The 57,101-nt window shown below is 61.6% G+C and carries 49 protein-coding genes, 3 tRNA genes and 3 pseudogenes (1 of these 55 running past the window's edge); 27 read left to right on the top strand and 28 right to left on the bottom strand.

The features are described 5' to 3' along the window. On the bottom strand, positions 1-1,697 hold the 5' portion of the coding sequence (gene metE / locus QQS38_RS12680; protein ID WP_479645733.1) for a 5-methyltetrahydropteroyltriglutamate--homocysteine S-methyltransferase. It extends 580 nt beyond the left edge of the window; 1,697 of the gene's 2,277 nt are visible here — the first part of the coding sequence; it begins with the start codon at positions 1,695-1,697; its stop codon lies off the left edge, out of view. 127 nt (positions 1,698-1,824) lie between these two features. On the opposite strand from metE, the gene QQS38_RS12675 reads away from it, so the two are divergent. The 3 genes from QQS38_RS12675 (at position 1,825) to QQS38_RS12665 (ending at position 3,901) form a co-directional block, all read left to right on the top strand. After that, positions 1,825-2,748 carry a LysR family transcriptional regulator gene (locus QQS38_RS12675; RefSeq protein ID WP_479645732.1) on the top strand — a complete coding sequence of 308 codons (924 nt, stop codon included), beginning with the start codon at positions 1,825-1,827 and terminating at the stop codon, positions 2,746-2,748. A gap of 372 nt (positions 2,749-3,120) precedes the next feature. Further along, complete coding sequence (locus QQS38_RS12670) at positions 3,121-3,270, top strand: hypothetical protein (RefSeq protein WP_479645731.1); 150 nt, start codon at positions 3,121-3,123, stop codon at positions 3,268-3,270. Between the two features lie 34 nt (positions 3,271-3,304). Next, complete coding sequence (locus tag QQS38_RS12665) at positions 3,305-3,901, top strand: chorismate mutase (RefSeq protein WP_479645730.1); 597 nt, start codon at positions 3,305-3,307, stop codon at positions 3,899-3,901. Between the two features lie 5 nt (positions 3,902-3,906). Here QQS38_RS12665 and QQS38_RS12660 read toward each other — a convergent pair whose 3' ends face one another. Together QQS38_RS12660 and QQS38_RS12655 are read right to left on the bottom strand one after the other, a co-directional pair. Continuing rightward, positions 3,907-5,094 carry an exonuclease domain-containing protein gene (locus tag QQS38_RS12660; RefSeq protein ID WP_479645729.1) on the bottom strand — a complete coding sequence of 396 codons (1,188 nt, stop codon included), beginning with the start codon at positions 5,092-5,094 and terminating at the stop codon, positions 3,907-3,909. 131 nt (positions 5,095-5,225) lie between these two features. Next, on the bottom strand, positions 5,226-5,429 hold the full coding sequence (locus QQS38_RS12655) for a cold-shock protein (protein WP_479645728.1): 204 nt from the start codon (positions 5,427-5,429) through the stop codon (positions 5,226-5,228). Positions 5,430-5,866: 437 nt separating this feature from the next. Here QQS38_RS12655 and QQS38_RS12650 point away from each other — a divergent pair, with 437 nt between their 5' ends. Next, a complete protein-coding gene (locus QQS38_RS12650; protein ID WP_479645965.1) occupies positions 5,867-6,076 on the top strand; it encodes a hypothetical protein in 210 nt (69 codons plus the stop codon). Between the two features lie 527 nt (positions 6,077-6,603). Beyond that, positions 6,604-7,749, top strand: a complete 1,146-nt coding sequence (locus tag QQS38_RS12645) for a porin (RefSeq protein ID WP_479645727.1) — start codon at positions 6,604-6,606, stop codon at positions 7,747-7,749. 138 nt (positions 7,750-7,887) lie between these two features. Here QQS38_RS12645 and greB read toward each other — a convergent pair whose 3' ends face one another. After that, positions 7,888-8,454: a transcription elongation factor GreB gene (gene greB, locus QQS38_RS12640; protein WP_479645726.1), complete on the bottom strand. Its 567-nt coding sequence runs from the start codon at positions 8,452-8,454 to the stop codon at positions 7,888-7,890. Positions 8,455-8,580: 126 nt separating this feature from the next. On the opposite strand from greB, the gene QQS38_RS12635 reads away from it, so the two are divergent. After that, positions 8,581-8,657, top strand: a tRNA-Arg gene (locus QQS38_RS12635). Positions 8,658-8,726: 69 nt separating this feature from the next. Next, a tRNA-Arg gene (locus QQS38_RS12630) sits at positions 8,727-8,803 on the top strand. Between the two features lie 166 nt (positions 8,804-8,969). Here the strand turns inward: QQS38_RS12630 and QQS38_RS12625 are convergent. The 4 genes from QQS38_RS12625 to QQS38_RS12610 all read right to left on the bottom strand — a co-directional run bounded on the left by QQS38_RS12625 (position 8,970) and on the right by QQS38_RS12610 (position 13,349). Then, a complete protein-coding gene (locus tag QQS38_RS12625; RefSeq protein WP_479645725.1) occupies positions 8,970-11,363 on the bottom strand; it encodes a RelA/SpoT family protein in 2,394 nt (797 codons plus the stop codon). A 94-nt stretch (positions 11,364-11,457) separates the two neighbouring features. Next, positions 11,458-11,661, bottom strand: coding sequence for a DNA-directed RNA polymerase subunit omega (gene rpoZ, locus QQS38_RS12620; protein ID WP_479645724.1), 204 nt, complete (start codon positions 11,659-11,661; stop codon positions 11,458-11,460). 60 nt (positions 11,662-11,721) lie between these two features. Continuing rightward, complete coding sequence (gmk, locus tag QQS38_RS12615; protein ID WP_479645723.1) at positions 11,722-12,417, bottom strand: guanylate kinase; 696 nt, start codon at positions 12,415-12,417, stop codon at positions 11,722-11,724. A gap of 8 nt (positions 12,418-12,425) precedes the next feature. Then, entirely contained in the window at positions 12,426-13,349 is a 924-nt protein-coding gene (locus tag QQS38_RS12610; protein WP_479645722.1) for a YicC/YloC family endoribonuclease, read from the bottom strand. 214 nt (positions 13,350-13,563) lie between these two features. Between QQS38_RS12610 and rph the strand changes: the two genes are divergently transcribed. The 4 genes from rph (at position 13,564) to QQS38_RS12590 (ending at position 16,335) form a co-directional block, all read left to right on the top strand. Further along, complete coding sequence (rph, locus tag QQS38_RS12605; RefSeq protein WP_479645721.1) at positions 13,564-14,304, top strand: ribonuclease PH; 741 nt, start codon at positions 13,564-13,566, stop codon at positions 14,302-14,304. Continuing rightward, complete coding sequence (rdgB, locus tag QQS38_RS12600) at positions 14,297-14,974, top strand: RdgB/HAM1 family non-canonical purine NTP pyrophosphatase (RefSeq protein ID WP_479645720.1); 678 nt, start codon at positions 14,297-14,299, stop codon at positions 14,972-14,974. The genes rph and rdgB overlap by 8 nt, the downstream gene beginning before the upstream one ends. Then, on the top strand, positions 14,971-16,182 hold the full coding sequence (gene hemW, locus QQS38_RS12595) for a radical SAM family heme chaperone HemW (RefSeq protein WP_479645719.1): 1,212 nt from the start codon (positions 14,971-14,973) through the stop codon (positions 16,180-16,182). Before rdgB ends, hemW begins: the two co-directional genes overlap by 4 nt. Before the next feature lie 63 nt (positions 16,183-16,245). After that, positions 16,246-16,335 (top strand) — tRNA-Ser (locus QQS38_RS12590). Between the two features lie 244 nt (positions 16,336-16,579). Here QQS38_RS12590 and QQS38_RS12585 read toward each other — a convergent pair. Next, positions 16,580-17,122, bottom strand: a complete 543-nt coding sequence (locus tag QQS38_RS12585; RefSeq protein ID WP_479645718.1) for a DUF4142 domain-containing protein — start codon at positions 17,120-17,122, stop codon at positions 16,580-16,582. A 478-nt stretch (positions 17,123-17,600) separates the two neighbouring features. On the opposite strand from QQS38_RS12585, the gene QQS38_RS12580 reads away from it, so the two are divergent. The 5 genes from QQS38_RS12580 (at position 17,601) to QQS38_RS12560 (ending at position 21,841) form a co-directional block, all read left to right on the top strand. Continuing rightward, positions 17,601-17,987 carry a hypothetical protein gene (locus QQS38_RS12580; protein ID WP_479645717.1) on the top strand — a complete coding sequence of 129 codons (387 nt, stop codon included), beginning with the start codon at positions 17,601-17,603 and terminating at the stop codon, positions 17,985-17,987. Positions 17,988-18,106: 119 nt separating this feature from the next. Then, positions 18,107-18,865, top strand: a complete 759-nt coding sequence (locus QQS38_RS12575) for a hypothetical protein (protein ID WP_479645716.1) — start codon at positions 18,107-18,109, stop codon at positions 18,863-18,865. An 11-nt stretch (positions 18,866-18,876) separates the two neighbouring features. Then, positions 18,877-19,464: a C39 family peptidase gene (locus QQS38_RS12570; RefSeq protein ID WP_479645715.1), complete on the top strand. Its 588-nt coding sequence runs from the start codon at positions 18,877-18,879 to the stop codon at positions 19,462-19,464. A 290-nt stretch (positions 19,465-19,754) separates the two neighbouring features. Next, the gene (locus QQS38_RS12565; protein ID WP_479645964.1) at positions 19,755-20,192 is read left to right on the top strand and encodes a TonB family protein; all 438 of its coding nucleotides are present in this window, start codon (positions 19,755-19,757) and stop codon (positions 20,190-20,192) included. Positions 20,193-20,524: 332 nt separating this feature from the next. Further along, a complete protein-coding gene (locus QQS38_RS12560; RefSeq protein ID WP_479645714.1) occupies positions 20,525-21,841 on the top strand; it encodes an MFS transporter in 1,317 nt (438 codons plus the stop codon). A gap of 25 nt (positions 21,842-21,866) precedes the next feature. Here the strand turns inward: QQS38_RS12560 and opgC are convergent, their stop codons facing one another. Then, positions 21,867-23,012 carry an OpgC domain-containing protein gene (opgC, locus tag QQS38_RS12555; RefSeq protein ID WP_479645713.1) on the bottom strand — a complete coding sequence of 382 codons (1,146 nt, stop codon included), beginning with the start codon at positions 23,010-23,012 and terminating at the stop codon, positions 21,867-21,869. Positions 23,013-23,274: 262 nt separating this feature from the next. On the opposite strand from opgC, the gene QQS38_RS12550 reads away from it, so the two are divergent. After that, positions 23,275-23,454, top strand: coding sequence for a hypothetical protein (locus tag QQS38_RS12550; RefSeq protein WP_479645712.1), 180 nt, complete (start codon positions 23,275-23,277; stop codon positions 23,452-23,454). Between the two features lie 48 nt (positions 23,455-23,502). On the opposite strand, the gene QQS38_RS12545 is transcribed toward QQS38_RS12550, so the two are convergent. Continuing rightward, the gene (locus QQS38_RS12545; protein WP_479645711.1) at positions 23,503-23,643 is read right to left on the bottom strand and encodes a hypothetical protein; all 141 of its coding nucleotides are present in this window, start codon (positions 23,641-23,643) and stop codon (positions 23,503-23,505) included. A 330-nt stretch (positions 23,644-23,973) separates the two neighbouring features. Here QQS38_RS12545 and QQS38_RS12540 point away from each other — a divergent pair, with 330 nt between their 5' ends. Next, positions 23,974-25,389 (top strand): chloride channel protein, encoded by a 1,416-nt coding sequence (locus tag QQS38_RS12540; protein WP_479645710.1) that lies wholly within the window; start codon positions 23,974-23,976, stop codon positions 25,387-25,389. A 96-nt stretch (positions 25,390-25,485) separates the two neighbouring features. Here the strand turns inward: QQS38_RS12540 and QQS38_RS12535 are convergent, their stop codons facing one another. The 8 genes from QQS38_RS12535 to QQS38_RS12500 all read right to left on the bottom strand — a co-directional run bounded on the left by QQS38_RS12535 (position 25,486) and on the right by QQS38_RS12500 (position 32,458). Then, positions 25,486-25,809 (bottom strand): YXWGXW repeat-containing protein, encoded by a 324-nt coding sequence (locus QQS38_RS12535; RefSeq protein WP_479645709.1) that lies wholly within the window; start codon positions 25,807-25,809, stop codon positions 25,486-25,488. Positions 25,810-26,029: 220 nt separating this feature from the next. After that, positions 26,030-26,284: a cell division topological specificity factor MinE gene (gene minE / locus QQS38_RS12530; RefSeq protein WP_102608594.1), complete on the bottom strand. Its 255-nt coding sequence runs from the start codon at positions 26,282-26,284 to the stop codon at positions 26,030-26,032. A gap of 14 nt (positions 26,285-26,298) precedes the next feature. Further along, positions 26,299-27,114: a septum site-determining protein MinD gene (gene minD / locus QQS38_RS12525; protein ID WP_479645708.1), complete on the bottom strand. Its 816-nt coding sequence runs from the start codon at positions 27,112-27,114 to the stop codon at positions 26,299-26,301. 81 nt (positions 27,115-27,195) lie between these two features. Next, positions 27,196-27,951, bottom strand: coding sequence for a septum site-determining protein MinC (gene minC / locus QQS38_RS12520; RefSeq protein WP_479645707.1), 756 nt, complete (start codon positions 27,949-27,951; stop codon positions 27,196-27,198). Positions 27,952-28,078: 127 nt separating this feature from the next. Then, positions 28,079-28,594 carry a GNAT family N-acetyltransferase gene (locus tag QQS38_RS12515; RefSeq protein ID WP_479645706.1) on the bottom strand — a complete coding sequence of 172 codons (516 nt, stop codon included), beginning with the start codon at positions 28,592-28,594 and terminating at the stop codon, positions 28,079-28,081. A 212-nt stretch (positions 28,595-28,806) separates the two neighbouring features. Next, a complete protein-coding gene (locus QQS38_RS12510) occupies positions 28,807-29,778 on the bottom strand; it encodes a magnesium and cobalt transport protein CorA (protein ID WP_479645705.1) in 972 nt (323 codons plus the stop codon). A gap of 253 nt (positions 29,779-30,031) precedes the next feature. Beyond that, positions 30,032-30,724: a hypothetical protein gene (locus QQS38_RS12505; protein ID WP_479645704.1), complete on the bottom strand. Its 693-nt coding sequence runs from the start codon at positions 30,722-30,724 to the stop codon at positions 30,032-30,034. A 222-nt stretch (positions 30,725-30,946) separates the two neighbouring features. Further along, positions 30,947-32,458 carry a CoA-acylating methylmalonate-semialdehyde dehydrogenase gene (locus tag QQS38_RS12500; RefSeq protein ID WP_479645703.1) on the bottom strand — a complete coding sequence of 504 codons (1,512 nt, stop codon included), beginning with the start codon at positions 32,456-32,458 and terminating at the stop codon, positions 30,947-30,949. Between the two features lie 108 nt (positions 32,459-32,566). Between QQS38_RS12500 and QQS38_RS12495 the strand changes: the two genes are divergently transcribed. After that, positions 32,567-33,508, top strand: a complete 942-nt coding sequence (locus QQS38_RS12495) for a LysR substrate-binding domain-containing protein (protein ID WP_479645702.1) — start codon at positions 32,567-32,569, stop codon at positions 33,506-33,508. 22 nt (positions 33,509-33,530) lie between these two features. Here QQS38_RS12495 and QQS38_RS12490 read toward each other — a convergent pair whose 3' ends face one another. Then, on the bottom strand, positions 33,531-34,280 hold the full coding sequence (locus QQS38_RS12490) for a creatininase family protein (RefSeq protein ID WP_479645701.1): 750 nt from the start codon (positions 34,278-34,280) through the stop codon (positions 33,531-33,533). 629 nt (positions 34,281-34,909) lie between these two features. Between QQS38_RS12490 and QQS38_RS12485 the strand changes: the two genes are divergently transcribed. Next, positions 34,910-40,552, top strand: a complete 5,643-nt coding sequence (locus tag QQS38_RS12485; RefSeq protein WP_479645700.1) for a hypothetical protein — start codon at positions 34,910-34,912, stop codon at positions 40,550-40,552. Positions 40,553-41,042: 490 nt separating this feature from the next. Here QQS38_RS12485 and QQS38_RS12480 read toward each other — a convergent pair whose 3' ends face one another. From QQS38_RS12480 to QQS38_RS12470, 3 genes are read right to left on the bottom strand one after another with little or no spacing between them, the layout of a single operon-like run. Further along, a complete protein-coding gene (locus QQS38_RS12480) occupies positions 41,043-42,008 on the bottom strand; it encodes a hypothetical protein (protein WP_479645699.1) in 966 nt (321 codons plus the stop codon). Beyond that, on the bottom strand, positions 42,005-42,457 hold the full coding sequence (locus QQS38_RS12475; protein ID WP_479645698.1) for a hypothetical protein: 453 nt from the start codon (positions 42,455-42,457) through the stop codon (positions 42,005-42,007). Before QQS38_RS12475 ends, QQS38_RS12480 begins: the two co-directional genes overlap by 4 nt. A gap of 20 nt (positions 42,458-42,477) precedes the next feature. Beyond that, a complete protein-coding gene (locus QQS38_RS12470) occupies positions 42,478-42,672 on the bottom strand; it encodes a hypothetical protein (protein ID WP_479645697.1) in 195 nt (64 codons plus the stop codon). 80 nt (positions 42,673-42,752) lie between these two features. Here QQS38_RS12470 and QQS38_RS12465 point away from each other — a divergent pair, with 80 nt between their 5' ends. After that, entirely contained in the window at positions 42,753-44,294 is a 1,542-nt protein-coding gene (locus QQS38_RS12465) for an IS3 family transposase (RefSeq protein ID WP_479645696.1), read from the top strand. Between the two features lie 105 nt (positions 44,295-44,399). On the opposite strand, the gene QQS38_RS12460 is transcribed toward QQS38_RS12465, so the two are convergent. Genes QQS38_RS12460 through QQS38_RS12445 form a run of 4 tightly spaced genes read right to left on the bottom strand, consistent with a single transcriptional unit; the run spans position 44,400 to position 50,029 of the window. After that, the gene (locus tag QQS38_RS12460) at positions 44,400-45,065 is read right to left on the bottom strand and encodes a GAD-like domain-containing protein (protein ID WP_479645695.1); all 666 of its coding nucleotides are present in this window, start codon (positions 45,063-45,065) and stop codon (positions 44,400-44,402) included. Next, positions 45,062-46,498 (bottom strand): polymorphic toxin type 15 domain-containing protein, encoded by a 1,437-nt coding sequence (locus QQS38_RS12455; protein ID WP_479645694.1) that lies wholly within the window; start codon positions 46,496-46,498, stop codon positions 45,062-45,064. The genes QQS38_RS12460 and QQS38_RS12455 overlap by 4 nt, the downstream gene beginning before the upstream one ends. Beyond that, complete coding sequence (locus tag QQS38_RS12450; RefSeq protein ID WP_479645693.1) at positions 46,491-47,915, bottom strand: DUF2169 family type VI secretion system accessory protein; 1,425 nt, start codon at positions 47,913-47,915, stop codon at positions 46,491-46,493. Before QQS38_RS12450 ends, QQS38_RS12455 begins: the two co-directional genes overlap by 8 nt. A gap of 11 nt (positions 47,916-47,926) precedes the next feature. Further along, entirely contained in the window at positions 47,927-50,029 is a 2,103-nt protein-coding gene (locus QQS38_RS12445; RefSeq protein ID WP_479645692.1) for a type VI secretion system Vgr family protein, read from the bottom strand. A gap of 269 nt (positions 50,030-50,298) precedes the next feature. On the opposite strand from QQS38_RS12445, the gene QQS38_RS12440 reads away from it, so the two are divergent. The 3 genes from QQS38_RS12440 to tssF all read left to right on the top strand — a co-directional run bounded on the left by QQS38_RS12440 (position 50,299) and on the right by tssF (position 54,181). Beyond that, positions 50,299-51,465, top strand: coding sequence for a hypothetical protein (locus QQS38_RS12440; protein WP_479645691.1), 1,167 nt, complete (start codon positions 50,299-50,301; stop codon positions 51,463-51,465). 137 nt (positions 51,466-51,602) lie between these two features. Continuing rightward, positions 51,603-52,241, top strand: a complete 639-nt coding sequence (locus QQS38_RS12435; protein WP_479645690.1) for a hypothetical protein — start codon at positions 51,603-51,605, stop codon at positions 52,239-52,241. 101 nt (positions 52,242-52,342) lie between these two features. Beyond that, complete coding sequence (tssF, locus tag QQS38_RS12430; protein WP_479645689.1) at positions 52,343-54,181, top strand: type VI secretion system baseplate subunit TssF; 1,839 nt, start codon at positions 52,343-52,345, stop codon at positions 54,179-54,181. A 172-nt stretch (positions 54,182-54,353) separates the two neighbouring features. On the opposite strand, the gene QQS38_RS12425 is transcribed toward tssF, so the two are convergent. Then, positions 54,354-55,031 (bottom strand): hypothetical protein, encoded by a 678-nt coding sequence (locus tag QQS38_RS12425; protein WP_479645688.1) that lies wholly within the window; start codon positions 55,029-55,031, stop codon positions 54,354-54,356. Between the two features lie 261 nt (positions 55,032-55,292). Here QQS38_RS12425 and QQS38_RS12420 point away from each other — a divergent pair. The 3 pseudogenes from QQS38_RS12420 to QQS38_RS12410 all read left to right on the top strand — a co-directional run. Next, a pseudogene (locus QQS38_RS12420) lies at positions 55,293-55,682 on the top strand (ATP-binding protein); the annotation flags it as partial. 566 nt (positions 55,683-56,248) lie between these two features. Beyond that, positions 56,249-56,497, top strand: a pseudogene (locus QQS38_RS12415) (hypothetical protein); the annotation flags it as partial. Between the two features lie 230 nt (positions 56,498-56,727). Continuing rightward, positions 56,728-57,101 (top strand): annotated as a pseudogene (locus tag QQS38_RS12410) (hypothetical protein); the annotation flags it as partial.

Genomic DNA, 57,101 nt, shown 5'->3' with positions numbered 1-57,101 from the left:
TCGCGCACGAAGGACCACTGCAACATCGTCACAGGCCCCGTCAGCATGCCCTTCACGGGGCGGCTGGTCAGCGATTGCGCATACTTTGCGGTTTCGACCGTCATCGGCTCCGGCCGGTAGACATCGCCGTAGATGATGGGCGGCTTCACGCAACGCGAACCGTAGCTTTGCACCCAGCCGTTTTCGGTGAAGGCATAACCCCACAATTGCTCGCCGAAATACTCGACCATGTCGTTGCGCTCGGCTTCCCCATGAACGAGCACGTCGATGTCCAGCGCTTCTTGGCGGCGAATGGCCAGCTCGATCTCCGCACGCATGCGCTCGAGATAATCGAGGGCCTTCAGCTCTCCGCGCTTGTACGCAGCCCGCGCTTGACGGATGGCGGGCGTTTGCGGGAACGAGCCGATCGTCGTCGTCGGCAGCGGCGGCAGGTTCAGCGCCTCGCGCTGAAGCCGGTTGCGCTCGGCGAACGGACGCCCGCGGTTGGCCATTGCCTCGGTGACGGCGGCGACGCGCTTTTGCACGAGCGCATTGACGACGGCGCCTGAACGGCGGCGCGATGCGAGCGCTGCGTCGGCCTGCGCCAACGCCGGTTGCGCGGCCGGTTCGTTCTCGAGCGCAAGCCCGATCGCGCGAATCTCGTCGAGCTTCTCCGTGGCGAAAGCGAGCCACGACTTCAGTTCGGCATCGAGTTTGCGCTCGCTCTCGAGCGACACCGGAACATGCAACAGCGAGCACGACGGCGCCACCCAGAGCCGCTCTCCCAGTTCCGCGCGCAACGGCAGCAACGATTCGACGACGGCGCGAAGGTCGGTGCGCCAGATATTGCGACCGTCGATCACGCCCGCGGACAGCACCATGTGCGCCGGCAACACGGCGCGCCACGCATCGAGTTGCGCCGGCGCGCGGACGAGATCCAGATGCACGCCGTGGACGGGCAGCTTAGCGATACGCGGGGCATGAGCCGCCGTCGTTTCGAAATACGTCGCAAGCAGGACCTTGGCCCCGCAATCGCCAAGCGCCGCGTACGCGGCGCTCAGCGCCTCGAGCCACTCGTCCTCCAAGTCGAGGCACAGGGCCGGTTCGTCCAATTGCACCCATTCGACGCCGCGCGCCGCGAGCGCTTGGATAATGCGCACGTACCGGTTCACGAGCTTGGGCAGCAGATCCAAGCGATCGAAGCCGGGCGTATGGGTCTTGGCCAAGCGCAGATAGGTGATGGGTCCGATCAACACCGGCTTGATCCGCAGCCCCAACGCGAGCGCTTCGTCCACCTCGTCGAAGAACCAATCGACGCCGCCATTGAAAGTCGAATCGGCGGCAAGTTCCGGCACCAGATAGTGGTAGTTCGTATCGAACCACTTCGTCATTTCCATGGCCGGCTGCGCCGCGTTGCCGCGGGCGAGTTCATAGTATTGAGCGAGCGTGAGCGTGGCCGGGTTGAAGCCGAAACGCTGCGGCAACGCACCGAGCAGCGCGCTCGTGCCGAGCATTTGATCGTAGTAAGCGAAATCGCCGACCGTGACGAAGTCGAGTCCGGCCGTGGACTGCAATTGCCAATGGCGCGCACGCAACGTAGCGGCCACCTCGCGCAGGTATGCCTCGTCGGCTTCGCCGCGCCAAAACGCTTCTTGAGCGAATTTCAGTTCACGCTGCGCGCCGATGCGCGGGAAGCCAAGTATATGAGTGCAGGTCATGACCACCTCGAAGATTGGGATGGGCGTCAGTCTGCAAGTCGCGCTATCATTCATCAAGCGACAACTTTTCATCAATGTATGAATACCATTCATATCTGGATCGACAGCTCACCGGCGGCGGGAAGGCATGCTTGAGATTCGACACCTTCGCTCACTGATCGCGATCGCGGAGTCGGGCAGGCTCGTTGCGGCTGCCGAGCGCGTTCACTTGAGCCAGTCGGCGCTATCGCACCAGATTCGCGATATCGAAGCGCACTATGAAGTGTCTCTGTTCGAACGCACGAAACAGGGGTTGCGCTTCACGTCGGCCGGCGAAAGGTTGCTCGCGCTCGCACGCGAAACGACCGCGGCGCTCGCCGCCGCGGAGCGCGATTTGTTGCGGCTAAAGGGCGAGACGGCGGGCGAACTGCGGATCGTGCTCGAGTGCCACACCTGCTTCGACTGGCTCATGCCCGTGATGGACGAATTCCGCCGCCGTTGGCCCGAGGTGGAGGTCGATTTGGTGGCCGGGTTTCACGCAGATCCGCTGCGCCTGCTCGGCGACGGCAAGGCCGATGTCGTGATCGGCTCCAAGCCCGCGGGCAAGCCGAGCCTGCATGTCGCGCCGCTGTTTCGCTTCGAGATTCTCGTCGTCATGGCCAATGAACACAGGCTGCGCAACAAGCGGCGTGTGGGCGCGCGCGACCTCGATGGCGAAACGCTGATCACCTACCCGGTGCCGGAATCGCGCATCGATCTGATCCGCGAGGTGTTGGAGCCGGCCGGCGTCAAGCTCGAGCGCCGCACGGCCGAATTGACGATCGCCATCATGCAGCTGGTGGCCAGCCGGCGGGGCATCGCAGCGCTGCCGAACTGGGGCGTCAAGACCTACGTGGATCACGACTACGTCCTCGCCAAGCGCGTGGAGCCCAAAGGGCTTTGGAGCGAGCTATACGCCATCGCGAGCCCCGGTTTCGCCGGGCGCCCCTACTTCGACGATTTCGTCGCCATCGTGCGCGATAGCTGTGCGGCGCAACTCGAGGGAATCGAGCTTCTGCCCTCCGTGCAGTGAAGCGCACCCGCGCACGGCAACCGTCGCGCGGCTAGGTGAAACCCCTTGCGGCGGCACACGCGCCCATGGCTGACGCCGCACGCTCCAACACGCTGGCTGCCCAACGACAGCTAACCGGCGTGGCGTGCAAGAGATTCGTACGAGACACGTACGCCCGAATACGGACAGTCGGAGAAAATCGCCACAAGCTTGCGTGAGATGCCAGCGAGCGGCGCCTCATAGATTATTTTTGATTTTCGTCAATCAACGTTCTGCCTGACTCAAAAGCGCCGCCGACTGTGCCGTTAATGCAACAAAGCGTTAAAAATCAATTCGACGCTGGCAAACAGAGGAAGCCGCGTCGGATAATCGATTCGTGCCAGGAGAGACGCCATGCAAGCCAAGCCCACTCACATTCCGCCCCCCGACAAAGTATCCAGCCCGGATCCGGAACCGGTGGGCGTTGAATTTCTGGCCACCGAATTGCCCGAGCACGTGCGCGCTTTCTTCGACGAACAACGTAAGTTGTGCGAACAGAAGTAGAAGTGACGGTCGCGGGCGGCAAGGTCCGCATCGAATGACGGCGCCGTTGCGTGTCGCGGGCCGGCTCATGCTGGCGCTGTGCGTCGCGTTCGCGCTCGTGCCTTCCCAGGTTCGAGCCGACGGCGACGAAACCGCCATGACCAATCTGATCGCATTGGTATCGCAGCGCTTGGCGCTGGCCGTGCCTGTGGCTCAATGGAAGTGGGCCAATCATCGCCCGATTACCGACGCGCCGCGCGAAGCGGCGTTGCTGGCCGACGTGGAAAAGCGAGCGCAGGCCGCCAACGTCGACCCAGCCTTTGCCCGCATCTTCTTCCGCGATCAAATCGAGGCCAGCAAGCAAGTCCAAACGGCGCTGTTCGGCCGCTGGACCAAGTCGGCGGCGCCTTCCGGCGCGGCGCCCGATTTGGCCGCCGATACCCGCCCTCAACTCGATCGCCTTACCCGCGCGCTCATCCCGGCATTGGGCCGGGTCGAGCCATGGCGCAACACCGCCGATTGCCCGGCTCGACTCGCGCACGCCGTCAAGAACTGGAAATTGCTGACGCGCTACGGCGCGATCGACACCGAAGCGCTCAATACCGCCCTCGCCCATGTCTGCACGGCGGGCGGCGCATCGGATATCGGCTAACCGACCTAGCCCGTCACCGACTCGGCGCGGTCGGCGCCCGCCCCGAAACCGGATGGCTCGCCCTCGCTCGAAGCAACCGCCAGCGGTGTGACCCGCAACCCTCGCGCAAGATGCGTTTGCATGATCCGCAGCGTCGACGGCTCGCACACGGCTTCGTCATGCGTAGCCGCCAGTTCGCGCGCGGCTTCGAGCGAAGGGGCGGCGCCCAGATAGCACCAGCGATCGACGACGTGGAACGCGCGCTCGCTTGCGGCCTCGCCCCGTTCTTCGAACGCCACCGCCGACTCGAAGGGCCACGGTGCGTCGCGCTGCTCGGTGCGCGCCATGCGGGGTTGACGATTGTGAACCGGGCGCAGCGCGCCGAGCCACTTCGCCTCCATCAGCAACGCCCCCACTTCGCCGCCGGTCGCCTGCCACTGCAGCCGCGCGACCTGCTCGGCGATTCGCGTTTCGCGCGCCGATCGCCGCTCGCCGGTCAAATGCGCGCGCACCCGCTGGCGCAGCCGCACGCTGCGCCCCACGTAGAGCGGAACATCCGCCGCGTCGAAAAACGCATAGACCCCGTGCCCCACCGGCGCCGCGTCGATCGTATCTTCGGTGATGTCGCCGGCAATGCGATAGCGCCGCACGGTGCGCTCGACCTGCGCGCGCAGGGTGGCGACCGGCCACAACGCATGCAGGCGCTGCCAGAATTGCCACAGCAGATCGGCGTCGGCCAATGCGCGGTGGCGCGCGAGCGGCGCGAGCGCGTGGCGTTCGATCAACGCGTCCAGCCCGTGCCGCTTCTCGTGCGGCCACAGCGCGCGCGAGAGCTTGACGGTGCACAGCACGTCGGGGTTGAACGTGAATCCGGCGCGCTGAAACTCGGCACGCAAGAAGCCGCGGTCGAAATTGGCGTTATGCGCAACGAACAAACTGCCGTCGAGTCGCGCGAGTAATTCGGCCGCCAACGAATCGAACGCGGGCGCATCGCGCACCATGTCGTCCGAGATGCCGGTCAACGACTGAATGAACGGAGGAATGGATTGGCGCGGGTTGACGAGCGTGCTCCAGCGCGATACGCCGGATGGCCCTACTTGCACGACGCCGATTTCCGTAATGCGGTGTTCAGCGACCGCTCCGCCTGTCGTTTCCAGATCGACAAAAGCGATCGGCGTATCGATCGCGAGCGTGGGCAGCGATAAATCTGACATGAATAAGGGCGCTCAGGTAGATGCTTCGATTGACGAAGTATGCACCACCCGAGCGCCCTTGAAAGGATGCCTGCGGCAACCGGTTCGCGCGATGGCGCTGGCCGGTAAGCGGCACGCCGGTGCCGAACGCTTTACAGCGGACGAATATTCGCCGCTTGCTTGCCCTTCGGGCCCGTCTTCACATCGAATTGAACGCGTTGATTTTCTTTTAGAGACTTGAAGCCTTCGGCCTGAATCTCGGAGAAATGCGCAAACACGTCCTCGTTGCTCTGGTCAGTCGTGATGAAGCCAAAGCCTTTAGCATCGTTGAACCATTTGACGACACCAGTTTCCATAGTACTAATTCCCTCGAAATTTAATAGACGGGCAGCGCCCTCCGCCCGAAACCCAGCCTCGGAAGAACGTCGCCTCGGTCTCTCCGCCCGGGGCGCCGTCCACTGGGTGATTCCGGCGCTGCTTTTATAAATGTTCCGCCGAGCGCTCGTCAAGAAATTTTTCATTGAATGCTGTAAACGCGTAGTCGCTATGCATGCGACACGAGAATATCGGGACATGAACGTCATAATTACCTGCATCGAACAAAGAAAATCCCGAAACCAGGAAAAACATTCACTATTTGCAACAAAACATTTCTACCGTCAGTATTTTTCCGGGTTGTTTGTTGGACAGGGCGGTCCGAAGATGGGGTAGATGATTTACCCGGGAGACCACCGTGAGACTCAACCCCTTGAAGCGCTTCGTCTCGTGGCTCATCGGTCCGCCCCAGTTGGGGATGCCGTCGATTAGTAGGACGAAAAGCGCCGCCACGATTCTGGAATGCGATCCGCTCTGGCACGGCGACCACTGGCAGAACCTCTTGGCGTGCCCGATGGACGCGCGGCACTACGTGATGGAAGATTGGGCGCTGCCGATCGAAGACGACGAAGTGGGCTATGGCCGCACGGAAGATAAACAAAGCGGCGTACGGCGGCGGGGCCGCTGACGCGAGCGGCGCATAAAAAAACGCGGCTGGCTGGCCGCGTTGACAAAGGTTTGGAGACGTCTTTTCCTTGAGGAAAAAGCCTGCTTGGGCAAAGCAGGAACCCACAGTATAGCCAGCGGTTCCCCTCAGATTATTGCCGCTACACGCAATCTAATTTTTCAAAACAGACAATAATCGGAATCGAGGCTCTCGAATTCACCGCCTTCGCGTCCAAACGGGCGTATCGCAAATACAACGCCATCGGTATGGCAAATCGACTCAAGCCCTTTTTTATTCTAAAAATTCGTTACAAATCAACCAGTTAACCACCACATCACGCCGTTTCTAATTACTCAATACTTTATTTCCGATTTCGAAACGCGCGTCTCGACGAAGCCCTCTTTACACTCAAGCCAGTTCGGAAACGCGGACCTGTTGCTGTGAATCCTGCTGCACCAGCCTGCCGCTGTGCAACCGCTGCATTCCATGCACGTCGGTGGGCGCCTCTCGCGACAGCCACAAGAATGTTCTGATTCTGGAGAGAAACAATGAAGAAAACGCTTCTAGTCGGCGCCCTGACCGGCGCGTTCGCAACGATGGCGCATGCCCAGAGCAGCGTGACGCTCTACGGTCTCATCGACGCCGGCATCACATACACGAACAACCAAGGCGGCCATAGCAATTGGCAGCAATCCACGGGTTCGGTGAACGGTAGCCGGTGGGGCCTGCGCGGGTCCGAGGATCTCGGCGGCGGGCTCAAAGCCATCTTCACGTTGGAAAACGGCTTCGGCATCAACAACGGCACGCTCAAGCAAAGCGGCCGGGAATTCGGTCGTCAAGCCTGGGTCGGCCTGAAGAGCGAGCAATTCGGCTCGGTCACGCTCGGCCGTCAGTATGACGACGTCGTCCAGTACCTCGGGCCGCTGGCGCTGACGGGCACCCAATACGGCGGCACGTACTTCGCGCACCCGTTCGACAACGACAATCTCGACAACTCGTTCCGCGTCAACAACTCGGTGCACTTCCAAAGCGCCAACTACGGCGGCTTCAAGCTCGGTGCGTTGTACGGCTTCTCGAACACGGCCGGCCAGTTCTCGAACAACCGCGCCTATAGCGTCGGCGCGTCGTACACCTGGAGCGGCCTGAACGTCGCGGCGGCGTACATGCAACTGAACAACAACACCAACGCCTTGGCCCAAACCGCCACCTCGCCGGGCGCGGTCACCGGCGACGCCACCTTCGTCGCGGGTCGTCAACGCACGTGGGGCGCGGGCCTGAACTATACGTTCGGTCCCGCCACGGCCGGCTTCGTGTTCACGCAAACGCGCCTGGACAACGCCCTGGGCGTGAACGCCGCCAATGCCGGCACGAGCGGCACGCTCGCGCTGCCCGGCGGCGGAGTCCGCTTCAACAACTACGAGTTGAATGCGCGCTACGCGCTCACGCCGGCAATCAGCCTGGCAGGCGCTTATACCTACACGGATAGCACCATCGGCGGCGTGCATCCGAAGTGGAATCAGTTCAACCTGCTCGCCGACTACGCATTGTCCAAGCGCACCGACGTGTACCTGGGCGGCGAATTCCAGCACGTCGTGAACAAGGGCACCGGCATCGGCGCCGTCATCAACGGCTTGAACATGTCGTCGACCGACAAGCAAGTCGCCGTGACCGCCGGCTTGCGCCACCGCTTCTAAGCAACCGCAGCGACGGGGTCTCCGGTCGAGGCAATCCCGTCGCCGAAATCCCCGGTCACGGGCTCAAGCGCCGCTTTCGCGGCGCTTTTTTTTGGTTGGACGCTCGGCTGGAAACGTGAGGGACGCGCGTGCGCGATCTTAAGCGCCGGTGCCCGCGGGATAGCGCACGTCGAGCACGTCGATCTGCTCGGGCCCCGAAGGCGTATGCAGTGTGACCGTATCGCCAATGCGGGACTTGAGCAACGCTCGCGCGATAGGGGAGATCCAGCTGACGTGACCGCGATCCAAGTCGACCTCGTCGACGCCCACGATCGTGACCGTATGCGTCTCGCCGTCTGCGGTCGCATAGTCGATCGTCGCGCCGAAGAAGACCTGATCGACGTTCTCTTGCTTGCTGGCATCGACCACCTCGGCCAGGTCGAGCCGTTTGGTCAGAAAGCGAATGCGCCGATCGATCTCGCGAAGACGCCGCTTGCCGTAAATGTAATCGCCGTTCTCCGAACGATCGCCGTTCGACGCCGCCCACGACACCAATTTGACGACTTCGGGCCGCTCTTCGTCGATCAGGTGAAGCAACTCGTCGCGCAGACGCTTATGGCCCGAGGGCGTGATGTAGTTCTTGGCGCCGGCCGGGATTTCGGGTTGACCGATGTCGAGATCGTCGTCGTCGCCGTCGCTCGACTCTTTGACAAATGCCTTGTTCATGGTGCGAATCACTACGTCCAATGGACTTCAAGCGTACACGATCGCGCTCGCCCGAAGAAACCCTAAAGAAACCTACCCCAATGTCTTCCATTTTCCCGGGACTTTGCTATAATTCCGCTTCTGCGTGCGGCTGTAGCTCAGTTGGATAGAGTACTTGGCTACGAACCAAGGGGTCGTGGGTTCGAATCCTGCCAGCCGCGCCACTTTTTTCGAAAGCCTTCTTCGCGGAAGGCTCTTTTGTTTGACCGAAGTACGATTCTGCGTTTTCGCGTGCGGCTGTAGCTCAGTTGGATAGAGTACTTGGCTACGAACCAAGGGGTCGTGGGTTCGAATCCTGCCAGCCGCGCCACCTATGAAGGGCCTTCCGCTTGGAAGGCCCTTTGTCTTTGTGCACTGCGGTTTCAGCGCTCTGCATCCCGCTTCGCCCTTCCCGACTTCGGCATCCCCTGGAAAAGCATTCGCGAGACCGTCGCAAGGCAACGAGCTCGCGCCGCGAGACCGTGACGTGACGCCCGTCAGTAATCGCCCCGCTCACGCTCGATTCGCATCCCGCCATCGTGACGATGATGACCGTCTTCGCTCGGCCGCTCGCGCACGATGCGCATCACGTCGGGATTCGTTCTGACGCGGCGCATGACGTTGGCGAGGTGAATGCGATCGCTGACCTGGATCACGAAGCGCAGCACGGTGGATTCCTGCGACAAATCCTCGTCCATGGCGATATGGACGATGTTCGCGTCGGCCGAGGTAATATCGGCCGCCACACGGGCAAAGACGCCTTTGACGTTGCGTACGAGCACCTTCACAGCCACGTCGAACAAGCGCCCAGGCTGCGGCGCCCAAGCCACGTCGATCCAGCGGCCAGGATCGCGGCGATGGATACGCTGCGCAACCCGGCAATCGGTCGTGTGGATAGCCATACCGAGCCCGATGCCGATATAGCCCATGATGTCGTCGCCGGGGATGGGCCGGCAGCAAGCCGACAACTGCACCGACATGCCCTCCGTGCCCGTGATGACCACGGGAGGCGCATGCGGCGCCGCACCGGCGTGACTTCCCTCTGCCCGTCCGTGCTCGTCGTCGGTATCGCGCCCGCTGATGAGCACTTCGATACGCTTGGCCATGACGGCGGCGACGCGCCGGCCGAGGCCGATATCGGCAAAAATCTCCTGGCGGTTCTTATTGCCCGTCCATTGCACGAGCTTGTCCCAGACATCCGGCTCGACCTCGGCCAGCGCCAAGCCATAGCCCTTCAGGCTCTGATCGACGAGACGCTCGCCCAGTTGGACCGACTCGTTCAGCCGCATCGTCTTCAGATAGTGACGAATGGCCGACCGTGCTTTGCCGGTGCGCACGAAGCCGAGCCACGCGGGGTTCGGCTTCGAGTACGGCGCCGTGATCACCTCGACGATGTCGCCGCTCTTCAGTTCGGTGCGCAGCGGCAACAGCTCATTGTTGATCTTGACGGCGACACATTGATTGCCGAGATCGCTATGGATCGAATAGGCGAAATCGAGCGCCGTGGAGCCGCGCGGCAACGCCATGATCTTGGACTTCGGCGTGAAAACATAGACGGCATCGGGGAACAGGTCGATCTTGACGTGCTCGAGGAACTCGCTCGAATCACCCGCCTCGCTCTGAATGTCGAGCAACGACTTGAGCCACTGGTGCGCGCGCTTTTGCACGTCGTTCAGGTCGGCGCCGCCGTTCTTGTAGAGCCAATGAGCCGCCACGCCGGCTTCGGCGATCTCGTGCATCTTGCGCGTGCGCACCTGGAACTCGATCGGCGCGCCGAACGGCCCCACGAGCGTCGTATGCAGCGACTGGTAGCCGTTGACCTTCGGGATCGCGATGTAGTCTTTGAACTTGCCGGGCACGGGCTTATACAGCGCATGCAGCACGCCGATACACGTATAGCATTCCAGCGCGCTGCCGACCACCACGCGAAAGCCGTACACGTCGAGCACCTGCGAGAACGAAAGCTGCTTGTCCCGCATCTTCTTGTAGATGCTGAAGATCGTCTTCTCGCGGCCGGTCACCTCCGCCTCGATGTGCGCGTCGGCAATCGCGCGCTGCACCGATTCGAGGATCTTGCCGACCACCTCCCGCCGATTGCCGCGCGCGGCCTTGACCGCCTTTTCGAGCGTCGCGTAGCGGTGGGGGTTGAAGTTCGCGAAGCTCAGGTCCTGCAGCTCGCGGTACGTGTTGTTCAGGCCCAGACGGTGCGCGATGGGCGCGTAGATGTCCAGCGTCTCGCGCGCGACGCGACGGCGCTTTTCCGACGGCACGGCGCCGAGGGTGCGCATGTTGTGCAACCGGTCGGCGAGCTTGACGAGAATGACGCGCACGTCGCGCGCCATGGCGAGCAGCATCTTGCGGAAATTCTCCGCCTGCGCTTCCTCGCGATTGCGAAACTCCATCTTGTCGAGTTTCGACAAGCCGTCGACCAACTCGGCCACTTTCGGACCGAACCGCTCGGCCAACTCCGTCTTGGTGACGCCCTGGTCTTCCATGACGTCGTGCAGGAGCGCGGCCATGATCGACTGCGCGTCGAGCTTCCAGCCCGCGCATGTTTCGGCGACGGCGACCGGGTGCGTGATGTAGGGCTCGCCACTGTGGCGATACTGCCCCAGATGCGCTTCGTCGCCGAAGTGAAACGCCGCCTTGACCTCTTTGATTTCCTCGGGGCTCAGGTAGCCGGCAAGCATCGACGTGAGTTTCGCGATGGAAACGACGTCGTGTCGACGGGGTTGTTCCGGGGTGGCGGTCGGCCCGAATAGATGGCGAAACGACTGTTCGAGAACGGCGTCGATGTACTTGCGCGCCGGACCCGGCGCTTCGACGTCCTGCTCGTGCTCGAGGTGCACGGCATCGGTGGCGGTGGAGGCGGACGATGGGGTAGCGCTCATTTTCGCCTCCGTATGGATCGCTATGCGGGCTATGCGCGAACTGGCATGGCAGCGACAGCGCTAGGCGCATGATGCGCCTAGCGCGCCGTACGTGTTAGACGGGGACCTTCTTCAGCATCTCGAGACCGATCATGCCGGCCGCGATTTCGCGCAGGGCTACAACGGTAGGCTTGTCGCGGCTCTCGATCTTCGGCGTGTGACCTTGCGCGAGTTGTCGCGCACGATACGTCGCGGCGAGCGCCAGGTCGAAACGATTCGGGATTTGCTTCAGGCAGTCTTCGACGGTAATGCGGGCCATGTTTCGAAATTCCTTCTCAATATGTTGCTCATTCTACCTTATGTGCGCAACCACTCGCCTTCACTCGGCGTGCGGCAAGTGAATGCCGAGTTCGACGAAAAGATCGGTATGGCGCGCGTATTGCGAAGCAAAGCGCAAACGCGTCGCGTCGACGACGCACTGCAGTTCGGACAGCGCGCGGTCGAAGTGCTCGTTGATGATGACGTACTCCGATTCCGGCGCGTGCGAGATCTCGCTGCCGGCAGCGAGCAGCCGCCTCGTGATGACGTTCGGCTCGTCTTGGCCGCGCTTTTTCAGGCGCTCTTCGAGCGCCGACAACGACGGCGGCAGAATGAAAACCTCCACCGCATTGCGGAATTGCTTCTTCACCTGCTGTGCGCCCTGCCAGTCGATTTCGAGCAGCACGTCGTGGCCGTTCTTCATCTGCTCTTCGATCCACAGACGCGAGGTGGCGTAGTAGTTGCCGTGCACTTCCGCGCTTTCGAGAAATTCGCCACGATCGTGGCGCGCAAGGAAATCGTCGACCGTCGTGAAATGATAATGCTGCCCGTCCTGCTCGCCCGGGCGCGGCTTGCGCGTCGTGTACGAAATCGACAGGCGAATCGCCGGATCGCGCGCGAGCAGCGCATTCACGAGCGTCGATTTACCGGCGCCCGAGGGCGCGACCACCATGAACAGATTGCCGGGATAAGCGCCGGCGTACGGATTGCGCTGCGCTTGGCGCGCCGGGTTCGATTCGTGCGTAAGCTCGGTCATGATCGCTTTCACTCCAGATTCTGCACTTGCTCGCGCATTTGCTCGATGAGCAGCTTGAGCGTCATCGATGCGTCGGCCAGTTCCTTGGCCGCCGCTTTCGAGCCCAGCGTATTCGCTTCGCGATTGAGTTCCTGCATCATGAAGTCGAGGCGCTTGCCGACCTTGCCGCCCTTTTCGATCACGTGCCGCGTTTCGTGCAGATGCGCGGACAGACGCGACAGCTCTTCGGCGATGTCGATGCGAATGCCGTACATCGTCACCTCTTGCCGAATGCGTTCGGCGATCTCCTCGCGCGAAACGATGGTCGCCGCGGCGTCGGGGGCTGCGAGACCCAGTGCTTCTTGCAAACGCTCGACGATTTTTTGCTGATGCTTGGCGATCAACTCCGGCACGAGGGGCGTGATGCGCGAGACGATCGCTTCCATCTCCGTTACGTTGCCAAGCAGCATGGCTGCGAGTTGCGCGCCCTCGCGCGCGCGCACTTCCACGAGCTCGGCGATCGCCTGCTTGCCGCAGGCGAGCACGGCATCGCGCAGCGTTTCGGGCGCGACGCTCGTTTCGGCGAGCACGCCGGGCCAGCGCAGGATTTCCCCCGTGCGCATGCGTTCGCTGTCGGGAAACGCATCGAGCACAGCGCGCTCGAGCGCGGCCAATTGCGCCAACGCGTTCCGGTCGAGCGAGCCCACCGAGGCCGTCTGCTCGCTGCGCTGGAAGTTCACGCGAATGTCGACCTTGCCGCGCGAGAGCTTCGTCATCAACATTTCGCGCAGCGTCGGCTCGCACGTGCGCGCTTCTTCCGGCATACGAAAGTTCAGGTCCAAGAAACGCGAATTCACGGTACGCAGTTCGACCGATACGCTCATGGCTCCGGTGCCGCCAGCGGCCGCGAGTTCGCGCGTCGCGCTCGCGTAGCCTGTCATGCTGTAAATCATCGTCCGTCTCGCGATGGGGGCCGTCGCCGGCCGGTTGTTCGAGCCGCTTCGCGCGTCGACCCGGCGCGAAAGCGTTGAACGCGCATTATCCCATTTTTGCCGAATGCCCCCGCTACGAGCGCGCCGGGGCGGCATGGGACATGCAATGCGTCCGGAGCGGTAAAATTGCGGTTTCTCCTCTTTGCTTGCGGCTGCGCCGCCTCCCACCCCGACCATGACCGATACCGCCCAACGCCCGAGCGGCCGCGCCGCCGATGCACTGCGCGACGTGCGCATCACGCGCCACTACACGAAGCATGCCGAAGGCTCGGTGCTCGTCGAGTTTGGCGATACGAAAGTGATCTGCACCGCGAGCACCGTCGAGCGCGTCCCCGAATTTCTGCGCGAGCGCAATCAGGGCTGGCTCACGGCCGAATACGGCATGCTGCCGCGCGCCACGCACACGCGCAGCGATCGCGAGGCGGCCCGCGGCAAACAAACGGGACGCACGCAGGAAATCCAGCGGCTCATCGGGCGTGCGCTGCGCGCCGTGTTCGATCTGGAACGGCTCGGGCCGCGCACGTTGCACATCGACTGCGACGTGATTCAAGCCGATGGCGGCACGCGCACGGCCAGCATCACCGGCGCGTTCGTCGCGGCGCACGATGCGGTCTCGAAGCTGATCGCGGCCGGCCGCATCGCGAAGTCGCCGATCACCGACTACGTGGCGGCCATCTCGGTCGGCGTCTACGAAGGCGTGCCCGTGCTCGATCTCGACTATGACGAGGATTCGCGCTGCGATACCGACATGAACGTCGTGATGACGGGCGCAGGCGGCTTCGTCGAAGTGCAAGGCACGGCCGAAGGCGCGCCGTTCTCTCGCCACGAAATGAACGCGCTGCTCGATCTCGCGCAACAAGGCATCAGCTCGCTCGTGCGCATGCAAAAAGCGGCGCTGGAGACGAACGATGAGTGAGCCGGGCGACACGCAACGAGGCACGGCCGGCGCCGCGAGCGAGCTCGACCATGCTTCGAGCGCGGCGCCTCTTGCGCGCGTCGTCGTCGCTTCGAACAACGCGGGCAAGCTGCGCGAATTTTCCGCCATGCTCGGCGCAGCAGGCATTGCGCTCGTTGCGCAAGGCGAGCTAGGCGTGCCCGAAGCCGAGGAACCGCACGCCACCTTCGTCGAGAATGCCTTGGCCAAAGCCCGTCACGCGGCGCGCTTGACGGGGCTGCCGGCGCTGGCCGACGATTCCGGGCTATGCATGCGGGCATTGAACGGCGAGCCCGGCGTCTATTCGGCCCGCTATGCACAGCGCGCGGGCGGCGAAAAGAGCGATGCCGCCAACAATGCCTACCTCGTCGCTCGCCTGCAAGGCGTAGCCGACCGGCGCGGCTATTACTACTGCGTCCTCGTGCTGGTGCGGCACGCCGAGGACCCCGAGCCGCTCATCGCCGAAGGCCGCTGGCACGGCGAGCTCATCGATGCGCCGCGCGGCGAACATGGGTTCGGGTACGACCCGCACTTCTACCTGCCCGAGCTGAAAGCCACGGCCGCGCAACTCGACCCGTCGCTCAAGAATGCCCGCAGCCACCGCGCCATCGCACTGCGCGCGCTGCTCACGTTGTTGAAGGAGGCGCGATGATCGGCACCCGTTCGGGCGTGATCCAAGCGTTCACCGCGCCGGGCGCCATCCGGCTCACATCGCTGCCGCCGCTTGCGCTCTACGTCCACTTCCCTTGGTGCGTTCGCAAGTGCCCTTACTGCGACTTCAACTCGCACGAATGGAAAGGCGAGCGCTTCCCCGAAGACGACTATCTCGACGCACTGCGCGCCGACCTGGAGCAAGCGCTCCCGCTCGTTTGGGGGCGGCAGGTGCATACCGTCTTCATCGGTGGCGGCACGCCCAGCCTGCTCTCGGCGCGCGGGCTCGACCGCTTGCTGTCGGACGTGCGTGCGCTGCTGCCGCTGGACGCCGACGCGGAAATCACGATGGAGGCCAACCCGGGCACCTTCGAAGCCGAGAAGTTCGCCCAGTTTCGCGCGAGCGGCGTGAACCGGCTGTCGGTGGGAATTCAAAGCTTCAACGAAGCGCATCTGAGCGCACTGGGGCGGATTCACAACGGTGGCGATGCGCGTCGCGCCGTCGAGATCGCGGCGCGTCATTTCGATAACTTCAACCTCGATCTGATGTTCGCGCTGCCGCGGCAAACATTGGACGAATGCCGCGCGGATATCGAGACGGCGCTCTCGTTCGCCCCGCCGCATCTGTCGCTCTACCACTTGACGCTCGAACCCAACACGCTATTTGCGAAGTTCCCGCCGGCGTTGCCCGACGACGATGCTTCGGCCGATATGCAGGAGTGGATTCACGAGCGTACGGCCGCGGCCGGCTATGAACGCTACGAGGTATCGGCCTACGCGAAGCCGCATCATCAGTGCAAGCACAATCTGAACTATTGGCGCTACGGCGATTACCTCGGCATCGGCGCCGGCGCGCATACCAAGCTCTCGTTCGCACACCGTATCGTGCGGCAGGCGCGCTATAAGCACCCCGCCACGTTCATCGAGCAGGCGCGCGCGGGAGCCCCGGTGCAAGAAGAGCACGAAGTGTCCGCACGCGACCTGCCGTTCGAATTCATGCTGAATGCGCTGCGGCTCGTCGAGGGCTTTCCCGTGCATCGCTTCGTCGAGCGCACGGGCATGCCTATGACTTCGATCGAGCCCGCGCTGCAGGAAGCCGAGCGGCGTGGATTGATCGAGCGCACCTACGAAAAGATCGCGCCGACGCCGCTTGGGCAGCGTTTCTTGAACGACTTGCAGGCGCTTTTCTTGAGCGAAAGAGAGGACTGAGCAGCGCAACGATCGGCCCGGGGCGCTGACGCCGCGCCGTTTCGGGTTACAATCGCGCCTCTCGGAGGGCTGGCAGAGCGGTTGAATGCACCGGTCTTGAAAACCGGCAAGGCTTCACGGCCTTCGTGGGTTCGAATCCCACGCCCTCCGCCATTCCCGATATCCCATTGGCCTTTGCCCGCGCTTCCCGGTACGTTCGTTGCGCCGTTCCTTCCGAAACCCGTCCATTCAGCCCTTCGCCGCTAACCCGCGAAAGGGTCCGACTTCGGATAAACGAGCATGCCGACCGACCCGAACGCCGCTGCGATAACGCTGACCGAAACGATGCCGCGCGAATGGGTCGATCGCAGACCGCCCGAGCTTTTTTGAACGAATCCGCCCCCACGCACGCTCGCGGTCACTGCCCCCGCCGCTGCTGCACCTTCGCGAGCAACGCCAGCGCAAGCTGCAACTGCTCGGCGCCAGCCTGTGCGTTATTGGCCGCGAAGGCTTTCACGTCGGCGTCCTCTCCTGCTTGCGCCTCACTTTCGTATAAGCCGTTGCCCATGCGGTGAATATTCATCTGCGCAAGCAGATACTCGCGGTCGAACATGGCGCCGCTCAGGTGTGTCAACTCTTCGTATAGCGTTCGATCGGCGGGCTCCATCGCGTTGATGAGCTTCACGTGCTTGCTGTCCGCCAATCGACTCAGGGCTTCATTGATCCGGCTATGCCGCTGTGCGAGGCGACGGCCATACGCTTTGACCGCCGGATCCCCCGCTTGACGCTCGGCGAGTTGCGCCATGTCGAGCTGTGCGGTCCCCATGCTCGCGGCCGTCAGCATGAATTGCTGATCGACCGGCGTCACTTCGGCACTCGCTTGCAGGAACGAGCAACCGGTGGCGATCGACGCGGCAAGGCAGGCTACGACGATTGCGAAACGCATGGTCGGTGTGAACACGGTTGGCCTCCTCCCCTGATTGGCACGTGCGAGCCGCACGATGGTCTTCGCAGCCCGATGGCGGCTTCTCCCGGAGATGCATACAAAGTGCCCGGGACATCCGCCTGTTACGGCGCGCGGCTTCAAGATCACTTCGGCAAAGTCACGCACCGCAATGGGCGAACGATTCTCGCTACGTAGCACCCGTCCTATGCGCTGCGCGCTCCGGACCCGGAAACGCGCGAGCGCGCGTACGCCGACATCGCGCGCACGCTCGCACAGGCAAAACGGCTCGCGCACGCTCCGAGTCCGAAAGCGGCGGGCTCACGTGCGACGCATGCATCTGGAACCGACGCCGTCTGAATCTTCGCCGCTTCTCACCCTCGCGGGCCGGACACGAGCGACTATCGTCGTCCGCGCTTTTCTCTCGACCGAAACGACCGCAAGCGGGTACCCGCGCGTCGCAAGCGCGGCGGTCATTCACTTGGAGGGCAGCAAGATGACGAATCCCATCGTCCGCGTCACGAATCTTTCGACCCAAGAGGTATGCATCGAACATGATCCCAATTGGGACGATCAAATATTGACGATCGACGGCGCGCGTACGCATCGCACGCTGTGCCTCTCACCCGGCGTCGACGCGACCGTCAGCATCGATGCGAACAGCGATATGTCAGCCGATCCGAATTTGATGGGCGTGATTTTCTCCGACGGCAAGGACATTACCTATGGCAACGCCGGCGGATATCAAACGACGATCGGCCACGATGCCGACTCCGGTCTGCTAGCCGTGACGGACGAATACAAGCTGCGCTCGCCGTCCATCCAATATTCGCTCGGCAACCAAACGCAATGGTCGATGGACATGACGTTCGTGAACATTTGACACGCCGCGTCGGCCTGCGATGACCGGGGCGACGCCACGCGGTGCGGGCATCGAATTCCGACATTAGGCAGAACATTTGCTCATAGAGGTCGCATAAGGCATCGCTTCACGGAGGCGTTATGCGAAATCGTCTATCGATGGCCATGCTGCTGTACTCGCTCGCGAGCATGGCTTTTTCTCCGCTTGCCTGCGCCCAGACAACCGCGGCGGCCGCCGCCAGCGCCGTGCCGGGCTACCTCGCGCAAATGGACGGGTCGCCTCAGCGGCAAGCAGCCATCGCCGGTTTGGCCGCGCTTGCCGAGCGCTTGCCCACTTCCACGCAGCCAATTCGCGAGAATCGCATCTTCGATGTCGACGACTATCGCGCATTACGTGACGCGACGGTCGGCAATGGATTCGAGATGTACCTCGTCGATGCCGGCGCTTTGATGGCGGGCCAGTCCGTCGAACAGAGCCTTTACGGCAGCGGCGAATGGCGCTTCATCGTCATGCACGGCGGCAAAGGCGTCGGCCTCGTCACGGTGGCCCAAATGAACGGGCAATGGAAAATGGTGCAGGCCGGGGCAAGTGAATTGGCCCGTGAACTCGTTGCCGTCGCGCAACGCTATGACACGCGAGCACCGCGGCCTATGCTGCGATTCATTCGATGCCAGCCGGCCGTAGCGGACGTCATCGAGGTTTCGGCGCAAGGCGCCGCGCCATCCGCGTCCAGCATCAACTCGTTCTATGTGCTGCTTACCGCCGCGCGCTCCAAGCCGACAACTTCGGCCGAAACGGCGGCCACCCCTTCCCTACCTACCCTTTCCGATGCGGAACTGGGGGACGCGCTTCGACACCGCTTGCAATGGGGCTTGCGCGATCCGAGATTCATGCATTGAAGGAGTTCGCCGTGGACACTGAACTCGGCTCTCGGCTGCTGTGCGGCCTCGTCGTCGCGGCGGCATGCTCACCGGCCCTCGCGGGCGCGCGGCAACTCGACGTTCCCCATATCACCCAGGCACACAGCGAATGGTGCTGGGCCGCCGATTCGAAAGCGGTGCTCGCCTATCGCGGCGTCCCGAGCCGCCAATGCGCGATCGAAAATTGGGTCGACTCGATCGGGTACGCGTGTCGAAGTGCGCCGTTCGACTGGAATGCTCCCGCCAACTCGCCCAATACGATCGCGGGTACCACGGGCATCAGCGGAATTCTTTGGTCGCTGGGCCGCCGCGACTCGCGCTATGTCGGCGCGCCGCTTTCTTACCAAGCAGTCGGCGCCGCGATCGACCGCGGCAATCCCGTCGTCATCTTATGGACCTGGCCAGGAGGCGGAGGGCACTTCGTCGTCATCGACGGCTACGACGATGAGCAGCACGCACTCTATTTCATGAACCCATGGCCCGGCGAAGGCCCCGGGTACGGCGATTACGAGTGGATGCGCTACGGCTCCGGCAACATGGGTACGCACTGGTGGGCCGAATCGCTCGTCGTCTATTGAACCGAAGCGACCCGTCGCCATTGCATCGATACGATGACGGACGAACCCTCACCCGCGTTTCAGCAGCCGTTGAAGATAGGCCGGCATGCCACCCGCCCCACAAGCCCGCGCCGTGCGCCGACGCACGATGGCCGCGCAAATCCGGATGCGCACGCGCACGCCATTGACTACGCTTAAGGCACATTGCTTTTGCGCGAGCCAAGCGCTCCATTACCGTCATGAAACTCGATCTCGTGCGCCGTCCCGCATCGTGCGCCTGCGGGCTTACGCGCTTCGTGCTGCTAGGCACGATGCTGATCACGGCGGCTTGCACGATCACTCCGCCCTCGCGTCCTCCCGCAGCGTCGTTGCCCCCTCCCGCCGCGGTCAATAGCGCGACGCTCGATCAGTATCGGGATGCAATCGCTCGCAGAATCGCCGAACGCAACCCGTCCTATCTCGAGCGACGCGCGCCGCAAGCGATGCTGCGCTCGCTCGTCGTCGTCGCCTTCACCGTGAATCGCAACGGCGAAGTCTTGCGCTCGTCCATCTACCGAACGAATGGCGATGACGAAGCGGAAGCGACGGCGCTGGCCGCGTTGCGCCGGGCCTCGCCTTTGCCGGCGCCGCCGGCCAAGCTGCTGAACCGGGTCGGCCAGCTCGAAATCATGGAAGACTGGCTCTTCAACGACGACGGCAAATTCCAGTTGCGCGAACTCGCGCCGCCGCAAGCGCTGACGTTCGATTGACGGCGCCCGGCGCTCAGGCTTGCGTTGGCGCGCGCCGCGCCTCCTCGCTATAATTTTTCCCACCGCGCTGCCGGAACTCCGGCCATGCTCGCGGCGTGCCGCCTACCCGGCGGCGCGCCTGCCGGCCCGACGTTGCCGTTCCCCCATGGACGCGCCAAGCTGTCCCATTGCATTTGACGTTTAGCTCGTTTTCTCGTTTTTCTCGTCGTTTACGCCCGCGTGCTTTCCTGCTCGCCGGCGCGCCTCGGCGCACAGCTCGCACATCTTCGCCGAATTTCGCTGCACCGACGCGCTCGCGCGTGGTGCCGCCTTACGCCACCAGGAGACCTTTCATGTCCGTTTCGCCGTCTTCGCCCTCCGTGACAACCGCGCCGAGCGCGGCGAGCGCGCCAGGGCGATCACGCATCGTTTTCGCCAGCTTCATCGGCACAGCGATCGAGTTCTACGACTTCTATGTCTACGCCACCGCCGCGGCGCTCGTGATCGGCCCCGTGTTCTTTCCCCATGGGTCGGCGATGGCGCAGGCGCTCTCGGCTTTCGTCACGTTCGGCATAGCGTTCGTGGCGCGTCCGATCGGCTCGTTCCTGTTCGGCCACTTCGGCGATCGCATCGGCCGCAAATCGACGCTCGTCGCGTCGCTGCTCGTCATGGGGCTATCCACGACGTTGATCGGTTTCCTGCCCGGCTACGACGCAATCGGCTCGCTCGCGCCGATCCTGCTGTGCATCCTGCGTTTCGGCCAAGGTATCGGGCTTGGCGGAGAATGGGGCGGCGCCGCCCTGCTGGCCACGGAGAATGCGCCCGCAGGGCGGCGCGGATGGTTCGGCATGTTCCCCCAGCTCGGCCCGTCGGTCGGCTTCCTGGCATCGAACGGTCTATTCTTCACGCTCGCGCTGACGCTCTCGGACGCACAGTTTCGCGCTTGGGGCTGGCGAGTGCCGTTCATTTCCAGCGCGGTGCTGGTCGTGCTCGGCCTGTACGTACGCTTGAAGATCGCCGAAACGCCTGCCTTTCGCGCCGCAATCGAGCGGGCCGAGCGCGTGCGCGTCCCGCTCGTGTCGCTGTTCGCGCACCATAGCCGCGCGACGCTCGCGGGCGCGTTTGCAATGGTGGTTTGCTATACGTTGTTCTACATCTCGACCGTCTTCACGCTTTCTTACGGCGTGTCGACGCTGCACATCCCCCGGCAAACGTTCCTTGGCATGCTGTGCTTCGCCGTGCTGTTCATGGCGCTCGCCACGCCGCTCGCGGCCTGGGCAAGCGACCGCTTCGGCCGGCGGCCCGTGCTGATGGCGGGCATCGCCGCCGCGATCGCCTCGGGCTTCACCATGGCGCCCCTCGTCGGCAGCGGCTCGCCCGTGCTCGTCACGGTGTTTCTGACGCTCGAGCTTTTTCTGATGGGCGTCACCTTCGCGCCAATGGGGGCATTGCTCCCCGAGCTGTTTCCGACCGCCGTGCGCTACACGGGCGCCGGCGTCGCCTACAACCTGGGCGGCATTCTGGGCGCATCGGTTGCGCCCTACATCGCGCAGATGCTGGCCACGCGCGGCGGCCTGGGATGGGTGGGCGGCTATGTTTCGGTCGCTGCGGCCGTCAGTCTAGTGGCCGTGTTCGCCATGCGTGAAACGAAGGACGTTCGGTTGTCGTGAGCGGCGGCTCGCTCGTGCGCGGCCATCACCGCTCGCGCCGTGCGGGCGGCGGCACACTCGATGTCACGCGCACCGGCCGCGCCGCCGGCGCCATGCGCGGCGCAGCGGCCCCGGCGCGTCGATACGCCTGCGCCAAGCGCGCGAGCAGTAGCAGCGCCGCCACGGCGGCGATATCGCTCGTCAACCGCGCCAACCCGTTCGCTTCGGCATGCAGTAACCGCACGAGCGTATCGGCCACGATGGAAACGAGCGTGCCGCCGACGAAACAGACGAGCCCCTGACGCCCCACCGCCACGACCGCAGGCAGCCGTTCGGCCGCCGTGCGCAGCCAACCCGCGCGAGCCGCCTGCGCGCACAGCCAAGCAAGCGCTAGGAAACTGACCACCCGCACGCTGGCAAGGTTCTGCTTCATAAAGCCCGGCGACGGATGCGTGTCGATGCATACTTTGACGAAGGCGAACGCCAGCGCGATGGCCACCGCCGCCCCCGTCAAAAGTTGACCAGCCGTCGACGTCTGCATGCGCAGCGGCACCGGATAGAGTCGACACAGCAGGCCCAGCATAAACAGCAGTTGCCAAGCAAACGGATTGAACGGCCACTCGCCGACACCAGGCAACCCGGCGGCGAGCCACGGCGCCGCCAGCCACATCGTCAAACTCAGCGCGAATGAAGCGACGGGCATGCGCCGCGCAAGCGGAATCGCGAACGAAATGCTCAACGCAAACAGCAGGTACATCGGCAACACGGCCGACAAAAACGGCTGTTGCCGCAGCGTCGCGACGTCGATCAGCGCTTGCGCGGGCCGATGCGCAAACATGGGCCAACCGGACTCGCCGACGAGCGGAGAAGCGATGGGCAAAGCGGCGACGATCGCACCGCACGCGATCATCAATGCCGCGGTGAGCAAATAGGCACGATAGATTTCCCACGCCCGCCTTGCAAACCGCCGGCGCGCGGCCGCTTCGCCGTGACGCGCCGCGATGCTCGTATAGCCCGCGGCCGAGGCGTAGCCGCCGAGGAAAACGAACACCTCTGCCGCATCGCAATAGGCATAGTTGTGCAGCATCGCGCGCGCCAGCACGCTCACCGAAATATGATCGATGGCGATGACGATCAGCGCGATACCGCGCAGCAAATCGACTTCGATCGAGCGTCCAGGGGACGATGACATCGACAACGCTCCTTTTCTCCGGCCCTCGGGCGCGACTGCGCCACGCATCGGCACTCGCCGCTTGGGTCACGTCGATCGAGAAAAATTCCCCGGATTCGGGCATTTCATTTCATGGCGAACGCCGCGACGCGCGCGGCGCCAGTCATCCCGGCCGCTCAGCTATCCGGAGTTTTCCCGGCTTGCCGGCAAAGTGCGCCAGCCTATACTTTTTAACGCACACAAATAAGGCGCTTTTCTGCACAATCGGCGCCGGGAGACGACGATGAACATTCATATCCACAACGCCGACATCGTGGCCATCCTCGCCCTAGCCCTGCTAGGGTCCCTCTTGCTTGCCATGCGCTTTCGCCCGAAGACCTGGCTCGCCATCCTCGTTGAAGCCGTCGCGGCGAACGCGGCGGCGTTCGCCGCCGTCCTGGCCGTGGAAGCGCTGCTGGCCTAAGACCTCGCACTCGGCGAGGGCCGGGTCCTCGGCCCTCGCCGCGCGCGCCTATCGCTCGTAGTAATAGTCATGATGGTGGTGATAGCCGCCGTAATAACCGTAGTAACCGGGCGCCGGCGCAATCACGCACCCTCCGAGCAGCAACGCAACCAGCGCGCCTGCCATCAATAGTGCCGTCGTGCGTTTCATTGTCGTTTCCTCATGTCGCTGTCGCTACGTTCGACCGCATGTCGAACGATTGCGATTGAACAGCACGGCGGGCATGGGCAGCGTTGCAATTTGTAAGCACAACGTCCCCCTTATTACACGGGCGGGCCCAAACGGTTGCGTGCGCCGCGCGGCGCGGGCTCCGGGCGAGTTGCCCGGCCATAGCCCGGCAATAGACAGCGACACGTTTAACAAACTCGTAATTTGGCGAAAGCACCCCGCGATGTGGATCGTTTCGGCGGCGCACGCCGGCGGGCCATCGAGGCATAGGCATTGCGCACGTATAATCCTTGCTTTGATTTGCTGACCATCATGGCCCGGACCTCGCTTTTCCATTCCTCCGGCGTCGTCCGGCGCGCCCGGCAGCTCTGGCGCCGGTATGGCGTGTTCTGGCTAGGCGCCATCGCCGTCGGCCTCGTGGCCGTGTTCTACGCGCGGCTCATCGATTGGGGCTACGGCCAATTCCGCGGTGTGCAGCAACACCATGTCTGGCTGCCGCTCGTGGCCACGCCGCTGCTGGCCGCCACTTGCGTCTGGCTCACGCGCCGCTTCTTCCGCGGCGCCGAAGGCAGCGGCATTCCCCAGGTCATCGCCGCACTGCATGAAGGCACGAGCACGCTGGGGCCGCGCACGCTCACGCTCAAGCTCCTGGCCGGCAAAATCCTCGTGTCGCTGCTGGCCATCCTCGGCGGTTTCACGATCGGCCGCGAAGGCCCCACGGTGCAGATCGGGGCCGCGATGATGTACAACTTGCGCCGCTTCTATCCGCGCTCGAACGCACTGATCGAGCGGCAACTCGTGCTCGCGGGCGCTGCCGCCGGTTTGTCGGCCGCCTTCAATACGCCGCTCGCGGGTATCGTATTCGCCATCGAAGAATTGACGCGCAGCTTCGAAGCGCGCGCGAGCGGCGTGTTGATCACGGCCATCATCGTCGCCGGTGTGATCGCGCTCGGGCTCAACGGCAACTACACCTACTTCGGCACGATCGAGATCGGCTCGCACTTTCCCGATCTGCTTGCCGTGGCGGTGCTCCTCACGGCCATCGTGACCGGCGTCGCGGGCGGTATCTTCGGCTGGCTGCTGCTGCATACGTCGCGCTGGCTACCGGCACCGCTCGTGCAGATGCATCGCGAGCGTCCCGTCATGTTCGGCGCGCTTTGCGGACTGGCGATCGCAGTGGTGGGTTTGGTTTCGGGCGGGACGACGTTCGGCAGCGGCTATGCCGAGGCGCGCGGCCTGCTGGACGGGCGCGAGCAACTGTCGCTGCTGTACCCATTCCTGAAGATGGCGTCGATGGTGGGTTCGTACCTGCCGGGCATTCCCGGCGGCATCTTCGCGCCCTCGCTATCGATCGGCGCCGGTTTCGGCAATTTGCTGCATCACATCTTCAGCAGCATGCAGTTGCCCATGCTCATCGCGCTGGCAATGGTGGGCTATCTGGCCGCCGTGACGCAATCGCCGATTACGTCGTTCGTGATCGTAATGGAGATGATCAACGGGCACGCGCTCGTGATCTCGCTGATGGCGACGGCGCTCATCGCCAGCCGCGTTGCACGCCTATTCGCGCCGCCGCTGTACGAAGCGCTGGCGCTTCGCTATATGACGCCGCCAGCTGCGCAGGCGGCCCCGGCCGAGCCGGAAACGACGAAAACGTTGGAGCCGCTGTTCGAAGACGAGCCGGCCGTCAAGCCCGAGAGCGAGTCCCCGGCCGACACGCCACGCGGATAAACACGCCGCCCTCGATGCGGCTCAACGCCGTCGACGGCCGCGCATAACGTTGCAAATGCGGCGCCGCCCCGCTCGGCGCCGTACGGGCCGATGGCGTCAGCGTGCCCAGTGGCCGGGAATCCAAGCCCAATTCGGGCCGCGTCGCGCCCAATGTCCAGGTACCCAGTGATAGCCGATCCGCACACGCTGCCAGTGGCCGGGCACCCATACGTAGCCGCCGCGCTGCCAGCGCCAATGGCCGCGGTCCCACACATAGCCTACGCGCGGCGCGGGCACGACCTCGTAGCGCACGGGCGGCGGCGCATGGGGCGCGACGAGGACGACTTCGTCGGCCGACGCCGGCGCCGACGCCGCCATTGCGAACGTACCGGCCGCGGCCAAGACGAGTTGTGCAACGAGAACGCGTGTGGACGTTTTCATAAGAAGCCTCTGAATGGCGAATAGGGGGACGCCGTACGCAGCGACGACGTTACTCCCATAATGCGCGAGGCGACGATTGCGACGACAACGACCGTATTACCGCAGGGCCGAAAATGCAACCGAATATTTTCGAGCGCGCCGCCACCGGCGACCACGCTCGAAATACAGGGAGATTGAAGGAAGAAGAGAGTTCCGGGGCTAGGCGAGATGCCGCCCCGGTTCAGGCCTGCGGAATTTCGATCTTGACCTCGAGCACCTCGAGATCGTCTTGGCGCTCGAGGCTGACGCGGATGTCGTCGTCGGAAATCTTCACGTACTTCGAAATGACGGCGACCAGCTCGCGCTGCAACGCGGGCAAATAATCGGCCGGCGGATGACCGCCGGCTCGCTCGTGGGCGATGATGAGCTGCAAGCGTTCCTTAGCGACCGCCGCAGATTTCTTCTTTTCGCCGAGCAAGAACGACAAAATCGACATATCGTTCGCCCTCCTTAGCGGGTGCCGAAGAGGCGCTGCAACAGGCCCGGCTTCTGGTAATCGGTGAAACGCAGCTCTTTTTCCTCGCCGAGGAAACGCGAGACGATGTCCTTGTACGCTTCGGCCACATCGGTGCCGTCCATGTGGACCGCGGGCAGACCCTGGTTCGACGCATGCAGCACGGCTTCCGATTCGGGCACGACGCCGATCAGATCGATGCGCAAAATCTCTTGGATGTCCGACAGCGAGAGCATCTCCCCTTCGCTCACGCGCTTGGGGTTGTAACGCGTGATGAGCAGGTGCTCCTTGATCGGATCCTTGCCTTCGATCGCGCGCTTGGTCTTGGACGACAAAATGCCGAGGATGCGATCCGAATCGCGCACCGACGAGACTTCCGGATTGGTCACGACGAGGGCTTCGTCGGCGAAATGCATCGCCAGCAGCGCACCCGATTCGATGCCGGCCGGCGAATCGCACACGATGTAGTCGAACCCCATCTCGGTCAGATCGTTGATGACCTTCTCCACGCCTTCCAGCGTCAGCGCGTCTTTATCGCGCGTTTGCGAGGCCGGCAGGACGAACAGGTTCTCGCACTTCTTGTCCTTGATGAGGGCCTGATTGAGATTGGCCTCGCCCTGGATCACGTTGATGAAATCGTAGACGACGCGGCGCTCGCATCCCATGATCAGATCGAGATTGCGCAGGCCGACGTCGAAGTCGATCACGGCCGTTTTGTGGCCTCGTAGCGCGAGGCCCGACGCGAAGCTCGCGCTCGTGGTGGTTTTGCCCACACCGCCCTTGCCCGAAGTCACCACAACGATTTTTGCCATTTCCCCTTACCCTGTGTTCGTCAAATTTCGTCAGTTGAGTTCGACGCGCACTGAGTGCGGCGCGTCGGCGCGGCTTACCTGCTATGTGAGCCGCAGCGGTTCGATCATGAGTTTTTCGTCCGCAAGCCGGATCTGCACCGACTTGCCGATCACATCGGCCGGCAGCGGATTCTCCGTCGTCCGATAGATGCCGGCGATCGAAATCAGTTCCGGTTCGAGGCACGTGCAGAAGATGCGCGCGTCGTGATTGCCATGCACGCCCGCGAGCGCCCGCCCGCGCAATGGCGCATAAATATGGATATTGCCCTCGGCGATCACCTCGGCCCCGTAGCTCACGAGACCGAGTATGACGAGGTCGCCCTTCGCGTAGATCTGCTGCCCCGAGCGCAACGGCTTGTCGATGATGAGCGTTTGCGACGAAGCCGTTCCACGCGCACTCGGTTCGGCCTCCGGCGTGACCGGCGCAGGTGCGGGCTCGGGCGCCGCCTGCGGCGCCTCCCCTTTGCCCGCCGCGGTGCGCCGCTCGCGCGCCTCGACGAGCGGCAACGCTGCGCTACCGGCCCACTCGCGCTGCGCCTCGAGCGCCACGACACCGATCGGCCGCATGCGCACGCCATCGAGCAAACGCGCGATCTCGGCCACGGGGGCGCGCTCGTGCTCGCCCAGGCGGCGCACGTCGATCGTCACGACCTCGCCCGAGAAAAACTCGGGCGTCGCCTCGAAGCGCCGCGCGAGCTCGCTCTTCAGCGCGTCGAGGTCCGTGGTTTTCACGACGAATTGAAGCGCGTCGACGGAGCCGCTGCGAAGTTCGAAGAATGGCGTTTTGTTCAGCGACATGGGGCTTGCGGCGAAAAATTTTGCGTATTTTACAGGGGTCTGCGCCCCCGGCCAGATTTTTTGCTATGGCGCGGCGATGCCTGGCGCAAGCGCGGCGCCATGACAGGATCGAATGCGAGGCGTGACGTTACGGGTGCTTCACGTGTCGCACGAGCAGCGACTGCCCCTCTTGCGGCGAGCGTGCGATCGGTTGGTGCTCGCCGGTCGGGCCGAAACCCAGCGCTTCGTAAAAGCGCATCGCGTTGCGATTGGCGTCGGCCACCCAAGCGTAGATTTCGTGCGCGCCGCGCTCGGCAAGCCAGTTGCCGGCCGTATTCACGAGCAGTTCGCCGCCGCGCAAGTGGCGCACGGCCGGAGCCACCCAAAGCGCGCAGACGAATGCTTTGCGCTCGGGCGTGTCGTCGAAATAGGCTCCGACGAGCCCGGCGGGATGGCCTTCGGTATACAGAATGAATGACGCGGAAACCTCGGAGGTGGCATGCCGCGCGGCGGCGGCGTCGAACGTCTCTGCTTGTTCGGATAGGGCTTCTTCGAGCGTCTCGTCGAAGGCATCCGGCGCGTCGCGCAAGGCAGCGGCGCGCAACTCGCGCAAGGTGGCGCCCTGATCGGCAGCGATACGGCGAACAGTCAGCGATGAACTCATGAGGCTCCGATTGGCGCGGATGGAACTGGCTTCGTCCGAACGGACGGGCAGTCAAACCGATATTTAAGCGGTACGGGAATGACTCGTCTACCGCCGCGCATTGTGCACAGCACAATAAATTGCGTCGACGATAGGGCGCAGTCTACCGGTTCCGCGCATCGATGTCGGCCGTCGATCGACGTCCGGTCGCTGTGTGCCGTTACGCAACCCGCCTACAGCCAACCCGACTTCTTGAGTTTGCGATAAAGCCAAGCACAGCCGACGAAGGTTAGGCCAAGGGTCAAAGGGTAGCCCCAGGCGAGCTTCAGTTCAGGCATGTTTTGGAAGTTCATGCCGTACAGGCTGAACACGATCGTCGGCACGGCCAACACCGCACCCCAGCCAGCCAATTGCTTGACGATGTCGTTTTGCCGCACGGATACGAGCGCCAAATTCACGTGCATCGCGTTCGTCAGCATTTCGCGCAAATCGTCGGTGGCCGCGATGACGCGATGCGCGTGGTCTTGGATATCGCGCAAATAAGCGCGAAGCTCCTTCGGAATGATGTCCTCGTGAAACCGGATGAGCTGATTGCAGATTTCGTCCATCGGCACCGCGGCGTTTCTGAGTTCGATCAGATTGCGGCGCAATTCGTAGCTTTCCTGAATCACGGCGAGATCGAAATCGGCCTTGAACATGCTGGCCTCGATCCGATCGAATTGGGCGTCGTAGCTATTCATGATGGGCTGGTAATTGTCGACCACGAAATCGAGCACCGAATAGAGCGCAAAGCCAGGGCCTTTCGCGAGCAGATGGGGATTTTGCTCGACCCGCGTGCGCACCTGCGTGTAGCTCGACGATGCCCCGTGCCGCACCGTAACGAGGAAATTGCGTCCCACGAACAAGTGCGTTTCCCCATACTGCACTTCTCCCTCGATGAGCTGCGCCGTCTTCACGACGACGAACAGGGACGAACCGTAGGTCTCGATCTTCGGGCGTTGGTGGGCCTTGAGGGCGTCTTCGATCGCAAGGTCATGCAGTTGGAATTCGTGCTGGATTTTCCGCAGCAAGGGTTCGTCCGGATGATGCAGGCCGACCCAGATCAACGTATCGGGCTCGGCTACGAACTCGCCGATCGCGTCGATCTCGATCTCGCGCACGCGCTTGCCCGCGCGGTAAAGCACGCTGTTGACGACCATATTCATTTTCATTTCTCCGTTGCGTTTCATCCAGGCACGTGTCCTCTCGCCCCTGGCGCCGACCCTGGTGTTCCCCGACGGCTACACGAATAGCGTCACGGTCAAGGAGATCGGCGGCGCGGGCATGGGCGGGATTCGGTTCAAGTTCACGGGTCGAGGATAAGCGATGCGCCGTTCGCGCGCCGGTACGTGCAGGGACTCGTGCTTTGAATTGCGCACGCGAGGCGCCGCGGCGCCTCGCGGCTACGAATGCATGCCCTCAGAGCCGATTGGCCGCGCCCGCCTGCGACAGCAGCGACACGGCAGCCGGATCCGGCATGCCGTCGGCGCCGATCGCCCCGGCTCTCGCCAATGCATCGAGATCGCTATCGACGCCCGCTTGCCCCACCGTGAACGGTGTCGTGAGAAATGACGGCGCGGCCAATGTGACGTTGTAGCGCTGCTGAAGATTGGACACGACCGCCGTTTGCGCGGCCAACACATCGGCCGCGCTTGCCAATGCTTGTTGAAAGCGACCATTGCTCGGCAAATCGGCGACCAAATGGGCAGTGTCCGTACCCAGTTGGGCTGCCAAGTAGTCCAGCATCAAGTCGGTTTCCGGCGTGACGTTGAACGTGCCGCCCGCAAACGCGACCGAATGCAGCGTCGTGCCGCCCGCCGTTGCCGTGATCACGCACGGCAAAACCGCATCGAGCATGATGCGGTAATTGCCGCCGATGTCCGACACGGTAGCGGCCCCACCCGCAGCGCAATCGAAGTGTAGCGTCGCGCTCGCGAGCGCCCGGCCCGTCGCCGCGGTGCCCGAGAGCGAGATCGTTTGCAGGTCGCCGTCGTCGAAACAACCGTCGGACCCAAGGCATACACTTCCACGGCAGGCCGAGAGCGCGGCCAGCGAAGCCAAGCACAACACGCTCGCTGCCGAGCGTAGAAAGTGGGGGCGATGCGCATTCATGGCAGCAGCGGTGAATGGAAAGGAGAGCGGCCGATTTCGCGCCGGTAGGCCGGCGACAACGGACATTCTAGGCGCTGTCCAGCTCGAGCGCCTAGTGCGCCGGTGTGCCTTTCGCCGCATGCGCGAAATAGAGCGCGGAATAGAAAATGGCGGCGCTGCCGGAAGGGCAGCGCCGCCACATATGTTCAACCGAACGCGTTCAACCGAAAGCGGTTGCGATCGTCACTTGGCGGTGGGCATTGCGAACTCCGCACCCTTTTCGATGCTTTCAGGCCAGCGCTGCATGATCGACTTTTGCTTCGTATAGAACCGCACGCCTTCTTCGCCATAGACATGCATGTCGCCGAACGCGCTGCGCTTCCAGCCGCCGAAGCCGTGCCATGCCATCGGCACGGGGATGGGCACGTTGATGCCGACCATGCCCACTTCGATGCGCCGCCCGAATTCGCGCGCAATGCTGCCGTCGCGCGTGTAGCAGGCGACGCCATTGCCGAATTCGTGCCGGTTGATCAAGTCGACCGCTTCCGCGAAATCTTTGACGCGCACACACGCGAGCACGGGCCCGAAGATTTCTTCTTTGTAAATGCGCATGTCGGGGGTGACGTGGTCGAACAGCGTGCCGCCCGTGAAAAAGCCGCCCTCTCTTCCGGCCACTTTCAAGCCGCGTCCGTCGACCACGAGCTTCGCGCCTTCCTCGATGCCTACCGCAATGCAGCCCTCGATCCGCTCGAGCGCTTGCCGCGTAACGATCGGCCCCATTTCGGCATCGGGCTCCATGCCGTCCTTGACGACGAGTTTGCGCGCGCGCTCGGCCAAACGCGGAACGATCTTGTCGGCCACGTCGCCCACCAGCACGGCCACGGAGATCGCCATGCAGCGTTCCCCGGCCGAGCCATAGCCCGCGCCGATCAGCCCATCGACGGCTTGATCGAGATCTGCGTCCGGCATCACGACCATATGATTCTTGGCGCCGCCCAAGGCTTGGACTCGCTTGCCGAGGCGCGCCCCGGTCTCGTAGATATAGCTTGCGATGGGTGTGGAGCCGACGAAGCTGATGGCCTTGACGTCCGGATGCTCGAGCAGCGCGTCGACCACCACCTTGTCGCCTTGAACCACGTTGAACACGCCGTCGGGCAAGCCCGCTTCCTTGAGCAGCCGCGCCATGAACAGCGATGCCGACGGATCGCGTTCGCTGGGCTTCAAGACGAACGTATTGCCCGTGGCCAACGCCACCGGGAACATCCAGCACGGCACCATGCAAGGGAAGTTGAACGGCGTGATGCCGGCGACGACGCCAAGCGGCTGACGAATGGTCCAGTTATCCATTCCCGTCGACACTTGGTCCGTAAAATCGCCCTTGAGCAGTTGCGGAACACCGCATGCGAACTCGATGACGTCGATGCCCCGCGACACTTCGCCCTGCGCATCGGAAAATACCTTGCCGTGTTCCGCCGTGATGATCGCCGCCAACTCGTCGCGATGCAGATTCATCAGTTCGAGGAATTTGAGCATCACGCGCGCACGCCGGATGGGAGGCGTATTGCTCCACTTCGAGAATGCCGCCTTGGCGCTCGATACCGCCGTGTCAACGTCGGCGCGTTCGCCGAGCAACAGCCGGCGAGGACTATCGCCGGTCGCGGGATTGAAGATGCGCTGCGTGCGCTCGCCTTCCCCGCGCGCACGCTCGCCGTTGATATAGTGCGTGACGTCGGCGGTATCGTTATAGGGTTGCATCCTTGCTCCTCGATTGGATTTGACGGTGCCTACAGTGTAGGGACCCAATGGCGCCGCGCAAAGACGCCACCGCTGAACTGATTGTTTCCCCTGCCGAACAATAGGCTTATGGACGCTCACGATATCGAAAACCTTTGGATCCATCTGCGCTGGCTGACGGTGCTGGCCGAGCAAGGGTCGTATACGGCCGCGGCGGCCCGTCTGAACGTCAGCAAGGCCGCGATGAGTCAGCGTATCTCCGAGCTGGAGCGCGCAGCGGGCGTGCAGCTCGTCAAGCGCACCACGCGCAGCATCGCCTTCACCGAGGCTGGGCAACGCCTCGTGGAAAGCACGCGCGCACAGTACGATCAGATCGCCTCCGGGTTTTCGACGGTCAGGGAGATGGCGGGCGTGGCGCGGGGGCTGATCCGCGTGACGGCGCCGGTGTCGCTCGCGCGCCAGCAGTTGATCCCGAACATGTCGGCGTTTCTTCACGCGAATCCCGAAATCAAGGTGCAACTCGAGATGTCCGACCGGCTGGTGTCGATCTCGACCGAAGGCTACGATCTCGCCATCCGGCATAGCGAACATGTGCCGGAGACGCACGTTGCGTGGAAGCTGTGCGATACGCATTCGGTCATCGTCGCCACGCGCGCGTATCTCGAGCGCCGGGGGCGGCCGCGCCACCCGTCCGACCTGCAGGCGCATGACTGCCTGTTCTATCCGCGGGCGGCAGGCCGCGGCGTTTGGACGTTCGAGCCCAAGACCGCGCACAAGACGGCCGAAGCACCTATCGTCGTCACTGTCGACGGATGCCTCTCGGCCAACAATAGCGAAGCATTGCGCGATGCTGCAATCGACCACCTCGGTATCGCCCTTCTGCCCGATTTCACGGCGCAGCAAGCCGTGCGCGATGGACGGCTCGAAGTCTTGCTCGACGAATGGCGACCCGTCGGCACGTTTGCAAACCAGCTCTACGTGATTCGTCCTTACGCGCCGCAGGTCTCGCGAGCCGTTACCCTGTTGATTGCCTATCTGCGCGAAACGTTCGAGAAAGGATTCGTCCTTTGATCGCGGCCGTGCGATCGGCGCCTTACTGCGTGGCCTTTTCGCGGCTGAATGCATCCAACTCGCGAATCAGGCTTTGCGCGGCCATCGTCACCAACGCGCCGCCCTTTTCGCGCGATGCGAGCGCCGGATCGGAGCCCATCCGCCCATCGGGAAAGCGCGCGCGGAAGTCGAGCGCTTCGCGAACCGGCCCGGACGGTGCGATTCGCGGGGCATAGCTGGCCGTCTTGATGGTTTCGGGAAGCGCCCACTGCGTAATGGCGATCTCCGATGGCGTTGCATGCGAGCCGTGCCCCTCGGGAAACTGTTCGCGCGCGAGCTCGCCGACGCCTTCGAGATCCCACCAATTGCGCAGCTTCAATGCAAACCCGAGGCGGCGCTGGGCGAAACTCGCCTCGGCGTAAATTTCGGAAAACGCCGCTTCGATCGAGGCGATGTTGCCGCCATGGCCGTTCAAAAACAAGATTTTCTCGAAGCCGTGAACCGCCAACGAGCGCACCCAATCGCCGAGCGCCGCAATGAACGTTGATGGGCGCAGCGAGATCGTTCCCGCGAAACCCAAATGGTGTTGCGCCATGCCGATGTTGAAGGTCGGTGCGACGAGAATGTCCGCACTTCGATGCGCCTCGCACGCGATGATTTCCGGGCAGAGCCAATCGGTGCCGAGCAAGCCGGTCGGGCCATGCTGTTCGTTGGAGCCGATCGGCACGACGATCGAGCGGCTGCGTTGCAGGTATTGCTCGATTTCGGCCCACGTCGATAGATGTAAAAGCATTTCGTTCTCTCTCTCTTCGCCGCACGCTGTCTGCAAGCGGCGCATTGGGTTATCCAAGGATTCGGCCAAACATCTGGCAAGTGCCCGCACCGGGCCCGGGTTTCGCTCCCAAAGCGACGCCGGCCGGCTGCCGCCTCTCGCCGGATGCCGCCCGGCGCGTGCGGCATCGCTAACCGCCTCGCGCCTCGCGCAGCGCGCCGTCCCGCTCAAGCGCTCGACTACGATTTTCCGGACTACTAGACCGCAGTTGCATTGTGTACGATCTCCGATGCAGGGGCCACGGGCCGAACGCGCGGTGCCACCGAAGACTCGCTCGCCGGATCGGCGCCGGTCTGTCCACCGTCGCCGTTTCGCACATCTGCCCAGATCACAGCAACATGAAATCCCTCCCAGGTAGAACTCAGCCTCCCGCCAACATCGCCGGCGCCGCCGATCCCGCACCCAAAGACGCCAAACGTTCGCCCGCCGGCACGCATCGAGGTCCCGATCTCGCTCGATCCCAAGGGCTAGGCGGCGATCTGCAGAGCCTGCTGCTGCTTTCGCAAAATGGCGGCACACGGGTACCCCAGCGGAGTCCGCGGGCCCCTCGCTCACGCGAGCGGAGATCCTGTCTGAGAGATGTGCGATTCGTGAGTTCCTCCGAGGTCTCGCCTATTGCCGACGAAGACGCACGTAGCGCCGCGCTGCGCGATCTGTTTGCCGAAGCGGCGGCAGCGTCCAACGTAAGCGAACTTTCGAGCATTGTCGACGAAGTTCGAGTGATCGAGGGACGCAGCACCTTCTATGTCACTCCCGATGGCCGTCGGATCATTGCCATCAGCGCGGCCTTGCACGCGCACGGCCCGGAAGAAGCACGACTGACGGAAGCTATCCACGAAATTGCGCATGCTCAACTCCATGACAGACACTCGCGTCTGCATGGCCAGGATTACGTGGACAACTATTCCGTCAACGAGCGCACCACCCTGCGAATTGCCCGAATCAGATCGAAGATGCATCTCGGGCTGAAGCGCGGCTTGAGCGAAAGTGAAATTCTTCAGTCGCTCGAACATGACGACGATCACGAACAACGGCTAGCGATTGCGGACAATCGAGAATCGAGCGCGCCGACGCGCACGCCCGGGATCAGCCGGCAATGGTTCAGCGAACCGATCGATCCATCTGAGAATGACACGTCGGCGAGCCAGTTCGATCGGGAGGCGTTACTGAGCAACAAAGACGTATCGCGGCAACTCGGTGCCATATTCACTCGCCTATGCGTTTCGTTTGCAGCGAAACTGGAAGCGGTTCGATCGAATCGAACAAGCGAGGAGAACCCGTACGCTCCGTTCGATCTAAAAAAGGCGCTGAGACTCTCATACAGCGAAGGGTTGCTGGACGAAAGTCGTTCCCCTCTAGATGTGATCCCCGAATCGGTGACCGGCGACGATCTGAGGCACGCGTTGCGATATATCGAGGAGATTCGCACTCAATTCGAGTCGCGCGAGCCGGAAGGTCCCGCCGCGATTCTACCGAGGAAGGTCGTCGACACCGCCTATCTCCCGATGCCCGAAAGCTCCAATTCTATTGCCACGACCGGCCTTCAGGCCATTCCCGTCGGAGAATACGGAGACGAATTCACGCTGGACGTGATCCGGGCAGCAACAATATTGAAAAACGCTGCAACGACACTGATAAAAGACGAAACCATCGAGGTTGACCGTCAACGCTCGAGCATCATCCGCAAGACAGATCTCGAATCGTCCCTTCCCATATTTCTGGATGGCATCGACTCCATCGCGGATGCGCTGGTACATGCGCTGACGATAAGGAATGGCGGGCCGGACGACGCGGCGCAAGCGCTGCGACTGGTCGTCGAGCACCAAATTCCGGAAGAACTGTCCCTCCGGATGGGATTCGGGCTAATTGCGCCCACGCGGCGCAGAAACCAGGTCTTGAAAGACATCGTCGTCTGGGCGGACGGCAAGCCTCGCGTCAACCCCGATCTGAAACCGTTGATTCGACATCAGAACAATGAGCTAACGGCAACACAGATACATAGCGTGCCCATCACGGGTCAGGGATGCCCGGTAGCTTACGTCGACAGGCACGCAAGCGATGCCGATCGACCGAGCGGTGTGCAAATGTTGAGCGAGATTTTTCTCGGCGTGGTCGAGGATCTTGCGCAGCGGCGGGCATCGGGAACGCTGATTCCCATTACGGACATCGGTGCGCAGACGAAACCGTCCGGTAGCCGCTACAGCCTCATTTCAGAGGGCGTGACACTAGATCGACTCATAAGAGACTACGGTTCATTCAGATATTCGAACGGCCTCCTGCGAGAGCGCGCAGAAGAAAACGTTCGTGCCCTACGTGATGCGTTGAATGCACCGCCGGATGGGCCGATGCACGAGCTGCGAGCACAGCTTTCGCAAGCCTTGCAAGACGACGATCTCGCGAGAACGGAGGAGCGGATCATCCTGATCGCCGGCGACCTCCGAAGTCGGATCCAGCAACGCGTTGCCGGAAGCCTCAACGACATCATCGATGCGGGAGGTATGGATTCGCTGTTGCAATCGTCGTCGGCGGAAGAATCGCGCCTGCTCGACGAGATGCGAACTCGACTGGAAACGCTCGCGCGCAAGCGAGACGCGATTGGCGCGCAGCGGAACGAAACAGCGCGTGACGACGCAGCGTCCGACCTCTATCCACCTGAGCGCTCGAGTGTACATTCAGCCGACCCGGAGGGCGATTCCGACGTTGTGGCCAGCCGTCATTCGACCGGCGGCAGCACGCTCCCGCCCGCGGACAACCGTTTGCTCTCGGGTGCGTCCGTGCATTACTTTTCACCGGTATCGTCCAACGAGCCGCCGCTGCTACCGACGGCCGGCATTGCGCCGGTCACCGTGGCGGTTTGGCAAGCGTGGCATGCACCATTGCCTCGCGGTATTCCCGATGCAGCGTCCGGTGGGATGGCTTATCACGGCCCGGCGCATTCAGCGGGCGTTGCACGAGGCTTCGCGCGCAACGCCGTGCGGATCGGGCGCGCGGCGGGCGGCCTGCCTGGGCGACTCGCCGATCTCGACGAGGACTTCTTTTTCCGCCTGGGACTTGCGCATGATGCCCATCCCGGGCGCACGTTCGGCACGCCTCCCCGTGTGCACGAGACGCTCGACGAACACTTCGACGGTATTAGCGCAGAACTTGGCTTCGACGATTTTCAAACGTTGATCGCACGCATCGTCATTGCGGGAACTGCGCATAGTCCTGCGGAGAAAGCCGCGGCTCAGTGGGACCAGGAGATTGCCAATGCCCGCGCCCGCGGGCAGATTGACGCGGCGGAGGCGGCCGGGCTGTGCGCACTCGTGGAATCGATCGCGATGGTCGATCAAACCGATGCACCTGCCAGCTCGACGTCATACGCCGAACTGTATCGGCGCCACGAAGGACTGCTTGCCGAGTGGGCCGAACGCGACGGCGCTCCGCGCCAGGCCGTGTCGCCATCGGAAGTATCGGCAATGCTCGAGTCGGGCTTCACCGAGAACGTCGGTTCGCCGGCGTGGCGAGAGGAATTCGTGGAGAAACGGCAACGCCTCGTCGACGATGGACATGTCGATGTGGAGGTGCTCGAGCGTCTGCTGCGCGCCTTGCCGACCCGCGAAACGTCGATGGACAGAACACCGGTCAAGGGGCCCGGCTGGCGCGCGACGCTGGCCGCGAATCGCACCGTTGACCGAGCGATCGCGAACGGCTTGGTGCGGGACGCCGATGGCGCCGTACGGCTTGGGGAGACACTCGCACAGGCGCATGCGCTCATCGCACGTACACCCGCAGCCGACCACGACCGAGACCTGCTCCAGGTCTATGCGCGGTATCTCGACCACCTGGCGAGCGGGCGCGTACCCGCCGAGTTCCGGAAGATGATGACGTTCGACGAAAGCGTCGGCAACCTCGAGAAGCTGACGCGCGAGTGGGACAGCGTGAGAGCAGCCCAGGCGCAGTACGCGAAGCTGGCCGATGGCGAACGCATTGGCCGTAATAGCCCGCGCGAGGCGAGCTGGCAGCGGCTGATCGACAGGTCGTCCGTGGCTGCGGTCGTCAACGAGATGGTGGACGATAGCGAAACCCTCGACGAACCCGACGATCCCGACGATCGGGGTGACGCCGGCGGCGTTTCGCCGGAATCGACGGGGCCACTCGACACGTCCGGGCCGGGCTCGGGCGCAGCCGCGGCGAAGCCGTCATCGGATGAGAGCGACGTCCCGCCTTCGGCAACCGGCCGCGACATTGCACGCCCTTCGCCGGAGCCTCGTGCCACGCGTCCTGCGAACAGCGCGTCTCGCCTCGATCTACGCGGAACACCGGCTGGGCAGACGCCCGTTGTCGAAGCGAAGCAAACCGATCGCGCAGGGGGCCGCGCGCCGCAGGCAGTCGAGGGTGCCCCTGATGCGAACGCAATCGCAACCGCAGATATTTACTATGGCGCCGCGCTGACCACGGACGCCATGCAGGAACTGAGCGAACGACTCGTCCAGTTGCCGCGGCCGCCGGCTGTCCCGTATATCGTTGACAAGCGACGGCCGCGAGCCTCGCACGTCCCCGAATCGGAACGCCGGCGCGTGGCGCCGCGCGAGATAGAGCCGATTGCCGGACGCGGTGCAGCCGCAATAGGCGGAATGGCGCTGGCCCGTCAACTGCAGAGCGAGGAACGCGCGGTTGCCCGCGAATTGCTTGGCTTGCTTCATCGTACCCGGTGGTCATTGGAGGTGTCGTCCGACCAGCTCTCCTCCGGCCCTACGGCGGTATCTCCCGAGCTTGATCACGCTACAGGAGAACTGCGCAATTTGATCAAGCGTCATCGCGACTCGCTCGTCGAATTGATCCAGCGCATTCAACCCGATGCAGCCCCGGAGCACGATAAGAAGAGCGTTCGATTCCCTGCGTTCGACAGCGTGCAGCCGCCGACGAGCGCCGAGGTCATCGCCGCAATCACGGATGGCTCGCCGTCGTTTATCGATGCTCTCGGCGAGGGCTTGCAGACGATCAGGCAAGCAAGCGCCGCTATCGCCGATACGTTCCGGGCAAGCGGTAGCGTCGGGGGCGATCCGCTCGGTGTGCGTCCTGCGAGGTGGTCGGAAGGCGATGCCGCATTGCCCTATGAGGTGGTGATCGGAGCGCTCGGCAACCTCGGGGCGCTGTCACTGACGACGCTCGATCGTCTTCGTGGGGGGCCGTATGGACGTGCGGAGCGCCTGACGCTTGCCGACGGCGTACTGCGCAACCTCGATGCGATGCTCCAGCAGGCTGAACAGTTCCTATCCGAGCGCGAAGCGCGCGGGGAGCGGCCGCCGGCGGGAGGACTGGTCGCGCTCAATGTTGCCGACGAGCGACGCAGGCTTGCCGCGATGCGCGACCGTCTGGCCGACATCGCGGCGGCCGCGCGGCCCGGCGATCCTCTGCGCGCCACGCAAGTGCAAGAGGAATTGCGGCGCTATGCGTTCAACGTGCGCCAGGCGCTGATCGGAACGATTCGCGCGCATGTCGACCCGAATGCGTTCGGCGAGTGGAACCCCGATGGATTGCGTGCCACCGGCGCACGCCTGCTGCGCAAACTGGTGCCCGACGCGCTGACGCGGAATCGGAAACCGCCCTTGCAGAACGCAGGAGGGTCGGTCACCGCCGAGGTGATGGCAGGGCAACCGCGTACGGATGGTCAAGGCGATAGCGGCAAACTTAGCCGAATCGCCGAACTGAACTATCGGATTCGCGGCCTCATTCAGGTGATAGGTGACACCAACCCTCGAGAGCATACCGTCATCAGTTTGTTGACGAAGGCGCATAACCTATCGAGCCACCTCGATGCGACGTCGATGAGTAGCCTCGATCGCGAAACGATGACCGCGAACGTCCAAAGCGCACTCGAAGAAGCCGGCGTATGGATGGACGAACTGCGAGCGGGGATCATATTGCGGGCGGGTGCGTGGCAGGAGCATCTGACTGAAGTCGGACATCCGCGCGATCACACCGAACAGATGCACGAGCGCATTCGGGCAGCGGTGGCGGCAGTCGAGCAAGCGCAGGCTCTCGTGCTAGGTCAGACGGGGCGTCCCAAGGGACACGATCTGACCGAACCGATCGGATTGCTACGAGCGGCTGCCGACAACCTGAAGCAGTACTGTGCCGATCCGCTCGGTTTTGGCGATCCCACGACGGACGAAGAGGCACGGATCGTCGATGGGTTTGCCGACGAGGTTTATGACGGCATTAGTGCGCGAAGCGCACGATTCGAGTAAGTGTCGCCGCGGCTACCCGCGGCTACGAACGGTTGGTTCGATGCCGCCCGCGCTACATGCGCGAGCACGGTATCGACCCGGATCAGAAGCGCGCAAAAGACAGGTCGAACCCCCTATCCTAGGGTAGACGTCAGCCCGGACGCTTCATGGTCGGTTTGGTATGCGCGACCGCGGTGTACAAATGCCGCCCGCGCTGCAAGCCGCGCCACAAACATTTGCTAGCCAGATGTTCTGGCCAAAAACAAAAACCCCCGTAAACCTAAGGCTTATGGGGATTTTTTTATTCCTGGCGGAAAGGGTGCAGGAAGGTGACCCGCAAGCAACTCCAATGCGACACCAGACGGCAACTCGATCAACTCGGCCGGGTTTCCCGTTTCGGAATCGAAAGCCGGCCGCTCATCGATACCATGGCTCGAGAGGAATACAGCAGACTCCTGATTCGTCGCGGGCAGTCCAAAGAACTTTTGAAAATCACCTACATTCATCTTACTTATGCATAGTCGATTTCTTCGATGCATTTCCATGTGCCAGGTGCGATCAGCTTGATTCGCAACAGCCGATTGTCGACGTTGCTGTACAGTACATGCAACGTATAAGCATCAAAATGCCACACGGCATGCCCCGTCACCGCAGAATCCGCGTGTTGAACCGGGGGTAAGGAGATCTTCCCGAATAAGGCCTCCGGGCTGTCCTCAAAGTCAAGCGCGTGAGGCAACGCACCTAGCCACCCGACAGACTCACTGTCGCGATTGCGATGAAGAGTAACCGCCCGGAATACGGGTCCCGAGTTGCTTTCAATAAAGTGCAGCGTGGCGCCATAACTCCCCGTCAAATCGATTTCACCGTCGTCGCGCGCAGCCCGATACTCGCTCTCAGACAAAGGCTCACGCCATAGAGTTATAAACTCTGGTGATCGCGTCACGAAGCCAAAGGCTTCAATCAATTCGTCAAAATTCGGCCATCTCAGTACACGCCGCGTTTGGATCGGGGCAGCAAGTACACGACAAGCGATTCGATCAATCGAAGTGCCGGCACCGTTGTAAGATACGGTCAAGCGATAACCATCGACATCCCAGGTGTCGCTACGATATGAGTGACGTGTCTCCTCATAGGCTGCGACCTTTGAGCGAGCGGCATGGCGACTATCAGTGAAACACAATCCAAAAGGCAATTCTCCAACGAAGGGCTGAACGTCGTCGAAGCCAGCGTAGAAATAGGCTTGCGAGAACAACAACTCACCATGCCCCCATCGGTACCGGTCCGCCCCCGCCTGATATTCCGAGTCGACAAAACCCAACTCAATGCCTTTACGACGGATGAGTACCCAATCGTGAAAAGATCGCCCATCTCCGGGGGATTCCGGACGCTGATATGTTCCCAGACCGTCGAAAATTTCAGCAACGCCTTCAGCGTCGGCAGGGTTTCCGAACTCCCGAACAATTTCGTCGGCGTTCATCGCCACAGAATCCCAAATTGTACTCTTTCAATCGACCCTCTGCCCTCCGCGTACCTAACAAAAAGCCGAGTATTACCGGGTAACTCCCAAAATTCAGAATTCCTGTCTGGATTGAATTTTGCGGACTCACCGAGCTTCGAAATTGCCTTCTCCCTGCTATCCGAGAACAGCAATCCCCCTGGAAGATCTCCTTTGTACACTGAGAACTCGTCGTCGCCCGGACCGTAGAGAAAGATTGCCGTCAACACCGGCGCATCACTGGGAAAGCTGACGTGATACTTTGCGCTTACGTAGCTTTCGCTTTCGAATAGCAACGACACTCCAGCGTCTGCATTGTTCATATAGACGTCCGTGTCGTCACGCCTTATGGTTATCCGGCGCTCAATACCCAAGGCGCGCAAGAGTCCCACGACCACATCCGAGTCTGCCTGCTTGCCGATTGAGTTCATGAAATATTCGGGTTGCATTGTCACCTTACCTTTTTCAGGATCTCTAGCAGAGCCTTATCAAAATCCCTATTAGTCATACGTAAAACACGCTTGGCGGCCTTCTGGTATGCTTTCTTGCAGCCCCCGTCGGCATCGTATTCGTCGATCTGCTTCAACATCGCTTCAACATCTCTGCGAGCGGCACTCGCCAAGTCTTCTGCGTCTTGGGGTGCCAATTTCAGATTCTTTGCTCCATATGTCGGGCTCACGTCAATAGGGGGTGCGGACGAAAACTTGGACTACCTGGAGGTAGTTCATGTACTCGTACGAGGATCGCATTCGAGCGGTTCGGCTTTATTTGAAGTTGGGTAAGCGCATCAGAGCGACGATTCGGCAGTTGGGCTACCCGACGAAGAATTCACTTCTATCGTGGCACCGCGAATATGAACGGTGTCATGATCTACGGACCGGCTACGTCCGTTCGAGGCCGAGGTATTCGGCCGAGCAGAAGAAGGCGGCCGTTGATTACTATCTGAGTCATGACCGATGTGCTGCTGCAACGATGAGGGCGCTCGGATATCCGAGCCGCGCGGTCCTCGCAGCCTGGATTGAAGAGCTGCACCCTGACATCGAAAAGCGCGTTATCGGCACAGTAACTGGCGGCGTTCCGAAATCCCATGAGGTCAGGCGGGAGGCAGTCATTGAACTGTGCGCAAGGGAGGAAAGCGCACGCGTGGTTGCACAGAAAACAGGCGTGAGCAGGCCGACGCTTTACATGTGGAAGAACCAGCTGCTCGGTCGCGAGGCACCAGCATCCATGAAGCAAAAAAAGAAACCGGCATCGAACCATGAGCGAGCGGAACTGGAGGAGCAGGTCGAATCGCTTCGACGCGACATCCGGCGACTGCAGCTCGAACACGACATCCTCAAGAAGGCGAATGAACTGATAAAAAAAGGGATGGGCGTCGACCCGCAACTCCTGAGCAACCGGGAGAAGACGATGCTGGTTGATGCCCTGAAACAAACCTACGCGTTGCCGGAGCTGTTGGAGGTATTGGGACTTGCTCGCAGCTCCTACTTCTATCACCGCGCTCGCCTGCTCGTCGCTGACAAGTATGCCGGCACGCGTCGCGTCATCGCGAACATCTTTGAGCTCAATCACCGCTGCTATGGATACCGTCGAATACGTGCAGCACTGGGCAGGCAGCAGATCCTTATCTCGGAGAAGGTGGTGCGACGTTTGATGCGACAGGAAGGTCTGACTGCGGCGACGACCCGGCGCCGTCGCTATGGCTCCTACCGCGGTGAAATAGACCCCGCGCCGGAGAACCTCATTGATCGCAACTTCAGTGCAGCCGCTCCGAACCGGAAATGGCTTACCGACATAACGGAATTCCAGATTCCGGCCGGCAAAGTCTATCTGTCGCCACTGATCGATTGCTTCGATGGTCTCGTTGTGAGCTGGTCAATCGGCACGCGGCCGGATGCAGAACTTGTGAATACCATGCTGGATGGGGCTATCGCGACGGTGGCCGACAGCGATGAACGGCCCGTGGTCCACTCCGATCGCGGAGCACACTACCGGTGGCCCGGATGGCTCTCACGTATGCGCGATGCCGGCCTCGTTCGCTCGATGTCGCGCAAGGGATGCTCTCCCGATAATGCAGCCTGCGAAGGCTTCTTTGGGCGCTTGAAGACGGAGTTGTTCTATTCTCGCGACTGGCGGGCTACGACCGTCGACCAGTTCATCGACATCGTCGACTCCTACATCCGCTGGTATAACGCCAAGCGGATCAAGGTCTCCCTCGGCTCTCTCAGCCCGCTCGAATATCGCGAGAGTCTCGGAATTGCGGCATAAACCAGTCCAAGATTTTAGCCGCACCCCCAGTGGGTCAGATTTAAATCGGCGTTGACACCTATGCGTAACGATGTGGCATAGAAGCCATTGTCACCGCGGGTAGCATTATTTTCTTTCAATTAGCTTGTCTATATCGACATTGGCGAACGGCGTTGAAGGGGGCGCCAGTTGCCGCAAAATCGTCAGATGTTGATCGAGCTTCACCTTGTGGAGGTGCTCCAACACCATCTTTCCACCGAAGACGACGGCAGGCTCGAATCCGTACATTTCATCTGGCCCGAGGCTACCGAGCGCTTTAAATGCCCGATCAAACAAGGGCTTCCCAAACTCATCGTCGAGATCACACTCGTCCTTAGAGAGTCCGAAGAACGCGCGAACCGAAATATCTAACTTCCGTTGATCCTTCTTCTTAAGATCCCGCTCCAATGCAAACATCGCGTGAGTCGCGCAGTTAACAGTCACACTTTGACCAGTCGACTCCCCGCAAAGGTATAGCTTGCCAAATGCTGTCCTCGCAATTGCGTGGAAAGCATCGACTTCTTCCAACCGCGATCCGTCTAACCACTCGTCAACCAAATCTTCGTACTCCTCTGGATTGACCAGCCAGACAAGTCCGTTGGCATACCCAGACCAGCCTTCTTGTCCCCAATACGTCAGCAGGCGATCGGGCAGCTTCCCCCGCCACTTCTCGATCGCCGCTTCGGGCGCATCTATTCGAGTGGTCGCTTCTCCAAACTCATCGATGAATACTCCAAAGTCTTCGTCCCTCATCGCACCCCCTTTCCTCGACAAGGCTCAAGTTTAACGTTCATTGTCTCATTAGCCCGGCCATTCTTGATAGCGTCCTCGGCCGCAGCATCCATACCCGCTACGCGTCCGTCTTGATTCCAACTGCTGCCAATGGAAGAGTTGACGTCGGCCCTACCCATGCCCTTCGGGTCCGGTTGCATCCACCCCCCGGCTACCATGTCCGGCTCATGTAGCGCAGCTAGCTTGCTCATGATTTCGCTAGTACGGCTTGCTGCTTCGGCTTTCGCTTGTGCCGCGCCCATACCACTCTCCATAAGGCTGTCTCTAATGCTGCGGGAAATACTGGCTGCATAATCTTTCCGATAGCTGGCCTGCGCGCCATCAGCAAGCGGGTTACGCCCAGAGCGTGCAAATGCATCTCGCGCTGCCTTGTATTCCGCAGCGGTCATGCTGTTGATTTGCTCCTGCTGCCGCTCCAGTTGCTGCGCCATCTCCTTGAGGTAGGCTTTTTGCTCCTCAGCAGACATCCGCATGAACTTCTTCTTATCGAAGGGATGGAAGCAGGGCACTTTGTGCTCTCGCTGCTTGACCTTAAACCCATCCTCGCCCTGCTTTGTTTCCTCGCCGCCTTCCGTCGTTGGCTTCTTCGTTCGAGTGGCTTCCTCTTCGGCTTTCCTAAGCTTCTCAGCTTCGGCAGCCTCTTTCTCAGCTCTCGCCGCAGCCTCGGCCTCTCTCGCCAATTTAGCGGCCTCTTCCGCAGCATGTGCCTCTCGCGCGAGCCCCGCCGCGCCCTTCACGAGCTTGCCTGCCGTCGTGACGATCTTCCCACCGGGGATCATGCTAGCAGCCGACAGTCCAGCGTCCACCATGTCGCCTTCGGCCGCGTAGATCCCCGCATCGGCAGCTCCAGTCACGATCCCCAGCCCCGGCACGAAGCTCGCAAGACCTAGCGCGCCATGCACCCACGGACTCGCCTTTCCCCACCAACCCTCTTCTTTCGGCGTCTCCGGTTTGACTGGCGGATTCGTGCTCGCACTGGGCTGCCCTCCGGCAATGGAGCCGCTAGGCGCCGGCTGCGTCACGTAGATGCCGGGACAATTCCCCCCATTAAGCGTACAAGGGTCTCCCTCGCGGATGACCGGCTTGCCGGAAATCCGCACCGTACTGGAACCCCTTACCGGCTTCACCTCGCCGCTCACCGTACCGCTCTTTACACCCTTGCAGGAACCTGCTGCGTCGCCGACGCAGCTAGGCTGTGTGCTTTGGCTTAGCACGTATGCGGGATCACCATTGAACCGCACGTTCGGCACAATACCGACGCTGCTGGACAAGTCCTCGGTCACCGGATAAGGCAGCGGCGGCGTGCTACTGCCGACAGGCGTCTTGTTGATCGACGGTGCGGTCGATACCGCCTTAAACTTCGCATTTTTTCGCGCCCCGAGCTGGCTAGCCATGCGCAACCTCTTCTTGTTCTGTCGGCATACGCGTCGTCACAGCTCGCGCGTCGTCACCCGAAAGCATGCGTGCCCCTAGCACTCGGATCAGCGGCTGCTTACTGAGCGTTGCTCGCCACACGCACGAAACCTGTCGCCTGTGCAAATCGATCAAAAGCGTGTCCAGCCGAGCGCTGAGTTCCCCGATCGCACCGTTTTCGAAGCGCACCAACAAGAACGGCAAATGCCCCGGTAGAGCGAGCGTGAGGACCGCGTTGCCTTGCGTATCTCGCGTCACTCCCGGCGTGTCCGGTGCACAGAGATTGACAAGTCGAATTAGCTCATCGCCGCGCAACGCATCCACCTGCTGATCAGGCCAAGCCGCGTTCCATACCGCAAAATCGAAATCCTCCGGCAACGCGGCATTGCTTTCGACGAATGCCTCATCGATTGTTCCAACTAGCTTGGCTCGTTCGGGATGGCCTTTGGGTCGCACGCCCAATCCAGCAACGAGCCACTCACCGCCGTCGAGCTTGCCGCGGCAAGCGCGATTGAAATCGTCGAGACCAATTGGACGGGACGGATATTCGATCTGTGGGGCCGCAACACTACGTACATCGGCCGAGGCCAGAAACCAATCGCGCGTGTACCCTTGACCGACCGGATTGAACGGATACGCATCGTGCGCGACAGGGGGCCGGGCCACGTCAGGATGCGCGTCGGTTTGCTCCACTGTTAGGCGATACTTTTGGGGGACTTTGCCTGCCGCGCTGTGATCGGCATCGATACGGCATTCACCACCAAACGCGCGCTCCAAGCGAATCGGCACCGGTTGTGCCGGCTCCGGCTGGGTCATTCGCCAGTACGGAAAGCGAACAATACCGAGTGTTCCGATTTTCAGTAGCGCGGCAGCGGCGCGCGTCCAACCCTTCAGCTTTACGAATCGGCGCTCACCCGTCACAACGAGCACTTTGTCGATCAGGCGTTCGCCCTGAGCATCCGCATGCTTGACTCGTTCGACCTCGGCCTGCCAAATGCGCATCGCCTCATCGGATGCCGGCATCAACGGATTAAGGCCATGCGGGCGTGCTGGTATGGGGACCGGTGTACCGGGTCGCATCACCGAAAGACGGACTTCGAATCGCTCCGGCACCGAACCGTCCGCCGGCTGTGGCGGATACGCCGTTGCATTGACGATCACGTCACAACGCGGCTTATACGCGCAAAGGTCGGACTCCTGGCGCACACTTGCTTGCAGGTTGTCGTCGAAGAACGCGTCCGCTTCACATAGCGGCTGCTGATCGTCTGCGAAGACCAATTCACCCGCATCGTTCCAGGTGAAGGTCTGCCGCAACACAACGGTATGAAAGCCCTGTCCTCGCTGATCGATGCCTTCAAACGCCAGCGCGGGAAACGGCGTGTGATTGACGAATTCCATGGCCAGGGCACTCAGTTGATGTCAACGTCCTTGCCATTGATCTGCACTGGCCCGGAGCCTTCGATCAGCACCTGCGTGCCGCTCAGCGTGATGTGCCCGTTGCTTTCGAGAATGAGCGAAGCGCTGCCTGTCTTCAGTTCGATCCTGCCGCCTGCCGTGATGGTGTAGGTCTTGCCGACCATTGTCGTCTTCGACAACCCCACCTCTTCCGCGCTGGCCAACCCCGCTGCCGTATTGATCGCGCCAGCAACCGTCACCGTATAAGCACCGCCGATCGTCAACGCCTTCGCCAAGCCCACGGTCTCGGCAGACGCGAGCGCGATTACCAGATTCTGCGCACCATCGATCGTTTCGCTGCGATTGCCGCCAACGTTCAGCGTCTCGTTGCCGCCTACGCGTTCCGTCCGATTCACGCCGATCGTGATCGTCTCGTTGTTGCCGACCGTCTCCGTGCGATCGTTTTTGACCTGCACGGTTTCGTCATGGTCGATCGTCTTCGCACGATCGTTGCCGACGGTATGCGACTCGTTGTTCTCCACCTCGATGCGCTGGTCCTTCTCCGCGTGAAGCCAGACCTCCTCTTGCCCTTTCTTGTCTTCAAAGCGAATCGCATTCGCGTTGGCGGACGTCGCTCCTTTGCTCGAACGCGTGAGAATGCCGCTTTGCGTCGCGCTTGCCGGCAAGGCCCACGGCGGCATGTTCTGCGCGTTGTATACCCTCGAAATGATCAGCGGACGATCCGGGTTGCCGTCCAAAAACAGCACGACTACCTCTTCGCCGATCCGGGGAATCTGGATCATGCCGAAGCCTTTCCCCGCCCACGGCTGCCCGACACGAACCCAGCAAGAACTCGACTGGTTTTTCTCTCCGAGTCGGTCCCAATGGAATTGCACCTTTACGCGGCCCAGTGAGTCCGTATAGATCTCTTCGCCCGCCGGGCCCACCACGACAGCCGTCTGCGGCCCAGGAATCGTCGGCCGGGGCATCGTCAGCAAGGGGCGATAAGGAATCTTCTTGCGGATACACGTGAAGCTACAGCTATAGGACGCCGCGCCTTTGCCTGCCTGATAGTTGTTCTGGCCTGAATGAGCGACCGTGAGAATCACGAGTTGCCGGTCTTCCGGTTTTCCAGTGTGGTCGTAGTGATCCTCGATCTCGAAGTAGCGCAACGGCATCAACCGCCGGCTCGTGCTGGTACCCGAGAACACCTTGCTGTGGGCGGCCAGCGCCTCTGCTCGAAAGCTGGCCAACTCATGGCCACGGTCGCGGTCCGGGAAGCATTGAGGGCCCATGTAATCATAGATCTCGTACGAGGGAACATCGCCCTGTTCGATTTCGGCCTTGCTCGTTTGATACCGGCGCGCATTGGGGACTTTGTAGTCGGCTCCTTTCAGCGCGACGTCAGTCGGCACGAGTTCACGCCTCGATTGCAACGAGGTGACGACATCCACATCGTCCAACATCTCGCCCTGCGAATAAGGCATCGACGGGCTACTGCCATCGATCGGCTTTGCGCTCGTCGAGCTGTCGGTCACGATCAGCTTATGACCCGCCTTCGTATGCTCGAAGTAAAAGAACAACCCCTCTTCCTGCATCAGGCGCAATACGAAGTTCAGGTCGGTTTCCCGATACTGCGTACAGTAGCTGCGGTTCGGCGTTGCCTTCGATAGCCGGAACTCATACGAGGCCAACGAACCGTAGCCTTGAAAGACATTTGAAATAATAGACTGAGCGGTCTGCTCTTGGAATATCCGAATGTCTTGCCGTCTAGAAAGCATCCATACCCACGGCCGGACCGTCGCGCTATATGTTGCCAAGCCGCCATCTGTATCCAGATGCGAGAAGTGTGTGACGTAACCGTGAAAATATCGCTGTTCCGAACTCGCAAACGCGCTGTTCAACTGAAGCGAAATCGTTACCGGTTGCCCGATCATCTGCTTGAGTTCGATATTCGGATCTTGCGAAGCGAGCCGCAGATGAAACTCGAACAGTTGCGATAGCCCTTCCGTGCCCTGGAAATCGACGAGCACGAGCTCCGACAACCCTTCCGGCACAGCCTTCAGACGGAAAAGGCGACTATTTTGGAATTCAGCAAAGAGGTCAGACATTTGCATGGGCTGCCCCGACGCGTCACAACACGAAAATCGCGCAATACTACCGGAAAACCATTGCATTCCCAATGGCCGCAACAATCTCAATTCGCTTTCCAGCAATAATTCCCTGATCACCCGCACAAGGAAGCAACTATTTCTGCCTCGGTTCAAAAGATTGTCTCGGGGCGTCGCTCTGCCTTATATTTCGGTCGTCCCTGTTGTGCCCTGCATAGCCGCTAAATGCTCGCAGTTGGCTGGGCTCTTTAATTCCGTCTTGATTCGTCACTGCCATGCCGAACGCCCCGTCCCGCTGGGAGCCATACTGTCATCGACCCGATGCCGAGTTTCACCTATCAAAGTTCGCCAGTGAGGTACTCGGTCACGATGCCGGCGTCATCTTCTTCGATGGCTCGGGGGCAACACGGCTTAAATCGGCCATGCCCGACCGGGACGGGGACACCACCGACCTGATCGTCTCCATTCAGCGTCCGCCTTTGTACCCGTTTGCGCTTCGGGGCACAGCGCGGTCACAGTCTTTTGCGGAATTCTCCCAGGGACTCGCGAAGAGTGCTTCGCGGGATGCTGGCAAGGCTCTTGATGCCGCCAACTATGTGCGCCATGCACTGGGGTCTTTCATTGGAAGCCATAAAACCGCATTCGATACCGGCAACACGGTCATTGATGTCGTGGGCGTGGTAACTGGCGTGCTCGCTGTAGCCGCCATCGGCGTCGAAGGGGCCGCGCTGATTCCCGCCGCATTTGCCATAGCCTCGCTCGTAGGCGCTCTTGGGCTCGTCGTCGCCGACGGCACAATGTCGTATTTCGAACTGACCGGCGACAAGGTGCACCAGCGGGAACTCGAGAATTATTGGGCGTACCAGTTGGTCGAGGCAGTCGGTCCGTGGATGGCCGTTCCTGATCTCTTGCTTGGTGGCCCGCGCGCGCTCGCAGAACAGGCTCGTACCTCGCTGAAAGTGCGTGCAATGAGCAACCGCGTGGATGCAGCCGAACAGGCACTGGCCGGCCAACGGGATGCCATCGACACATATCGGGAAGCGCACGCCAATAAACTCGACCAACCAAACATCATGACCAAGACCCAACGCATGCGCGCAAAAGCGAATCGCATCAATGGCGATCTGGTCCGGGCCAGAACCAAACTGGAAAAAATGAAGGGGAAACTCGCTTTGCTTCGGTGGCTAGAGCTGCCCGCCTACGGTGGCACCATTTTTGGCATGAGCGAGTATGGCGTCAATCCGCCGGACTTCGGCCAAACCCGTCAATCGGTCAGCCAGGCGTGGCACGACGCGCGGACACACGCGACAGGGACGCCGGACCCACACCACCCGGCCCACGCTCTCGTACCGAGCCAAGTAGCACCGCACGCAGCGGGAGACATCCGTCCCGTCATGCAGTTTCAGGTCAGTGTCCGACCAAATGCAGGAGCATCGCAGTGAGTCCGAGGAAGTCCCAGCGCACCGTAGCCCGGCCCGAACTGCGCCGGCTCCATCAAACAGGGCAACCGGAAAACCGACCTCCCAGAGCACCGTGGTCAGCAGCTTTTGCGAGTGCGGGCTTTTGCCTCGTGGCGGCCATGATCCTTATCGAGGTTTATCTGTGTTTGTCGGATCTCCTGCAATTCAACTTTGCAGGCCCGGGGTTCTTGGGCATGTGGGTCGGCATCAGTGCGATCCTGCTGTCGTTCATTGTAGGCATTGGGCGAGGCAAGCTGTGGGCAGTCAAGCTGCTGCGGTGGTCGACCTACGTCCTCACAGCGCTGTATCCCGTCGTCTTGGTGTACGCCGTTGAAATGTATTCTGGCACCTCGCCATTCGGCAAGCCGTTTGCCTGGATCACCTTCATTTTTTCGGCGATCCAATTGCCGCTGTTCTTCCAAATCTATCGCGCGTTCAGGCGCGTTCGCTGGCTCGATCCCAAGTCGCTACCGAGCGAATGGGAACCGCCGTCTTCGTTCGTCGATCCCGCTCGCACTGCCCCCTTACCAAAGCGGGGCTTCTTCGGATGGTTGTTCACGTGCGTCGTTATCCTCGCCATCCTGATCCGGTACTACACCGGCATCCTCCAGATGGAATGGCTCGGCGTATGGTTATCGAGCCACGATATATGGAAAGAACTCGGAGCGATCGGCGCCTTGCTTACCCCGGTTCTTGTGTTGACGTTTTGTTTTGCGACCAGACGGGCAGCCTTCTGGCATCGACGTATCGGCGGGTAAGGCGTGGGGACATGCCCCCTGATAGCCCCGCCTTGATTTCCTTCGCACGCGTAGAGTGTGTGCTCGCACCCTCCAGAAAACGCCCCACGAACGGCGCCTCCATGGACGATTACGAAAAACTTCTTCCGTACTTCGAACGCGAACTCGCACAACTGCGCCAAGACATGCTTCAGTTCGAGCGCTCGTACCCCAAAGCAGCCGCTCGTCTTTCGATGTCCAGCGGGAAAACGGAAGATCCCCATGTCGAACGCATGCTTCAGTCCGCTGCCTGGCTCAACGCCAAAGCAGCGAGACGCATAGACGATCACTACCCGGAATTCACCGACGCGCTGATTGAAACGGTCTTTCCCGCCTATTTGAGGCCCATTCCCTCCTGCTCAATCGCGCAATTCGATGTCGCCGGCATCTTCGATGGGCTTACGCGCACGATCACGATGCCCCGCGGCACGGAGCTCGAGCACCGTCCGTCGCTATGCCGGTTCAACACAGCGTGGGATGTCACACTCTCGCCCCTCGGTATCACGCATGCCCAGTTCTCACCGCCGACCGCCGCACCCGTTCTGGCCGCCGGTGCGTTGCCGACCGACACGGCCGGTATCATCTCCATCGAATTTGAATCACCGGAACATGCACTGACATCCGAAAGCGAACTCCTGCCGCAGACGCTACGGGTGTATTTGCATGGTGATCGGTTTCTCGCGGCGGCCTTCATCGACGCGCTGCTATTGCATCCGCAGACGGCGTTCGTCGAAGCCGACGGCAGCCGCCGTTGGCATGCGCTCGAAAGTAATCCAGCTTTCGCAGTCGGCTTCGACGATGACGAAGCGATCATCGACGAATCGAAACATGAGAAGCAACCCGCGCTACGGCTACTGCTCGAATATGCCGCATTCCCACACAAGTTCCGATTCATCGATATCAACTTCGCGGTACTGCTACGTACAGCCGGTCCTTGCAGTAAACTCGCGTTGCATTTTCCGGTCTCGTCCAAAGCCGCAGACGCGTCGGCGATGCAACGCTTCGGTCTGTTGAACGCGCGTCATCTTCGACTCCATTGCACGCCGGTTGTTAATCTGTTCGCAGCGGATGCGAAGGCCGTCGATGTGACGACCGAGACACAAACGTATCCCGTCGTGCCGCCAAGCGGCGATGGCGCAGCAGCCGTCATTCATTCGATTCAGTCCGTGCGTATGATGCACGGCCCGGAAGGAGGCAAGCCAGGCGCCGAAATCCCTCCGTATAAGTCGCTGCAGCATTGGTCGCCTGTTGGCGTGTTCTGGATACAGGAAAAGAATAGTTGGGAGATTGGACACGGCACCGAAATTCGGCTCGTCAACGTCGACGATCAACCGGTGACACCCGACGCATCCAAGCTCGCGATCGGGCTGATGTGCACGAACGGTCAGGCGCCGCGCGCGATCGATATCGGGGCTCCCGGCGGAGACCTGCACAGTGAGGAGATGAACCTCAGCACCCCGATCACAATGCTCGTGCCGCCCTCCCCAACCAGTCAACCGCCGAACGAGGACCGCGCGCTGTGGCGGCTGCTGTCAACCCTATCGCCCAACCACGCGGCGCTTTCGCCTGGCGGCATTGTCGCGCTACAGGCACTGCTGTACCAGTTCGCAAAAACGGCCCCGCCCGATGCGAGCAGATATGTGACCGGAATCACTAAACTCAACGCTCGTTCGATCAAGAGGGTCATGAACATCGCGGCCGTTCCGATGCCCGTTCTGGTGCCTGGCATTCAGGTCACTTTGACGATCGATGAAACAGCCTTTACTGGCCATGCGCTGCATACGTTCACGCAGTTAATGGAGCGCTACTTCTTGCGGTACGCACAGGGAGACTGCATCGAGCTGGCGGTTATGTCGCCGCGCGGAACGGTCATCTATCATGGAGAACCGCAGTTGGGACCGGAGGAGTTCGCGTTCGTATAGTGGTCAAGCGGCGGCTTCAAGGAACCTTTTGCCGCCCCGCCTTGATCACGTCGTCGAACTTCACGGGTGCGTCATCGTGCGCGGCGCATTCGAGTGGCAGCGTCACGCCGTAGGGCAACTGCACCGGTAGCCGCACCGGCGTCGTTGCCTTCGCCGATTCGTATCCGTGCGGTTACTGTCGCGATCTCTTGCAGTCAGTCTCTTCCTGCTCGATCGGCATGATTGTCTTAAGTTGAAGTTTATTTAGAAATGTGACTGGGATCTCCGGGAGATCGGCGGCCGTATATCGAATCGCGCGACGGGGGTTGTCGAGTAAAGGAAGAAAGCGCTCGTGCAAGTTCGTACTCCCGCACATTTCCGGGTCGGCAAGGTCGTAAGTGAATGCGATTCTGGCCGCCAGCGCAGCCGTGAAGTTCGAACCACCGAGGATGGCTTCCGGTGCCACTGCAACAAACATCATCATGTAAAGGCTGATAGGCAAAAATCTTGGGCCATTTTCCTTCAACGCCACCCAAAGTTTCGCTTGAGAGTTTAGCCTTTTACGTTTACTAGGTGGCGGGAAAAACATCGTCGTAAACATCCCGATGAACAGCAAAACTACGGATGCACCCGCGACCATAAAGCTTGCCAGCCCAAACACGCCGAAAAACGTAGTCGCGGTGACCGCCGAGGTGAATCGCGATGAGTCGACTCCCATCAGTGTTGTGATAGTCGATGCCGCCGTCGCATGCGAATACCACGTTGCGAGGAGCACAGCGACCGTGGCTAGCAATCGCACGGCGGTATCGTCGCAGAAATTCTTAACCTTCTCTTCTTGATAGACAAGGTGGAAGATGATTGCGACCGGCACAATGCTCGTCCAGATTAGCGACAAAACATTAAGAATTGGCCCGTGAGCCCGGACACCGAAAGTTCCGACGACCTCAGCCGAGAATGCAATGCCTGTACCAATTTGTACGTATTTACGGGAGCATAGTTTGAACAGGTAGTGATCGACCTTTCTGAAACGCCTTCGCAGCCTCGCAAACGCATATCTTACGACTCTTGTATGGAGCGCACGCCGGATCACCAACGACAAAGAGGCTATCGCCTTGCTTATGCACCACACGCGCCCATGGTCTCGAAGGCGCATTTGATGGCGCTGGCCACCGGCGATTCGTGGCTTGAGAAAGGTGCCACGATCCTCCTGTTCGGTCCGCCTGGAGGCGGCAAAAGTCATCTCGGGTCTGCCATCGGACACGCCCTGATCGACGCCGGCTATCGCGTATTGTTCACGCGCACCGGCGAAATCGTGCAGAAGCTCCAGGTCGCACGTCAGAGTCTGCAACTGCCTTCGGCGCTCGCGAAGCTTGACCGGTTCGACCTGATCATCCTCGATGATCTCTCGTATGTGAGGAAAGACCAGGCCGAAACCAGCGTGCTGTTTGAGCTGATCGCCGAGAGGTATACACCTTCACTGCCGTCGACAGCATCATCATCGCGGCCCCGCACCGATACGGTCGATCATCGCCTGCAGCAAAGGCTCGAGCGCATACGCAGGCAGTCGCAGCCGAACTCCGTCGCCCAAGATCAACTCCGGCACATCGCACGAATTGCCGTTGCCAGTGGCGCCCATTGCGCGATCGACGATGCCAACGCGCATAAAGCCCGCCAGAGTCTGCGCAACTGCAGCCGTCGCCCCCGCGCTCTGTTGCACGTCGCCACTTCGCTCGGCATGGCTAGCAAGCGTCAAGTACCTCGTCATCGAGGAACGGGAAATCCCGCTGCGCTCGCTATAGGCTTGGATCGTCAATCCGCTTGCCCGAAACTCGCCTATGACCTCTCGCCACGGCCGCGTGCCACGCTTACCCTGACTTCTCGCCGGCGGCGCCGCTACACCCGCCGCGTCCCCAGACACCATCTGCGTTTCCTGCATGAATATCCTCCCGTCATCGCAATGGGAGAATCGTCAGCGATCAGCGACGTTCGCTCAATAGCGGGGATTCTCGGGCGGATACGATTGCGCGTCAAAATGAAAACCGTCGCCGGCTCACGGTGGACGGCGTTGATCTGCGCAATGCGTTCCACCCTCATGGCGTCATTCAACGACGCAGCAGCGGTTTTAGTATGGCCGACTTCGGGCCAGACCAGGATTGCATCCAGATATTCCTGACGTGGGAGCTTCCGATTGAAGACGTCCATGTCGCGCGCGCGCTCGAGGTGGCATTCGATATCGACACTTCGGCCTCGCTGCAACGGGATGAAGAGCAGGTCTTGTTGAACGGCGCACCGGCTGCTGTGTGCTCGGAGTCTGGTCGCTGGTACCGGGTTGACTGATCGCCCGCGTCACCGATCGGCGACGCACGACCCGAAGGGGACGTACAGGTTTCCCTGAAACGGCCCTTCAAAATCGGGCATCATTCAGTTGCTTTGGAACCAGCAAAAGCCGCGGTCCACAACCTCAGTCGGGCTAAATAAGCACAATGAATCTTATCTCGAGGATTTTCGGGGCTTGCTCACCTTCGACGGTTCCGGCACAGACGGTCTATTTATCGCCGAGTGAACCGATGTCCCTTCGCACTGCGCTTGAGACCATTGCCTCCAGCACCGATCAAGAATTCGTCGCGCAATGTATATCACACTATTCGGGCTACGTAAGGGAGGCGGCGATTGCGCGGGCGGTCGAGCTGGGCGGCAGTTCGTCTTTAGACTCGATCACAAAGCGCGTGAACGATTGGGTACCCGAGGTGCGACGATCCGCGATGAACGCGCTGCTTACGCTTTTGGCGATCGTTCCCGCCGAGCACTTTGTCTCCATCATTCCACGACTGCGCGGTCTCATGCTGGCCACGCGTACGGACCACAGATCTTGGTTGTTCGAGTTTGAACGGCGCCTCGTGGAAGCAGGCGGAACCAAAGCGATTCTCGCGGCAATAACCGG

The sequence above is a fragment of the Trinickia sp. Z7 genome (genome assembly GCF_056498045.1).
Note: the sequence above shows the minus strand (reverse complement) of the source record. Positions and strands in the feature narration are given on the sequence as shown.

What these genes read in the sequence shown, in the direction of transcription:
- QQS38_RS12580 (WP_479645717.1), top strand. Translation starts at nt 17,601, where the DNA reads ATGACGAATCCCATCGTCCGCGTCACGAATCTTTCGACCCAAGAGGTA.
- QQS38_RS12670 (WP_479645731.1), top strand. Translation starts at nt 3,121, where the DNA reads ATGCAAGCCAAGCCCACTCACATTCCGCCCCCCGACAAAGTATCCAGC.
- QQS38_RS12475 (WP_479645698.1), bottom strand. Translation starts at nt 42,457, where the DNA reads ATGAACTCAATCGGCAAGCAGGCAGACTCGGATGTGGTCGTGGGACTC.
- QQS38_RS12465 (WP_479645696.1), top strand. Translation starts at nt 42,753, where the DNA reads ATGTACTCGTACGAGGATCGCATTCGAGCGGTTCGGCTTTATTTGAAG.
- minD (WP_479645708.1), bottom strand. Translation starts at nt 27,114, where the DNA reads ATGGCAAAAATCGTTGTGGTGACTTCGGGCAAGGGCGGTGTGGGCAAA.
- QQS38_RS12660 (WP_479645729.1), bottom strand. Translation starts at nt 5,094, where the DNA reads ATGTCAGATTTATCGCTGCCCACGCTCGCGATCGATACGCCGATCGCT.
- QQS38_RS12625 (WP_479645725.1), bottom strand. Translation starts at nt 11,363, where the DNA reads ATGAGCGCTACCCCATCGTCCGCCTCCACCGCCACCGATGCCGTGCAC.
- QQS38_RS12480 (WP_479645699.1), bottom strand. Translation starts at nt 42,008, where the DNA reads ATGAACGCCGACGAAATTGTTCGGGAGTTCGGAAACCCTGCCGACGCT.
- QQS38_RS12440 (WP_479645691.1), top strand. Translation starts at nt 50,299, where the DNA reads ATGCCGAACGCCCCGTCCCGCTGGGAGCCATACTGTCATCGACCCGAT.
- QQS38_RS12535 (WP_479645709.1), bottom strand. Translation starts at nt 25,809, where the DNA reads ATGAAAACGTCCACACGCGTTCTCGTTGCACAACTCGTCTTGGCCGCG.
- greB (WP_479645726.1), bottom strand. Translation starts at nt 8,454, where the DNA reads ATGAACAAGGCATTTGTCAAAGAGTCGAGCGACGGCGACGACGACGAT.
- minC (WP_479645707.1), bottom strand. Translation starts at nt 27,951, where the DNA reads ATGTCGCTGAACAAAACGCCATTCTTCGAACTTCGCAGCGGCTCCGTC.
- QQS38_RS12510 (WP_479645705.1), bottom strand. Translation starts at nt 29,778, where the DNA reads ATGAATATGGTCGTCAACAGCGTGCTTTACCGCGCGGGCAAGCGCGTG.
- rdgB (WP_479645720.1), top strand. Translation starts at nt 14,297, where the DNA reads ATGAGTGAGCCGGGCGACACGCAACGAGGCACGGCCGGCGCCGCGAGC.
- QQS38_RS12645 (WP_479645727.1), top strand. Translation starts at nt 6,604, where the DNA reads ATGAAGAAAACGCTTCTAGTCGGCGCCCTGACCGGCGCGTTCGCAACG.
- QQS38_RS12610 (WP_479645722.1), bottom strand. Translation starts at nt 13,349, where the DNA reads ATGATTTACAGCATGACAGGCTACGCGAGCGCGACGCGCGAACTCGCG.
- QQS38_RS12545 (WP_479645711.1), bottom strand. Translation starts at nt 23,643, where the DNA reads ATGAAACGCACGACGGCACTATTGATGGCAGGCGCGCTGGTTGCGTTG.
- QQS38_RS12495 (WP_479645702.1), top strand. Translation starts at nt 32,567, where the DNA reads ATGGACGCTCACGATATCGAAAACCTTTGGATCCATCTGCGCTGGCTG.
- QQS38_RS12500 (WP_479645703.1), bottom strand. Translation starts at nt 32,458, where the DNA reads ATGCAACCCTATAACGATACCGCCGACGTCACGCACTATATCAACGGC.
- QQS38_RS12450 (WP_479645693.1), bottom strand. Translation starts at nt 47,915, where the DNA reads ATGGAATTCGTCAATCACACGCCGTTTCCCGCGCTGGCGTTTGAAGGC.
- QQS38_RS12505 (WP_479645704.1), bottom strand. Translation starts at nt 30,724, where the DNA reads ATGAATGCGCATCGCCCCCACTTTCTACGCTCGGCAGCGAGCGTGTTG.
- QQS38_RS12515 (WP_479645706.1), bottom strand. Translation starts at nt 28,594, where the DNA reads ATGAGTTCATCGCTGACTGTTCGCCGTATCGCTGCCGATCAGGGCGCC.
- QQS38_RS12540 (WP_479645710.1), top strand. Translation starts at nt 23,974, where the DNA reads ATGGCCCGGACCTCGCTTTTCCATTCCTCCGGCGTCGTCCGGCGCGCC.
- gmk (WP_479645723.1), bottom strand. Translation starts at nt 12,417, where the DNA reads ATGACCGAGCTTACGCACGAATCGAACCCGGCGCGCCAAGCGCAGCGC.
- tssF (WP_479645689.1), top strand. Translation starts at nt 52,343, where the DNA reads ATGGACGATTACGAAAAACTTCTTCCGTACTTCGAACGCGAACTCGCA.
- opgC (WP_479645713.1), bottom strand. Translation starts at nt 23,012, where the DNA reads ATGTCATCGTCCCCTGGACGCTCGATCGAAGTCGATTTGCTGCGCGGT.
- hemW (WP_479645719.1), top strand. Translation starts at nt 14,971, where the DNA reads ATGATCGGCACCCGTTCGGGCGTGATCCAAGCGTTCACCGCGCCGGGC.
- QQS38_RS12565 (WP_479645964.1), top strand. Translation starts at nt 19,755, where the DNA reads ATGCTGATCACGGCGGCTTGCACGATCACTCCGCCCTCGCGTCCTCCC.
- QQS38_RS12460 (WP_479645695.1), bottom strand. Translation starts at nt 45,065, where the DNA reads ATGAGGGACGAAGACTTTGGAGTATTCATCGATGAGTTTGGAGAAGCG.
- QQS38_RS12550 (WP_479645712.1), top strand. Translation starts at nt 23,275, where the DNA reads ATGAACATTCATATCCACAACGCCGACATCGTGGCCATCCTCGCCCTA.
- QQS38_RS12445 (WP_479645692.1), bottom strand. Translation starts at nt 50,029, where the DNA reads ATGCAAATGTCTGACCTCTTTGCTGAATTCCAAAATAGTCGCCTTTTC.
- QQS38_RS12665 (WP_479645730.1), top strand. Translation starts at nt 3,305, where the DNA reads ATGACGGCGCCGTTGCGTGTCGCGGGCCGGCTCATGCTGGCGCTGTGC.
- rpoZ (WP_479645724.1), bottom strand. Translation starts at nt 11,661, where the DNA reads ATGGCCCGCATTACCGTCGAAGACTGCCTGAAGCAAATCCCGAATCGT.
- QQS38_RS12435 (WP_479645690.1), top strand. Translation starts at nt 51,603, where the DNA reads ATGATCCTTATCGAGGTTTATCTGTGTTTGTCGGATCTCCTGCAATTC.
- minE (WP_102608594.1), bottom strand. Translation starts at nt 26,284, where the DNA reads ATGTCGATTTTGTCGTTCTTGCTCGGCGAAAAGAAGAAATCTGCGGCG.
- QQS38_RS12490 (WP_479645701.1), bottom strand. Translation starts at nt 34,280, where the DNA reads ATGCTTTTACATCTATCGACGTGGGCCGAAATCGAGCAATACCTGCAA.
- QQS38_RS12650 (WP_479645965.1), top strand. Translation starts at nt 5,867, where the DNA reads ATGCCGTCGATTAGTAGGACGAAAAGCGCCGCCACGATTCTGGAATGC.
- QQS38_RS12675 (WP_479645732.1), top strand. Translation starts at nt 1,825, where the DNA reads ATGCTTGAGATTCGACACCTTCGCTCACTGATCGCGATCGCGGAGTCG.
- rph (WP_479645721.1), top strand. Translation starts at nt 13,564, where the DNA reads ATGACCGATACCGCCCAACGCCCGAGCGGCCGCGCCGCCGATGCACTG.
- QQS38_RS12455 (WP_479645694.1), bottom strand. Translation starts at nt 46,498, where the DNA reads ATGGCTAGCCAGCTCGGGGCGCGAAAAAATGCGAAGTTTAAGGCGGTA.
- QQS38_RS12575 (WP_479645716.1), top strand. Translation starts at nt 18,107, where the DNA reads ATGCGAAATCGTCTATCGATGGCCATGCTGCTGTACTCGCTCGCGAGC.
- QQS38_RS12655 (WP_479645728.1), bottom strand. Translation starts at nt 5,429, where the DNA reads ATGGAAACTGGTGTCGTCAAATGGTTCAACGATGCTAAAGGCTTTGGC.
- QQS38_RS12560 (WP_479645714.1), top strand. Translation starts at nt 20,525, where the DNA reads ATGTCCGTTTCGCCGTCTTCGCCCTCCGTGACAACCGCGCCGAGCGCG.